Annotated in this window: 47 protein-coding genes and 1 pseudogene (2 of these 48 running past the window's edge); 19 read left to right on the top strand and 29 right to left on the bottom strand. The window is 35.5% G+C overall.

The window, feature by feature from the left end:
• From BST93_RS11515 to BST93_RS11455, 13 genes and pseudogenes are all read left to right on the top strand, one after another.
• Positions 1 to 98: the 3' portion of an outer membrane protein assembly factor BamD gene (locus tag BST93_RS11515; protein ID WP_105017673.1), read on the top strand. The gene continues 706 nt to the left of window position 1, outside the view; 98 of the gene's 804 nt are visible here — the last part of the coding sequence; its start codon lies beyond the left edge, outside the window; its stop codon occupies positions 96 to 98.
• A 1-nt stretch (position 99) separates the two neighbouring features.
• Positions 100 to 420 carry a DNA-directed RNA polymerase subunit omega gene (locus tag BST93_RS11510; protein ID WP_042280383.1) on the top strand — a complete coding sequence of 107 codons (321 nt, stop codon included), beginning with the start codon at positions 100 to 102 and terminating at the stop codon, positions 418 to 420.
• A gap of 7 nt (positions 421 to 427) precedes the next feature.
• Complete coding sequence (gene coaBC, locus BST93_RS11505; RefSeq protein WP_105017674.1) at positions 428 to 1,636, top strand: bifunctional phosphopantothenoylcysteine decarboxylase/phosphopantothenate--cysteine ligase CoaBC; 1,209 nt, start codon at positions 428 to 430, stop codon at positions 1,634 to 1,636.
• The gene (gene porD / locus BST93_RS11500; protein WP_105017675.1) at positions 1,611 to 2,510 is read left to right on the top strand and encodes a type IX secretion system protein PorD; all 900 of its coding nucleotides are present in this window, start codon (positions 1,611 to 1,613) and stop codon (positions 2,508 to 2,510) included. Before coaBC ends, porD begins: the two co-directional genes overlap by 26 nt.
• An 84-nt stretch (positions 2,511 to 2,594) precedes the next feature.
• Positions 2,595 to 4,274, top strand: coding sequence for a DNA repair protein RecN (gene recN / locus BST93_RS11495; protein WP_105017676.1), 1,680 nt, complete (start codon positions 2,595 to 2,597; stop codon positions 4,272 to 4,274).
• Between the two features lie 28 nt (positions 4,275 to 4,302).
• On the top strand, positions 4,303 to 5,109 hold the full coding sequence (locus BST93_RS11490) for an enoyl-ACP reductase FabI (protein WP_042280378.1): 807 nt from the start codon (positions 4,303 to 4,305) through the stop codon (positions 5,107 to 5,109).
• Positions 5,110 to 5,267: 158 nt separating this feature from the next.
• Positions 5,268 to 11,111 (top strand): T9SS-dependent choice-of-anchor J family protein, encoded by a 5,844-nt coding sequence (locus tag BST93_RS11485; RefSeq protein WP_105019264.1) that lies wholly within the window; start codon positions 5,268 to 5,270, stop codon positions 11,109 to 11,111.
• Positions 11,112 to 11,327: 216 nt separating this feature from the next.
• Complete coding sequence (locus BST93_RS11480; protein ID WP_105019263.1) at positions 11,328 to 18,308, top strand: fibronectin type III domain-containing protein; 6,981 nt, start codon at positions 11,328 to 11,330, stop codon at positions 18,306 to 18,308.
• Positions 18,309 to 18,380: 72 nt separating this feature from the next.
• Complete coding sequence (locus BST93_RS11475; RefSeq protein ID WP_105019295.1) at positions 18,381 to 19,373, top strand: glycosyltransferase family 2 protein; 993 nt, start codon at positions 18,381 to 18,383, stop codon at positions 19,371 to 19,373.
• The gene (locus BST93_RS11470) at positions 19,370 to 20,287 is read left to right on the top strand and encodes a YbbR-like domain-containing protein (protein ID WP_105019262.1); all 918 of its coding nucleotides are present in this window, start codon (positions 19,370 to 19,372) and stop codon (positions 20,285 to 20,287) included. Before BST93_RS11475 ends, BST93_RS11470 begins: the two co-directional genes overlap by 4 nt.
• Positions 20,284 to 20,877 (top strand): dephospho-CoA kinase, encoded by a 594-nt coding sequence (gene coaE, locus BST93_RS11465; RefSeq protein WP_105019261.1) that lies wholly within the window; start codon positions 20,284 to 20,286, stop codon positions 20,875 to 20,877. The genes BST93_RS11470 and coaE overlap by 4 nt, the downstream gene beginning before the upstream one ends.
• 77 nt (positions 20,878 to 20,954) lie before the next feature.
• Positions 20,955 to 22,532 (top strand): sensor histidine kinase, encoded by a 1,578-nt coding sequence (locus BST93_RS11460; protein ID WP_258150531.1) that lies wholly within the window; start codon positions 20,955 to 20,957, stop codon positions 22,530 to 22,532.
• Positions 22,533 to 22,556: 24 nt separating this feature from the next.
• Positions 22,557 to 23,272 (top strand): annotated as a pseudogene (locus tag BST93_RS11455) (response regulator transcription factor).
• On the opposite strand, the gene miaA reads toward BST93_RS11455, so the two are convergent.
• The 5 genes from miaA to BST93_RS11430 all read right to left on the bottom strand — a co-directional run bounded on the left by miaA (position 23,269) and on the right by BST93_RS11430 (position 31,150).
• Entirely contained in the window at positions 23,269 to 24,228 is a 960-nt protein-coding gene (gene miaA, locus BST93_RS11450) for a tRNA (adenosine(37)-N6)-dimethylallyltransferase MiaA (RefSeq protein WP_258150530.1), read from the bottom strand. The pseudogene BST93_RS11455 and the gene miaA overlap by 4 nt on opposite strands.
• Positions 24,182 to 25,024: an ion transporter gene (locus tag BST93_RS11445; RefSeq protein WP_105019257.1), complete on the bottom strand. Its 843-nt coding sequence runs from the start codon at positions 25,022 to 25,024 to the stop codon at positions 24,182 to 24,184. The genes miaA and BST93_RS11445 overlap by 47 nt, the downstream gene beginning before the upstream one ends.
• A gap of 3 nt (positions 25,025 to 25,027) precedes the next feature.
• Complete coding sequence (locus tag BST93_RS11440; protein WP_060524605.1) at positions 25,028 to 27,436, bottom strand: alpha-ketoacid dehydrogenase subunit alpha/beta; 2,409 nt, start codon at positions 27,434 to 27,436, stop codon at positions 25,028 to 25,030.
• 58 nt (positions 27,437 to 27,494) lie between these two features.
• Entirely contained in the window at positions 27,495 to 30,341 is a 2,847-nt protein-coding gene (locus BST93_RS11435; protein WP_105019294.1) for a gluzincin family metallopeptidase, read from the bottom strand.
• A gap of 119 nt (positions 30,342 to 30,460) precedes the next feature.
• Positions 30,461 to 31,150: an LOG family protein gene (locus BST93_RS11430; protein ID WP_042280361.1), complete on the bottom strand. Its 690-nt coding sequence runs from the start codon at positions 31,148 to 31,150 to the stop codon at positions 30,461 to 30,463.
• A gap of 123 nt (positions 31,151 to 31,273) precedes the next feature.
• On the opposite strand from BST93_RS11430, the gene BST93_RS11425 reads away from it, so the two are divergent.
• Genes BST93_RS11425 through BST93_RS11415 form a run of 3 tightly spaced genes read left to right on the top strand, consistent with a single transcriptional unit; the run spans position 31,274 to position 34,390 of the window.
• On the top strand, positions 31,274 to 31,876 hold the full coding sequence (locus tag BST93_RS11425) for a SprT-like domain-containing protein (protein ID WP_042280358.1): 603 nt from the start codon (positions 31,274 to 31,276) through the stop codon (positions 31,874 to 31,876).
• Positions 31,869 to 32,948, top strand: a complete 1,080-nt coding sequence (locus tag BST93_RS11420; RefSeq protein ID WP_105019256.1) for a mannose-1-phosphate guanylyltransferase — start codon at positions 31,869 to 31,871, stop codon at positions 32,946 to 32,948. The genes BST93_RS11425 and BST93_RS11420 overlap by 8 nt, the downstream gene beginning before the upstream one ends.
• The gene (locus BST93_RS11415; RefSeq protein WP_105019255.1) at positions 32,948 to 34,390 is read left to right on the top strand and encodes a DUF389 domain-containing protein; all 1,443 of its coding nucleotides are present in this window, start codon (positions 32,948 to 32,950) and stop codon (positions 34,388 to 34,390) included. Before BST93_RS11420 ends, BST93_RS11415 begins: the two co-directional genes overlap by 1 nt.
• A gap of 91 nt (positions 34,391 to 34,481) precedes the next feature.
• Here BST93_RS11415 and ettA read toward each other — a convergent pair whose 3' ends face one another.
• The 10 genes from ettA to BST93_RS11365 all read right to left on the bottom strand — a co-directional run bounded on the left by ettA (position 34,482) and on the right by BST93_RS11365 (position 44,511).
• Positions 34,482 to 36,173: an energy-dependent translational throttle protein EttA gene (ettA, locus tag BST93_RS11410; RefSeq protein WP_105019254.1), complete on the bottom strand. Its 1,692-nt coding sequence runs from the start codon at positions 36,171 to 36,173 to the stop codon at positions 34,482 to 34,484.
• Positions 36,166 to 36,582, bottom strand: a complete 417-nt coding sequence (locus tag BST93_RS11405) for a hypothetical protein (protein ID WP_105019253.1) — start codon at positions 36,580 to 36,582, stop codon at positions 36,166 to 36,168. The genes ettA and BST93_RS11405 overlap by 8 nt, the downstream gene beginning before the upstream one ends.
• A 1-nt stretch (position 36,583) precedes the next feature.
• Positions 36,584 to 36,766: a CAL67264 family membrane protein gene (locus BST93_RS11400; protein WP_042280350.1), complete on the bottom strand. Its 183-nt coding sequence runs from the start codon at positions 36,764 to 36,766 to the stop codon at positions 36,584 to 36,586.
• Positions 36,767 to 36,913: 147 nt separating this feature from the next.
• Positions 36,914 to 37,240, bottom strand: a complete 327-nt coding sequence (locus BST93_RS14835; RefSeq protein WP_373420741.1) for a ribosomal maturation YjgA family protein — start codon at positions 37,238 to 37,240, stop codon at positions 36,914 to 36,916.
• Positions 37,241 to 37,277: 37 nt separating this feature from the next.
• A complete protein-coding gene (locus tag BST93_RS11390; RefSeq protein ID WP_181072619.1) occupies positions 37,278 to 38,042 on the bottom strand; it encodes a DUF1361 domain-containing protein in 765 nt (254 codons plus the stop codon).
• Between the two features lie 287 nt (positions 38,043 to 38,329).
• Positions 38,330 to 39,703 (bottom strand): DUF4153 domain-containing protein, encoded by a 1,374-nt coding sequence (locus BST93_RS11385; RefSeq protein WP_105019250.1) that lies wholly within the window; start codon positions 39,701 to 39,703, stop codon positions 38,330 to 38,332.
• Between the two features lie 4 nt (positions 39,704 to 39,707).
• A complete protein-coding gene (locus tag BST93_RS11380; RefSeq protein ID WP_105019249.1) occupies positions 39,708 to 40,223 on the bottom strand; it encodes a hypothetical protein in 516 nt (171 codons plus the stop codon).
• A gap of 2 nt (positions 40,224 to 40,225) precedes the next feature.
• Positions 40,226 to 40,519 (bottom strand): winged helix-turn-helix domain-containing protein, encoded by a 294-nt coding sequence (locus BST93_RS11375; protein WP_082586966.1) that lies wholly within the window; start codon positions 40,517 to 40,519, stop codon positions 40,226 to 40,228.
• Between the two features lie 3 nt (positions 40,520 to 40,522).
• Positions 40,523 to 41,161: a hypothetical protein gene (locus BST93_RS11370; RefSeq protein WP_105019248.1), complete on the bottom strand. Its 639-nt coding sequence runs from the start codon at positions 41,159 to 41,161 to the stop codon at positions 40,523 to 40,525.
• 104 nt (positions 41,162 to 41,265) lie between these two features.
• Positions 41,266 to 44,511, bottom strand: a complete 3,246-nt coding sequence (locus BST93_RS11365) for a S41 family peptidase (protein WP_105019247.1) — start codon at positions 44,509 to 44,511, stop codon at positions 41,266 to 41,268.
• A 75-nt stretch (positions 44,512 to 44,586) separates the two neighbouring features.
• Here BST93_RS11365 and BST93_RS11360 point away from each other — a divergent pair, with 75 nt between their 5' ends.
• Both BST93_RS11360 and BST93_RS11355 read left to right on the top strand, forming a co-directional pair.
• Positions 44,587 to 44,943: a DUF1801 domain-containing protein gene (locus BST93_RS11360; RefSeq protein ID WP_105019246.1), complete on the top strand. Its 357-nt coding sequence runs from the start codon at positions 44,587 to 44,589 to the stop codon at positions 44,941 to 44,943.
• A gap of 22 nt (positions 44,944 to 44,965) precedes the next feature.
• A complete protein-coding gene (locus BST93_RS11355) occupies positions 44,966 to 45,709 on the top strand; it encodes a glycoside hydrolase family 25 protein (protein WP_105019245.1) in 744 nt (247 codons plus the stop codon).
• Here the strand turns inward: BST93_RS11355 and BST93_RS11350 are convergent.
• The 14 genes from BST93_RS11350 to BST93_RS11285 form a co-directional block, all read right to left on the bottom strand.
• Positions 45,702 to 46,886 (bottom strand): cytochrome-c peroxidase, encoded by a 1,185-nt coding sequence (locus BST93_RS11350; RefSeq protein WP_105019293.1) that lies wholly within the window; start codon positions 46,884 to 46,886, stop codon positions 45,702 to 45,704. The two genes, BST93_RS11355 and BST93_RS11350, sit on opposite strands and share 8 nt — an antisense overlap.
• Positions 46,887 to 47,004: 118 nt before the next feature.
• On the bottom strand, positions 47,005 to 47,496 hold the full coding sequence (locus tag BST93_RS11345) for a GIN domain-containing protein (protein ID WP_105019244.1): 492 nt from the start codon (positions 47,494 to 47,496) through the stop codon (positions 47,005 to 47,007).
• Between the two features lie 163 nt (positions 47,497 to 47,659).
• Positions 47,660 to 48,478 carry a 3-deoxy-8-phosphooctulonate synthase gene (gene kdsA, locus BST93_RS11340; RefSeq protein ID WP_042280334.1) on the bottom strand — a complete coding sequence of 273 codons (819 nt, stop codon included), beginning with the start codon at positions 48,476 to 48,478 and terminating at the stop codon, positions 47,660 to 47,662.
• A gap of 4 nt (positions 48,479 to 48,482) precedes the next feature.
• Positions 48,483 to 48,884, bottom strand: coding sequence for a rhodanese-like domain-containing protein (locus BST93_RS11335; protein ID WP_060524629.1), 402 nt, complete (start codon positions 48,882 to 48,884; stop codon positions 48,483 to 48,485).
• Positions 48,884 to 49,201 carry a rhodanese-like domain-containing protein gene (locus BST93_RS11330; protein ID WP_105019243.1) on the bottom strand — a complete coding sequence of 106 codons (318 nt, stop codon included), beginning with the start codon at positions 49,199 to 49,201 and terminating at the stop codon, positions 48,884 to 48,886. Before BST93_RS11330 ends, BST93_RS11335 begins: the two co-directional genes overlap by 1 nt.
• 3 nt (positions 49,202 to 49,204) lie before the next feature.
• Positions 49,205 to 50,617 (bottom strand): MBL fold metallo-hydrolase, encoded by a 1,413-nt coding sequence (locus BST93_RS11325; protein WP_105019242.1) that lies wholly within the window; start codon positions 50,615 to 50,617, stop codon positions 49,205 to 49,207.
• An 86-nt stretch (positions 50,618 to 50,703) separates the two neighbouring features.
• A complete protein-coding gene (locus tag BST93_RS11320) occupies positions 50,704 to 51,354 on the bottom strand; it encodes a redoxin domain-containing protein (RefSeq protein WP_105019241.1) in 651 nt (216 codons plus the stop codon).
• Positions 51,355 to 51,357: 3 nt separating this feature from the next.
• Positions 51,358 to 51,834, bottom strand: coding sequence for a redoxin family protein (locus BST93_RS11315; RefSeq protein WP_105019240.1), 477 nt, complete (start codon positions 51,832 to 51,834; stop codon positions 51,358 to 51,360).
• A 79-nt stretch (positions 51,835 to 51,913) separates the two neighbouring features.
• Positions 51,914 to 52,408: a YkgJ family cysteine cluster protein gene (locus BST93_RS11310; RefSeq protein WP_105019239.1), complete on the bottom strand. Its 495-nt coding sequence runs from the start codon at positions 52,406 to 52,408 to the stop codon at positions 51,914 to 51,916.
• Positions 52,408 to 52,965 carry a DUF2059 domain-containing protein gene (locus tag BST93_RS11305; RefSeq protein ID WP_105019238.1) on the bottom strand — a complete coding sequence of 186 codons (558 nt, stop codon included), beginning with the start codon at positions 52,963 to 52,965 and terminating at the stop codon, positions 52,408 to 52,410. Before BST93_RS11305 ends, BST93_RS11310 begins: the two co-directional genes overlap by 1 nt.
• A gap of 103 nt (positions 52,966 to 53,068) precedes the next feature.
• Complete coding sequence (locus tag BST93_RS11300; RefSeq protein ID WP_042280318.1) at positions 53,069 to 53,956, bottom strand: bifunctional 5,10-methylenetetrahydrofolate dehydrogenase/5,10-methenyltetrahydrofolate cyclohydrolase; 888 nt, start codon at positions 53,954 to 53,956, stop codon at positions 53,069 to 53,071.
• A 353-nt stretch (positions 53,957 to 54,309) separates the two neighbouring features.
• Entirely contained in the window at positions 54,310 to 55,638 is a 1,329-nt protein-coding gene (gene ffh, locus BST93_RS11295; RefSeq protein ID WP_042280317.1) for a signal recognition particle protein, read from the bottom strand.
• A 162-nt stretch (positions 55,639 to 55,800) separates the two neighbouring features.
• The gene (locus BST93_RS11290; protein ID WP_105019237.1) at positions 55,801 to 56,229 is read right to left on the bottom strand and encodes an FKBP-type peptidyl-prolyl cis-trans isomerase; all 429 of its coding nucleotides are present in this window, start codon (positions 56,227 to 56,229) and stop codon (positions 55,801 to 55,803) included.
• A 132-nt stretch (positions 56,230 to 56,361) separates the two neighbouring features.
• The gene (locus BST93_RS11285) at positions 56,362 to 57,243 is read right to left on the bottom strand and encodes a Brp/Blh family beta-carotene 15,15'-dioxygenase (protein ID WP_181072617.1); all 882 of its coding nucleotides are present in this window, start codon (positions 57,241 to 57,243) and stop codon (positions 56,362 to 56,364) included.
• 82 nt (positions 57,244 to 57,325) lie between these two features.
• Here BST93_RS11285 and BST93_RS11280 point away from each other — a divergent pair, with 82 nt between their 5' ends.
• On the top strand, positions 57,326 to 57,671 hold the 5' end (the start) of the coding sequence (locus BST93_RS11280) for a bacteriorhodopsin-like (protein WP_042280311.1). 383 nt of this gene lie beyond the right edge of the window; only the first 346 of its 729 coding nucleotides appear in the window; it begins with the start codon at positions 57,326 to 57,328; its stop codon lies off the right edge, out of view.

Genomic DNA, 57,671 nt, shown 5'->3' with positions numbered 1-57,671 from the left:
ACTTTGCACGCAGATTTCCTAATAGTGAATATAAAGAAGATGCACAGGAGATCATGGCCGAAATAGAAAAATTTGAATCAGAGAATTTGAGTAATTAATATGGATACTAAAAATTTAGACGCAGCAACTACAACTATTACCTACAATCGTGATGCCCTTACTTCACCTACTGGTAATATGTATGAAGCGATTTCAATTATCGCTAAAAGAGCTGAGCAGATTAAAGGAGATATCAAGGAAGAGCTTATTGAAAAGCTAGAAGAATTTGCTACCTACAATGACTCACTAGAAGAAGTTTTTGAAAATAAGGAGCAAATTGAAGTATCTAAATTTTATGAGCGTTTGCCAAAGCCTACAGCTATTGCTGTAAAAGAATGGTTAGATGGTAAAATCTATCATAGAGATACTAGCAAATCTTAATTAAGATATGTCTATACTAAGTGGTAAAAAAGTATTACTGGGTGTAACTGGTGGTATTGCTGCTTATAAAACAACATTTTTGACGCGCCTGCTTATTAAAGCAGGCGCTGTCGTTAAAGTGGTGATGACTCCTGCTGCGCGAGATTTTGTTACACCGCTTACTTTATCTACACTTTCAAAGAACCCAGTTCATTCTCACTTTACCAATGAAGATGATGAAAATGATACATGGAATAATCATGTGGAATTAGGTCTTTGGGCCGATTTAATCATTATTGCACCAGCTACAGCCAATACCTTGAGTAAAATGGTGAGCGGTACAATTGATAATTTATTGCTTGCGGTATATTGTAGCGCAAAATGCCCTGTTTACTTTGCTCCAGCCATGGACCTTGATATGTATAAGCACCCATCAACGCTCCATAATTTTGAAAAGTTGGAATCTTATGGTAACCTTATGATTCCAGCAGGTGAAGGAGAACTAGCAAGTGGTTTGTCAGGAAAAGGACGTATGGCCGAACCTGAAGAAATTATCACTTTCGTTGAAAACGATATCTTGTCAAAATTACCTCTGCACGATAAAAAAGTTCTAATAACGGCTGGCCCTACTCACGAGGCTATCGATCCAGTGCGCTTTATTGGAAATCACAGTTCAGGAAAAATGGGTGCGGCCCTTGCTGTACAGGTTGCAGAAATGGGTGCACAGGTACATTTGATCATGGGGCCAAGTTCGGTCATCGTAGAGCATTCCTTAATTCAGCGAATTGATGTGACTAGTGCTAGAGATATGTACGATGCAGTGCACAAGATAGTATCAAAAATGGATATTGCTATCTTTAGTGCTGCTGTTGCAGATTACAGGCCTAAAGATGTCGCTTCAAACAAAATAAAAAAGAAGGAAGACACGTTACATATAGAATTGATCAAAAATCCCGATATTTTAGCAAGTGTAGGAGCGTTAAAAAACAAACCGTTTCTTGTGGGGTTTGCTCTAGAGACTAATGATGAGTTGAATCACGCTTTCGCGAAAGCGGAAAAAAAGAATACTGATTTATTGGTTTTAAACTCTATGAGAGATAAAGGTGCAGGTTTTAAAAAAGACACCAATAAAATTACCTTGATTGCTAAGGAAAAGGAAGTCATTCCATTCGAACTAAAAAGTAAAGTTGAGGTTGCAAAAGATATAGTTAATGAGATTGTTAAAAGGATTAAGTAGTCTGTTTTTGTTATTAAGCTTTTTATATGGCCACGCCCAAGAGCTTAATGCTACTGTACAAGTTAATGCTCAAGGAGTAGCTCAACCAGATTTATCCATATTTAAAACATTAGAAACTTCTATGCAGGAGTTTTTAAATAATACTAAATGGACGGATAACGAATATGAGGATGAAGAAAAAATCACTATGTCTCTTGTATTTGTTGTCAACGTATATGACAATGATAGGTTTGAGGGTAATTTTCAAGTGTCGGCATCTCGTCCAGTTTTTAATAGTACCTATAGCACACCTATTTTTAATTATAAAGACAATGATGTGAGGTTTGAATATGTAGAATATGCTCCTTTCTTTTACAACAAAAACCAATATGAAAATAACCTATTGTCATTAGTCTCTTTTTATGCTCTTACTGTAATAGGAATAGATGCAGATACATTTGAATTTAAAGGTGGGGAATCTTATCACAGAGAAGCACAACAAATTGTGAATCTTTCTCAGTCAGATACTTCGGTTCGTGGTTGGAGACCAAATGATGGACTTATTTCAAGGTACCGTCTCAATGATGATTTATTATCTGATACTTATGTAGAATATCGTAAAGTGATGTATGAATATCATTTATTAGGTATGGATAAGTTTGCAGAAGACCCTAAAAAGACAAAGGAGAAACTAAAAACAATTTTAGTGCAATTTGAGGAGTTGAATAAGCGCAGACCTAATAGTTTATTACAACGTACTTTCTTTGATGCAAAAGCCGATGAGATATCTAGAATCTATTCTGACGGTCCTGCGGTAAACATTAGAGATTTAAAAACGTTGCTACAGAAACTAGCGCCCAACCAATCGTCTAAATGGCGTACAATTCGTGTGTAAACATTTTTCTATGCCATTACTTTAGATTAATTTAGTTCTTTATGTTATTTGTCTAACTGGAATTATTAAATCGTTTAAAGTAAGTTGCTTACCTCTATACATATACAGAATTTTGCCTTGATTGAACATCTAGATTTGGATGTGTCAACTGGCCTTACAACTATTACTGGAGAGACGGGTGCGGGAAAATCAATAGTTCTAGGTGCACTTGGTCTTATACTAGGTCAACGCGCTGACTTAAGTGTGGTGCGTGATTCTGATTCAAAATGTGTCGTTGAAGCTCATTTTAATTTATCATCATTAGATTTAAAAAAAGTTTTTGAGGATCTTGATCTCGATCATGAAAATCATACTATTTTAAGAAGAATAATACTGCCGTCAGGCAAGAGTCGTGCTTTTGTTAACGATTTGCCTGTTACCTTATCTGTACTACAGCAACTAGGTGGATACTTGATTGATATACACTCTCAACATGATACTCGTGATTTAATTAGAGATTCCTTTCAAAGAGAGGTGTTAGATGCTCATGTTGCATTTGAAACTAAAAATAAAAAGCGATCATTTTTAAAGGTGTTGAGTGATTATCAAAGGTCATTTACAGAATTTAAATCTTTGAAACGGGAATTAAAAACTCTCGAAGAAAAGGAGCACAACTTGATCAAAGAAAATGATTATAATATCTTTTTACTTGGTGAGTTAGAAGACTTTAATTTAGAAAGTATTGACCTAGAGTTACTTGAAGAAGAGCAAGAGCAACTGGGTAATGTTGAGTCAATAAAAGAAGGGTTGGGAATGGCGTTTAAGATCGTTAATGAAGATGATCATGGTGTCGTGGAACAATTACGATCTTCTATTGCAGCCATTTCTGGGATCAAAAGATTCTCGTCTTTATATAGTGAAATTGATCAAAGACTTAGTTCAACGTTAGTGGAGCTTGAGGATATTGTTGAAACTTTAGAAAGAGAATTTGATAATATAGAGGCAGACCCTTCAAGGCTTGCCGAGATTGATGAAACTCTCAACACTATTCAAAATCTATTTAAAAAACACCAAACTGATTCAATTTCTGAGCTTATAGTGATTAGAGATGAGCTCGCCGCTAAAGTGTTAGAAACATCGAGTTTAGATAAGAGAAAAACAGAACTCAATAAACTATTAAGCGAAAAGCACGATCAATGCACGGAGCTATCTAGCGAATTAATGGGAATGAGAATCATGTATAAAGATTCTTTGGAGAAGAAGTTGGATAGTCAAATACAATCTTTAGGGATGCCACATGCGCAATTAAACTGTAAAGTTGAATCATCTGATAGCTTCCACAACTTAGGTAAAGATGTAGTAGGCTTATTATTTACTGCAAATATGGGATCAACCTTGAAGCCTATTGAAAAAGCAGCTAGCGGTGGAGAGTTATCTAGAGTAATGCTTGCTATTAAATCACAACTGGCAGTGAATAAAAAATTACCAACTATAATATTTGATGAGATTGATACTGGGGTGAGTGGTGCAATTGCCGAAAAAATGGCATCTATTATGCAGGTGATGAGCAAGTCTATGCAGGTTATAGCTATAACTCATTTACCACAAATTGCAGCAAGAGGTCACGAACACTTATTGGTTGAGAAAAAAATTGATAACGAAAAAACTATTAGTAATATAAGCAAATTAGATGCTTCTGCTAGAATTGAAGAAATTGCACAAATGTTAAGCGGTGGAAAAATTTCTGATGCAGCACGAGAAAATGCAAGAGTACTTTTGCAATAATCTTATATTTGCCACCTAATCAAAAATTATGTCTTACAACTTACTTAAAGGAAAGCGCGGAATAATCTTCGGTGCGTTAGATGAAAATTCGATAGCTTGGAAAACAGCTCAATTAGCTCATGAAGAAGGAGCGACTTTTGTTTTGACTAATGCTCCTGTCGCGATGCGTATGGGGCAAATAAATAAATTGGCAGAACAAACAGGAAGTCAGATTATCCCAGCTGATGCAACAAATTTAGAAGATTTAGAGAAATTGATAACTGAGTCGGTTGAGATTTTAGGAGGTAAATTAGATTTTGTTCTTCACTCTATAGGTATGAGTGTAAATGTAAGAAAAGGAAATCATTATACAGATCAGAACTACAATTACACGGAAAAGGGATGGGATGTAAGTGCCTTATCATTTCATAAAGTATTACAAACATTGCATAAAAATGATGCAATGAATGAATGGGGTAGTATTGTTGCACTTACCTATATGGCTGCTCAACGTACATTCCCAGATTATAACGATATGGCAGATAATAAAGCATATTTAGAGTCAATTGCTAGAAGTTTTGGATATTTCTTTGGTAAAGAAAAGAAGGTTAGAGTAAACACGATTTCACAATCACCTACACCAACTACAGCTGGTAGTGGAGTTAAAGGTTTTGAAGGATTCTTGAGCTATGCTGAAAAAATGAGCCCTTTGGGTAACGCTACTGCTCAAGATTGTGCCGAATATACAGTGACTTTATTTTCTGATTATACTAAAAAAGTAACCATGCAAAATTTATTTCACGATGGTGGCTTCTCAAATACTGGTGTAAGCCAAGAAGTGATTGAGAAATTTTAACAAAACAATACCTAATTATAGGAGCCTCGCAGTAGCGAGGCTTTTTTTTTGAATATTGAGGAGGTTTTTAATAAAAAGTTAAAAAGATAACATGTTAGATAATTGTTAAGTGAAAGTTAAATAGTATCTTGTGCAGACAAATTAAAATCAAACTTAACATGAAAACAAAATTACTTGTTCTAGTAGCTTTTCTATTTAGTATAGTCGGCTACAGCCAGTGTGATTATGTTCTAGAACTTACCGATAATCTAGGTAATGATTGGGTTTCTGGGGCGAATCTTACGGCTAACACGGGTGTGGATGTCACCGTTGCAGGTGTAACAACCACATTCCAAATCCAAACCGGTAATGCTGGGACTCCAGTAACCGAAACGTATAACATTACTGTAAATACAGGAGACGCGGTAAACGTGGACTATCGTCCTACAAGTTTTCCAGGAGACGGTACGTTTAGATTATTAGATTCTGAAGGTATTGTTCTTTATGATGCTGGATTTAACAATCCTGGAGGAACGGCGTTATATGCGGCTCCTGCGAGTTGTCCAACTTGTCCCGTAGTAACTGCACTTGTGGTTAACAATGCAGCTGCCGATTCGATAGAATTAGGCTGGACAAATGGAGGTTCAGAGTCAGAATGGGAAATAGAATTCGGAGTGAGTCCATATACTGTAGGATCTGGAGGTACTGTAGTTTCTGCAACTTCAAATCCTTTCACGGTTCCTGGATTAACTTCAGAAACAACTTACGATTTTTATGTAAGAGCAGTTTGTACACCTGGAACTGATATAAGTAACAGTCAAGGACCTATACAAGGTACTACGACGGAATCTTGTCCTGCTCCTGGAGCTTTTGCACCTATTACTGAAAGTGCGTTTGAAATACAATTTACTTGGGACGCAAGGGGTAATAGTAATCCTACATTTAATGTTAATTATGCTCCAACAGGAACTATTACAACTCCTGGTACCGGTCAAGGTCAACAAGAACAGCAATTTACTGCACCACTTGCGATTGTTAGTGGATTAATGTCAGATACAGAATATGAATTTTGGGTTCAAATTGATTGTGGAAATGGAGATTTAAGTAGTTGGTCTGGACCTTATGTGGCTACAACAGCGATATCTTGTCCTGTAGTAACAGGCCTTACAACTAGTAATATACAAACTACAAGTGCTGATATTTCATGGACTGCCGGTGGAGTAGAGACGGAATGGGAAGTTGAATGGGCTGTGGCCGGAGTTATAACTAATCCAGGTACAGGGCAAGGAACAACCGTTTCTCCTAATCCTGCCACACCGTCAACCTCACTGTCAGGATTGACTGATGCAACTGTGTATGAAGTTTATGTACGTGGTATTTGTGATCCTAATTTACCTGATTTCAGTAGTTGGGAATTAGTGTCTTTTACTACATTATGTTTGCCGTTTTCTTCTCCTTTAACTGTTGATTTCGAAACAGGTTTTACGCCTACAACAAATACATTTCCATCAGCTGGAGATGCATTTACCAATGAAAATTGTTGGGAAGCTAGTTCTTCGGCGAATTTTGTTTGGGTTTTGGCTCCAGGTACTTTAACAGCATCAGGAGGAACAGGTCCAGCTCCATCAGTTACTACAGGTAATTATTTTTATACAGAAGCTTCGAGTGGAACAGCAGGTGATACTACTACATTAGTTTCACCTCAGGTTGATCTTTCTGGACTTACTGCCCCAGCGGTTTCTTTTGACTATCACATGTTCGGTGGTGATATAGGTACACTTGACGTAATCGTAAGAACAGGAGGAACAGATACTAATATTTTCTCAATATCAGGTGAACAACAAACTTCAGATACTGATCCATTTGAATCATTAATATTACCATTAGCGGCTTATGCAGGTCAAACTGTTCAAGTAGTGTTTGAAGCAACATCAGCTGGAACATTTGAAGGTGATATTGCAATTGACAACGTAGGTTTCGTTGAAGCACCTTCTTGTCCGAGACCACTTAGTTTAGTTGTAAATAGCGCAACTTCTGACTCTGTTGAATTAGCATGGACAAATGGTGGAACAGAAACTGAATGGGAAATAGAATATACTGCACCAGGCGCAGGTCAAGGGTCAGGTACTGTAGTAACAGCTACCACAAACCCATTTACTGTATCTGGATTAACAGATAATACAGGTTACGAATTTTATATAAGAGCAGCTTGTTCAACTACTGACTTCAGTACATGGACAGGACCTATAGGTGTGCAAACATTATGTTTGCCATTTACAGCCCCAGCTGTTATTGATTTTGAGACAGGTTTTACGCCTACAACAAATACATTCCCTGGCACAGCTGATGCTTTTACCTCTGAAAACTGTTGGGAGGCAAGCTCATCGGGATCATTTGTTTGGGTTTTAGCACCTGGAACATTAACAGCTTCGGGTGGAACTGGACCAGCTCCTTCAATTACTACTGGTAATTATTTTTATACAGAAGGTTCTAACGGTTCAGCTGGAGATACTACAGAATTAGTTTCTCCTATTTATGATCTATCTGCATTAACAGTTCCTGCTGTATCATTTGATTACCATATGTTTGGAGGTGATATAGGAACGCTTGAATTATTTATTAGAGCGGGTGGAACAGATACAAGTGTGTTCTCAATTTCTGGAGAACAACAACAAGCTGATACGGATCCTTTCCAAAACTTCCTTGTTTCATTAAACGCGTTTGCTGGTCAAAGTGTTCAACTGGTTTTCGTTGGAACTTCTGCTGGTACGTTTGAAGGAGACATTGCTATAGATAATATAGAGCTATTAGAAGCTCCGGCTTGTCCAACTCCTTTTAATTTTGCAACAGTAACTAATTCATCAGATTCGATTGAATTCTCATGGACAGCTGGTGGTTCTGAAACAGAATGGGAAATTGAATACACTGCACCTGGAGCTGGGCAAGGATCTGGAACAGTTGTTACGGCTACTACAAATCCATTTACAGTTACTGGTCTTACTGACAATACGGAGTATGATTTTTACTTAAGAGCTATTTGTTCAACAACAGATCAAAGTAGTTGGACTGCTAATGCAGTATTAGCAAGAACAGCTTGTAATGCTTTTAGTATTCCATTTACTGAATCATTTAATTCTACAAGCAGTACTCAAGATTGTTGGACTGTATTAGACATAAATGGTGATGGTGATCAATGGCAGTTTGATGATACATTTGCACCTAGTGAAGGAGATGAATCTGCTTCCATGAACACTGATTTTAACGGAGGTGTTGATGATGATTATCTAATTTCTCCAGCAATTACATTGACTGGAAATGAGAGAGTGAGATATGATTATAGAGTTCGTAGTGCCAATGAACCTAATGATATGGAGGTTCTTATCTCTACAACTGGTACAAATGCTGCAGATTTTACAACGCAACTTCTTCCAGTAACTCAATATAGCAACACAACGTACATGACAGAAACTATTGATTTGTCTGCTTATTCAGGTGATGTATATGTTGCTTTCAGAATACCACCAAATGGTACTGATGGTTGGGTTATGTACATAGATAACGTAAGATTTGAAACGATACCTAGTTGTAACGAGCCTATAGCAATTAATACATCAAACATTACAACTGATGCTGTTGATATAGATTTTACAGAACAAGGCACTGCTACTTCTTGGGAAGTTGAATATGGACCAGCAGGATTTGTATTAGGGACAGGAACATTAATAACGGTTACTACGAATCCTTTTACATTAACTGGATTAATTGATAATACAGAATACGATGTATATATCAGATCAGCTTGTCCATCTGGTGGATTTAGCCCTTGGTCGGTATCAACATCATTTAGAACTTCGTGTAATGCATTTAGTGTGCCATTTAACGAAACCTTTGATAGCACTAGTGCTACTCAAGGATGTTGGACCGTTCTAGATGAAAATGGAGATGGAGATCAATGGGATCTAGATTACTCTTTCAACACCTTCCAAGGTGATGAGGTGGCTGCAATGAATACAGACTTTAATGGTGGTGTAGATGATGATTACTTGATATCACCTGCAATTACACTTACTGGTGGCCAGCGTTTGATTTATCAGTATAGAGTGCAAAGTGCTAACGAACCTAATGATATGGAAGTACTTTTATCTACAACTGGTAATGCAGCAGCAGATTTTACTAACACTATTGTGCCTGTGAATTTGTATTCTAATACAACTTACCAAGAACAGGTAGTCGATTTATCATCTTTTACTGGTGATGTTTACATAGCATGGAGAGTACCACCTAATGGAACTGATGGTTGGAGAATGTATATCGACGATGTCGTAATCGAAGACATTCCTTCGTGTCCAGAAGTATCTGCAATTACCATTGGAAATATTACAGCTACTGGAGCAGAGGTTAGTTGGACAAATGGTGGTTCTGAAACTGAATGGGATATTGAGGTAGTACCAGCTGGTACAACTCCTACAGGAACACCAACTGATGCTGGTGTTACAACTAATCCTTACACATTATCTACATTAACTTCAGGTACAGATTATGATGTCTATGTACGTGCTGTATGTTCAGTTGGAAACACAAGTCCTTATGAAGGTCCAGTTACCTTTACTACAAGTGCTGTTTGTGGTGACACGGTTTACGATACGGGTGGAGCTACTGGAGATTACTCAAATGGAGAAAACTATACAATTACTTACGTACCAGATGTTGCCACTAACATTGTTGAGTTAGACTTTACATTAGTAGATCTAGAGAATTGTTGTGATACTCTTACTATTTATGACGGATTAGACACAAGTGCTCCTGTGCTAGAAGCTGATTTAGAGAACCCAGCAGTTTTCCAAGGACTTAATACGGATGGTGCGATTACAATAGAGTTCACATCAGACGGTAGTGTAACTGCTGCTGGTTGGGAAGCAAGTTATAACTGTATACCTAGACCATCTTGTGTGAACGTATCTAACATCGTATTAGACAGTTCTACAGCCTCAAGTCTTACAGTAAGCTGGACTGATAATAATATACCAGTTTCTACGGCATGGGAAGTAGTTGTGTTACCTCAAGGTAGCGCTGCACCGGTTGCTGGTACAAGTAATGCGACTTCAATACCTTATACAGAATCAGGATTAAGCGCTGATACAGAATACGATGTTTATGTAAGAGCAGACTGTGATACAAACTTTATTGGCCCTGTAACCTTTAGAACAGACTGTTCTCCGGTAACAAGTTATCCTTATGCAGCAGATATGTCTCAAAATGCTCCTAATAATTGTTGGGATGAAGCAGGTTCAGGTGATATAACTAGTGGTCCATCTAATTTTGGTGCTTCTGATTGGAGAGATGGTAGAGCGTATACCGACATCAATGGAAACGTGATCAACTCTAATGCGATGAATTTATATCAATCTGTGGATCAAGAATGGTTAATTTCTGAAGATTTTGACTTATCCGGTACTTCCAATGATGAATTAGTGATAGAAGTGGCTGTTACTAATTGGACTTCTTCTGGAACTTCTACAGCTTCTGATACAGATACAATGGGATCTGACGATCAAGTAGATCTTATGGTATCGACAGATAATGGTGCGACATGGAGTTCAATCTTTACTTGGACATTGGCTAATCAGCCAGCTGTTACAGGTACTAGAGAAACGATAGACATAAGTGCCTACACAGGTATTACAAGGTTTGCAATATATGCAACCGACGGTGCTGTGGATGATACTGAAGATTATGACTTCCATGTAGGTGTTTTTGAAATAGATGCATCTGCAAGTGTTGACAACACTCAGGAATTAGGATTTACTTATTATCCTAACCCAACGGTGGACATAGTTAACATATCAGCAGTAAATACTATTGATAGCATAGTAGTAACAAATCTAAGTGGTCAGCAAGTAGTAAGTTATAAACCAGCATCTCAAAACGCTGTGGTTGATCTTTCTACTTACTCAACAGGAATGTACTTGCTTCAAGTTACAAGCAATGGAGCTACAAAAACTGTACGTGTGATTAAAGATTAGATTTAATTTAATTCAATTAGAAGGCCGCCTTGTGCGGCCTTTTTTTTATGCTTTCGCGAAAGCGAAATTATCAGTAGAAATTAAAAATCGATTAGCTTACTAGATAAATAACATTTTGTCGGTTGAATATTGATTACATCGAATATGTTAAGATACTGTTATCATGTGTTTGGAGAATTCACTATTTTGAACAGATAATTTAACAAAATTTAACCCATGAGAAAAATTTACTTATTACTAAGTGCTCTCTTGATTACATTCGCCGTCTCGGCTCAATGTAATTATACCTTAGAACTTACCGACAACCTCGGTAACGACTGGGTTTCAGGAGGTAACCTTACGGCAAATACTGGTGTTGATGTCACCGTGGCCGGAACAACCACCACTTATGCTATTCAAACTGGTAGTGCAAATCCACCAGCTGTTGAGACTTACAGCATAACAGTTAATGACGGAGATGCGTTGGTTATTGATTATCGACCAACACAATTTCCTGGAGATGGAACATTTAGATTATTGGATTCTGAAGGAATATTAGTCTATGATGCAGGATTTAACAATTCTGGAGGTATGGCTATTTTTAGTGGTAATGCCACTTGTCCAACTTGTCCAGCTGTAAGTAACATAACGGCAGGAAATGTTGTCGCTGATTCGGCAGAGATAGCTTGGACTGCTGGAGGAAGCGAAACGTCTTGGATAATAGAATATGGTATTAGTCCCTATACTTGTGGTTCTGGTGGAACTCAAGTTACTGTAAATTCTAATCCAGCAACGCTTTCAGGTTTAAGTTCTGTTACATCATATGATGTTTATGTAATTGCTGATTGTGGTAGTGGAGATTTCAGTGCTTGTCAAGGTCCTGTAACGTTTACAACAACAGAATCTTGTCCATCTGCTTCAAACTTTGCTCCTGTAACAAATACTTCTAATAGTATCTCATTTGTATGGGATTCAAATGGTAACCCAAATCCAGTAGTTAATATTGAGTACGCTTTACAAGGAGTGATAACTACACCAGGAACTGGTCAAGGAACTGTTGTTCAGCAATTTACTGCTCCTTTTGCAGATGTTACTGGATTAGCTTCTGACACGTGCTATGACTTCTTTGTGCAAATTGACTGTGGAGCTGGTGATTTAAGTTTATGGTCTGGACCGTATCAAGCTTGTACTTTAATAAGTTGTTTTCCGGTTTCTAGTTTAGAATCCGTTTTTGTAGGTCCAGATTCTGCTGATATTTCATGGTCTGCAGGACAAACTGGGTCAACAGAATGGGAAATTAATTATGCTCCTGTAGGAACGATTACCACTCCATTTGATTCACCTGCTCAAGGTACAGTGGTAACATCAAATAGTGCAAACTACTCAATTACTTCTTTAACTCCGGATACTGAGTATGATGTTTATGTAAGAGAGGTTTGTGATCCTAATTTGCCAGATTACAGTACAGCAGAACAAATAACAGTTTTTACTCAATGTCTTCCTTTGACTGCTACAACTGCCATGCCTTATGTGGAAGATTTTGAATCTTTTACTGGTACAACAAATTTTTCAAGAGAAAACTGCTGGTCAGCAGAATTTGTTTCAACCAATACATTCAGTCAATATGAATGGGCTGTTACCACTTCAGGTACAACACCTTCAGCGGGAACTGGACCTGATGCTGCTAACAGTGGTACTAATTATATGTTTACTGAAACTTTAGGTTCAGATGGAGATACTGCAACATTATTTTCTCCAATTATTAATGTAGATGGTTTAACTGAACCATCTGTTCAATTTGCTTATTTCTTATATGGAGCAAATATGGGAAGCTTAAGTGTTGATGTTTGGGATGGAAGTGCTTGGCAAACAGGATTATTTGCGACTTCTGGACAAATTCAAACTTCAGGATCTGATCCATGGGAAAATGCGATCATTAACTTAGCTGGTTATACTGGAGATATTCAAGTAAGATTTGTATCTACCAGAGTAGGATTTACAACTGGAGATATGGCAATTGATGACTTCAGTATAGAGGAAGCTCCTGCTTGTGCACCAGTTGCTTTATTAGGTACAGGTGTATTAAATGCAAATGATGCTGAAATTCTTTGGACTAGTCAAGGATCAGAAACATCATGGATAATTGAATATGGTCCAACTGGTTTTACACCAGGTACAGCTTCAACAGATCCTAATGTATTTGAAGTTACTGCAGGTACAAATCCATTCACTTTAACAGGTCTAATGCCTAACACAGCTTATGATTTCTACGTAGCTGCAGACTGTGGTTCTGGTACATTAAGTACACAAACCGGTCCAGCAACCTTTAGAACGGCGTTTTTACCACCTCAAGGAGTTACGTGTCCTAATGGTGACAATGTATTTGCTTTTCAAGAAGAGTTTGAAAACAATGATAATGGTTGGACGGGTGACATAGGAGTAGGAACCACTACTGCTGGTTTATGGAATTTTAATAGAGCGATTTCACCAACTTCTACAGGCACGGGTCCTGACGCTCCTTTTAGTGGAGGCGGATTCGCGTATTTAGAAACTAGTGGAACATTTACAGTTGCTGAAATAGTTTCACCAGCAATTGATCTAAGTTTTGCAACTGATAGTGCTGAACTATCTTTCTATTATTTTGCTTATGGTGCTGAAGTGGATACGTTTGAAGTAAATGTTTCTAACTCACCTACAGGTCCTTGGACTAATGTATTTACTGCGCAAGGTCAATTACAAACTGCTGGATCTGATCCGTGGGCACCAGTAGGTGTTAATCTTGATGCATACCTAGGACAAACAATTTATTTACAAATTACAGGTCAAGAAGCTCCTGGTAGCACTGGATTTGCAGCTGATATAGCTATAGATTTAATGAGAATAGAAACTTGTGGAGCCTTTTGTTCTCCACCTAATCAAATAGCATTATCCAATATTACCGATACAACTGTAGATATTGACTTTAATGATACCAATGCTACAGCTGCTTCTAATTTTGAATATATTGTAGTACCAGCTGGAAGTACACCACCTGATGCAACTACTAGTGGTACAGCAACTTCAACAACAACAGGAAATACTGCAACAGGTCTTACGGCATTTACCGATTATGACGTTTACGTAAGAACAGATTGTTCTGGGGCTGCTGGATTCTCTTCTTGGTCAGGTCCAGTAAGTTTTCAAACAACTTGTGCAGCGTTTGCAGCTCCTTATTTTGAAGGATTTGAAGCTTTTACAGTATCAACCTCTTTTGTAGAAGAAAACTGTTGGAGTACTCCTCAAACAACTGGATATACTTGGGATGTGAGTACTGGTGGTACAGGTTCTACGAATACTGGTCCATTAGCAGCTTACAATGGAAATAATTATTTCTTTACTGAAGCTTCTTCTGGAACGACTGGAGCAGTTGCAGAGTTAGATTCTCCTTTGATTGACTTATCTGCACTTACTACACCTACCTTGACATTTGCTTACCATATGTGGGGACCGGATTTTGATAATCTTGCAATCGATATTAATGATGGTTCTACTTGGATATTAGATGTGTTCACACTTACTGGACAACAACAGACTAATCAGGCTGATCCATGGCAGATTGCACAAGTAGATTTATCTGCTTACGCGAATATGACTATTCAAATTAGATTTAGAGGAACGAGAGGAACTTCGTTTGGTGGAGATATATCTATCGATGACGTAACTGTTGATGAATTACCTACTTGTCCTAACGTATCTGACTTGAACGCTGACTCAATTACTTCTACTGAAGCTAATTTGTTCTGGAATGAAAATGATACGGCTACTTCATGGGAATATGAATATGATGTAACTGGATTTACTCAAGGATCAAGTGCTACGGGAGTACAAACTACAAGTACTAATACAGGTGAATTAATTAGTGGTCTAACTCCAGATACAACCTATGATTACTATGTTAGATCTGCATGTCCTAATGGTGGATTTAGTAACTGGGTAGGTCCTTTCTCATTTACAACTAGGTGTGCGCCGTTAACAGCTCCATATGCTAACGATTTTGATTCAGACCCAATAGATGGTTTAAATAATTGTGAGTCAAATTTAATTGTAGGTAGTGGAACAACAGCTGCACTAGTAGAAGTTGAGGACTTCATTGCAAATTCTGGTTCGCAACATATTTACATGTATAGCGGTAGTCCAGCAGCTACTGAAATCTTCTGGATTTCTCCAGAATTCTCTGACTTAAGCAATGACAAACGAGTTAAATTCCAAGCTTATGATCGTGATACAGGAGGAATTGAAGTTGGGGTTATGACTGACCCTACTGATTCTTCTACCTTTACAAGTGTTCAAACTTTTGCCAATGCTGATTTACCGGATGATCAATATGAACTGATAACTGTAAACTTTACTAGTATTACAACAACTGGTGGATTTGTAGCTATTAAATTCAATCCGTTTGGAGCATTTGATGCTATGTATATTGACGACTTTGTGTACGAAGTACAGCCTAGTTGTTTAGAACCAGCTAATTTATCAACGGTTGCTGTTGCAGACACTACCGCAGACCTTGATTGGGATGCAGGAGCAACAGAGACAGAGTGGGACGTAGTTGTAGGTCCAGTAGGTTTTGACCCATTAGACCCAGCAACTTATGCAATTCCATTAGTTAACGTACTGACAAATAGCAATGTTCAGGTTACAGGATTAACACCTGAAACCGATTATGAATTCTACGTGCTAGCTAGATGTGGAGCTGGTGATGAAAGTGTTTTCACAGGCCCTGAACCATTTACAACAACTTGTGCAGCTTTTACAGCTCCTTATTTCAACGGATTTGAAAATATGGCAACAAGCACATCTTTTGTAGAAGATGATTGTTGGACAGCTTCATCTGATAGCGCATACGATTGGAATGTTGATGGTAGCGGTTCTACTCCTTCTACAGGAACAGGACCTCTTAATGCAAATACAGGATCAAATTATTTCTATACTGAAGCATCAAGTGGTGCAGTAGGAGATACTGCAACCTTAGTTACTCCGTTGATTGATCTATCAGGATTAACAACGCCATCGGTAGAGTTCTTTTACCACATGTTCGGTGGTGAAATAGGTACACTAGACCTTGAAATTTATGATGGTACTTCTTGGACAAATATCTTTACTGTTGGTCCAGGTCAACAGCAAACAGCTCAGGCTGATCCGTGGTTACCACAATTAGTTGATCTAACTGCTTACGCTGGTCAAACGGTTCAATTTAGATTCATAGCTACTTCAAATGGTACTTTTGAAGGTGATATATCTATTGATGATTTTAAAGTGGATGAATTACCTGCATGTCCTAATCCATCTGTTCTTACTGTAGCAAATGTTACTGACGCAAGTGCGGATTTAAGTTGGACTGAGAACGGCTCATCTACTTCTTGGATTGTTGAGTATGGCCCTTGTGGATTTACACCGGGAACGGCTTCTACCGATCCTAACGTGTTTGAAGTAACAGCTACAACGAATTCTAATTTTGTAATTACAGGTTTAACAAGTGAAACTTGTTATGAATTCTATGTTACTGCAGATTGTGGTGGAGGAACTTTAAGTAGCGCAACTGGTCCTGGAACATTTACCACGGCTTGTTCAGCATTTGTAGCTCCATATTCAGAAGGTTTTGAGTCTTTTACAGTTACCACTTCATTTGTTGAAGAAAATTGTTGGAGTACTCCTCAAACATCAGGATACACTTGGGATGTTAGTACAGGTGGTACTGGATCAACTAATACAGGTCCTACAGCTGCAGCGACAGGATCTAATTATTTCTTTACTGAAGCATCTTCAGGAAGTGCAGGTTCAGAAGCAGAATTAGTGTCCCCTTTAATAGACATGACTGCATTAACTAATCCAGCATTAAGTTTTGCATATCACATGTGGGGTCCAGATTTTGATACCTTACATGTTGATGTGAATGATGGTTCAGGTTGGGATCTAGATGTGTTCACTCTTGTTGGACAACAACAGGTAAATCAAACAGACGCTTGGCAAACTGCTATAGTTCCACTAGGAGCATACAACGGTGCTACAATTTCTGTTAGATTTAGAGGTACACGTGGTGCTTCTTTCGGTGGAGATATAGCTATAGATGATGTAGCTGTAGAGGACTTCAACGGCTGTTTGACTCCGTCTAGCATTACTGTTGCTAATATTACAGCGACAACTGCAGATGTATCTTGGACAGCAGGTGGATCTGAAACTGCATGGGAATATGTTGTAGTTACAGCTGGTTCTGGAGCTCCTACAGGTGCAGGAACATCTACAACAACAACTACCGTGACTGAAAGCGGTCTTACTGCTTCTACAAGTTATGAAGTTTATGTGCGTGCAGATTGTGGAATGGGTAACTTTAGTACGTGGGTAGGCCCAATTACCTTCAGTACTGCATGTTTACCGGTTACATCATATCCTTATGCGGCAGATATGTCTCAAAATGCACCTAATACTTGTTGGGATGAAGCAGGATCTGGTGATATAGCTTCTGGTCCTTCAGGATTAGGAACTTCTGACTGGAGAGATTCTAGAGCCTATACAGATATTAATGGTACAGTGGTTAATTCAAATGCACTTAACTTATTCCAAAATGTAGATCAGGAATGGCTAATCTCAGAGGATTTTGATTTATCAGGAACTTCTAATGATGAACTTACGATTGAAGTAGCCGTAACTGATTGGACCACTTCGGGTATCTCTGATGCTACAGATACTGATACAATGGGGTCTGATGATCAGGTTGATTTATTAGTTTCTACTGATAATGGTGTGACTTGGACTTCTCTATTTACGTGGACAGTGGCAAATCAGCCTGCTGTAACAGGTACTAGAGAGATAATTGATATTAGTGCTTACAGTGGAATTACAAGATTTGCAATTTACGCAACTGATGGTGCAGTTGATGATCTTGAAGATTACGATTTCCATGTAGGAGTATTTGAAATTGACGCAGCAGCTAGCGTTGATAATACTCAGGAATTAGGATTTACTTATTATCCTAACCCAACTGTAGATGTAGTAAATATTAACGCTGTAAATACCATAGATTCTGTTTCAGTAACAAATCTAAGTGGTCAACGTGTTGTTAGTCTTAAACCAGCGTCTCAAAATGCGGTAATTGATCTTTCGACTTATTCTACAGGAATGTATTTAATTCAGGTTACTAGTAACGGTGCAACTAAAACTGTACGAGTAATTAAAGAATAACTTCATTTCTTTATACTTAAAAGGCCGCCTCGTGCGGCCTTTTTTTATTTGTATTTTTGAAATGTGAAAAGCATTGATTATTCATTTATAATTCCCGTTTACAATCGGCCAGACGAGCTTGAAAAATTGTTGAAGAGTCTGGAAAAATTAAATTTTGACAGATCTTTTGAGGTTGTGATTATAGAAGATGGGTCTACTTCAAAGTCTGATATAGTATGTTCTCGCTTTCGCGAAAGCGTAAACATTTCATACTATTTTAAACCGAACTCTGGGCCTGGTGATTCTCGTAATTATGGTATGAGTAGAGCGCAAGGTGATTATTTTATAATTCTGGATAGTGATTGTTTAATACCAGAAAATTACTTGAATGAAGTTGATGAGTTTTTAAAAAACGATTTTGTACATTGTTATGGAGGTCCAGATGCAGCACACGAGAGTTTTACCGATTTACAAAAAGCGATCAATTATTCAATGACATCTTTCCTTACTACAGGAGGAATTAGAGGTGGTGGTGAACAACTAGGTAAATTTCAACCGAGAAGCTTTAATATGGGATTAAGTAAAAAGGCTTTTGAGGATACTGGTGGTTTTGGTACGATTCATCCTGGTGAAGATCCTGATCTAAGTATACGGTTATGGCAATCTGGATATGAAACTAAGCTTATTAAAAAGGCATATGTTTATCATGAAAGAAGAATATCGTGGACTTTATTTAAAAAGCAAGTTGAAAAATTTGGAAAGGTTAGGGTAATTTTAAATAAATGGCATCCACAAACATCAAAACTTACCTTTTGGTTTCCCTCTCTTTTTATATTGGGAGCTATGTTTAGTGTTGCTTTTTCACTGCTAGGTTATGTTGAATTGTTATTAGTCTATACCACTTACTTTTTTCTTATTTTTATTGATGCTACGATTAAGAATAATATAAGTGTAGGATTCAAAGCTGTGTATGCAACAATGGTACAGTTCTATGGATACGGTATCGGTTTCCTTACTTCTTTCATAGCTATTAAAATTCTTAACAAAAATGAGAAAGAGGCTTTTCCAAAACTATTTTTTAAATGATTAAGGCAAGTAAAAATAATTATGGGGTCCTTCTCACATTCATATTAGGAAGTGCGATAGTTTGGTTCATTTTAAAATATGGAAGTACTTATCAAGATACCGTAGATATTGAAATCAATTGGGATAATTTACCTATCGAATACGAATTTGAAAATCAAAATAATACTATTACTGTTCCTGCTGTAGTACGAGGTTCGGGTTATAGTATTATTTATAGGAAGCTGTTTAATTATCAAGTAAATTTAGATTTTAAAGAATGGGTGAGGACTGATTCTAATCCACATTTTATTCCTAATGATGCATTTATTGCAATTAATCAAATGACTGATGGTTTAAGTTTGGTTTCTTTGAGTAACAAACCAGTTACTGTTGATGTTTATAGAAAACTTAGTAAAAAAGTACCTATCGATAAAAACTTAATCATTGATTTTAAAGATGCCTATAGACTAGTTAAAGAGCCTATATTTTCTATTGATAGTGTTCTTATTTCTGGTGCAGAAGGTGAATTAGCAGATTTTAAGAACTTGGTGTTGGATAAAGAATCTATCACGTTAGATCGTGATACAACAACAGTTCAAGTAGATTTAAATAAATATTTCACGACAGCTAAAGTTGCTCCTAATGAATTAACCATTACCTTTATAGCTCAACCCTATACGGAATTTACTACCACCAAAAGCTTAAAGGATATTTCGATTCCAAATACTTATTACCTTACTGTTGATAGTTTACAAGTAAAAGGAAACAAACCATTGAATACTGTGGTTAATCGTAAGGATTTATCAATAACTTTAGAGCTACCAAAAATATTATCAGATTCATTGATGCTAATACCTTCAGTTTCTTCTAACATTAAAGAACTACAAGGGTTAAGAACTATTCCAAACACTGTAATGATAGTATCAAAAAAATGAGAGTAATAGGTATTACAGGAGGAATCGGAAGTGGAAAAACCACAGTGGTTAACATGTTTAAATCATACGGTGTACCATTATTTATCGCAGATGATGAAGCTAAACTAATTTTGGCTAAAGATCATACTGTAATTAATAAAGTAAAATTGTTACTAGGAGATGACGCTTACGTCAAGATTGATGGTGTTGAACAACCTAGTAGAAAGTTTATTGCTTCAAAAGTTTTCAATGATAAAGAGTTATTGAAAGAGCTTAACAAAATTATACATCCTGCAGTTAGATTAAAATTTAATGATTGGGTAGCCGCTCAAGATGCTGTTTATGGAATGTATGAAGCAGCTATTTTATACGAAAGTGGTGGAGATTCCATTTGCGATTCTGTTGTTTTAATTACTGCACCAAGGTCGGTAAGAGTGCAAAGAGTCATGGCGAGAGATAAGGTTACTGAAGAGGAAGTGATCGCTAGAATGGAGAATCAGTGGACTGAATTAAAAAAATTAAATAAAGCAGAATTTGTACTTCCAAATAAAGATATTGAACAAACGAAACGTTTTGTATGTTATTTAAACGATTTTTTGTTAAATAATTGAATTATACTCAATAAAAATTAAAGTTAATACTAGGTTAAAAGCTTTTTAACAGAATTAATACTCATTAATTTTGTTTCGTGAATAATATTAAGGGAGTTTTCTTTAATCTGATAGTAATGGGTATCGCGTTAGGTGGTATCCTAGTTATACAGATATATTGGATTGTGAATGGGCTGTATGAGAAAGAGCAACAGTTTTCATTTGCTATTAAGCAAACATTAGCAGAAGCGGCATCTCAATTAGAAGAAAAGGAGGTTGAACGCTATTACGATTTATTTCAAAGTTTAAAGGATAGTCTAGGTGGTAATCCAGACTCTAGAACAGTGCGTGAATTAATTTTAATTCAACGTAATGAAGAATTAGAGGAAATAACAACCTACTCCAATAGTTTACTCACAGAAAATTACAAACTCAATCCAAAGCTATTAGACATAGATCTAGATAGTGTAACCTTTACTAAATTATTTAATAAACAATCTAAAGTTTCTCAACAAGCTAAAACTATTGATGGTTTAAAAGCTAGCCAGCGCAATTCGTATGAACAGCTTTCAAAAATGGAAGAATATGAAAAGCGTTTAATTGGTAACATGGTGTCTGAGTTTAATAGTTACTTACCACTTACTCAAAGAACTTCTGTTAATGAAGTAAGAGAGTTGTTAAAGAAGGAACTTAAAAAAAGACAGATAGACACCGATTTTGAATTTGCTATATACCAGGATGGTCTAGCGACTCGTATAAGTTCAGAAAATTTTGATTTTCTAACGGATGCAACCTGGAGTTATCCCGTATTTACCACTAATTCAAAGGATGTAGAACCTTATGAGTTATCCATTAATTTGCCAGGTAGACAAAAGTATCTTTTGTCCTCCATTATTTGGATGGCTTTGCTTGTATTTCTTTTTACGTCTATAATAGGTATGGCTTATGCTCATGTTTATACTCAGTCCAAAAAACAAAAAGAAATTTCTCAAATTAAAACCGATTTCATTAATAACATGACACATGAGTTTAAAACTCCCATCGCTACAATAAACCTAGCTCTGGATAGTCTTAAACACCCAAAAATAGCGAGCGATCCAGAAAAAATTAAGAATTACCTGGGTATGATTAGGGAAGAGAATAAACGCATGCACAGTCAGGTTGAGAATGTTCTTCAAATTTCAAAATTGGAGAAAAGTGATCTTAATTTAGAAAAACACAGAGAAGATGTTAATGAACTTGTTGAAGAGGCAATATCTCATATACAATTGATTTTAGAAGAAAAAAATGGAGTTGTAAATACTTATTTTGGAGCCCTAAAGACTGAGGTTTTAGTCAATCAAAGTCATACTCTCAATGTGTTTGTCAACATTTTAGAAAACGCTATAAAATATTCTGAAGAAGCACCAATAATTGATGTGTTTACAGAAAATATTAAAAATAAAGTCGTTATCAAAGTTAGAGATAACGGTATAGGAATGTCCAAGGCTGCTCAAAGAAAAATTTTCCAAAAATTTTACCGAGAACATACCGGAGATATTCATAACGTAAAAGGACATGGTTTAGGTCTGGCCTATGCAAAACGCATACTAGATGATTGTCATGGAGAAATTTACGTAGAAAGCACTAAAGGTGTAGGAAGTACATTTAGTATTCACCTGCCTTTACTAACCTAAATATTAACTAAATAATTACTACTTATGGAAACTGAAAACAAAAAATACTATTAGTTGAGGATGATCCAAATTTTGGAACTGTTCTTAGAGATTATCTTGCTATGAACGACTTTGATGTGGTTCATGCGAAAAACGGAATGGAAGGTTTCGAAAAATTTAAAAAGGATAATTACGATTTATGTATTCTTGACGTGATGATGCCTTATAAAGATGGGTATACTCTAGCTAAAGAAATACGTGAAAAAAATGAAGATGTACCTATCATTTTCTTAACAGCAAAAGCCATGAAGGAAGATGTATTGAGAGGTTATAAAGTAGGTGCTGATGACTACCTGAACAAACCTTTTGATAGTGAAGTCTTACTTATGAAAATTAAAGCTATACTACAGCGTAAAGGACAAGATAGTATTGCTGATAGTAAAGAATTCGAATTTCAAATAGGTAACTTCCATTTAAATTCTAAACTTAGATTCCTTACTTATAATGATGATGAACCTATAAAGTTATCACCAAAAGAAAACGATCTTCTGAGATTACTAGCGCTGCATATCAATGATCTTATGCCTCGTGAATTAGCTCTAACAAAAATCTGGAGAGATGATAATTACTTCACCTCAAGATCTATGGATGTTTATATTGCAAAACTGCGTAAGTATCTTAAGAAGGACGATAATGTTGAGATTGTAAATATACACGGAGAAGGATTCCGTTTACTTATAAAAGATCAAGTAGATTATTAATCAAATCGATCTGTAAGTAGTTTATGTACTCGCTGTACAATTTCAGTATGGCGAGTACTATAATTAAACCAGTGAACTTGGTTATCCTTGCGGTACCATGTCATTTGGCGTTTAGCAAATCTTCTAGAGTTACGTTTAATTAAACGAATAGCCTCGTCAAGATCTATTTTATTTTCAAAATAAGGAAACAGTTCTTGGTATCCTACGGTTTGTAAAGCTGTAAGTTCTTTAAAAGGTAAAAGGCTTTTAGCTTCTTCAATTAATCCATTATCGATCATTAAATCTACTCTTTGATTAATGCGATCATATAACGTTTCTCGAGGAGCTTCTAGTCCGATTTTAATAGTTTGAAAATTGCGTTCTTGTTCATTACCAGATCTCAATTCCTGCATCGTTTTACCACTTGCTCTATACAAAGAAAGAGCTCTAAGTAATCTCCTAGAATTATGCATATCTACTTGATTAGCGTATTCTGGATCGACTTTTATTAACTCTTGTTGTAGACTGGATATACCTTTTTCTTTTAATTGAAGCTCTAGCTCATCAAGTATTGAATCAGGAACATCAGGAAAGTCATCTAGACCATGTGTAACTGCCTTTTCAAATAAAGCGCTTCCACCTACCATTATGACAACATCGTTTTTCTCAAAAAGGTGATTTAAAATTGTTAACGCTTCCTTCTCAAAATCTCCTGCACTCATGGGATTATGAATACTACGGTCTTGAATAAAATAATGAGTCGCAGCTGCTTGTTCTTCTAGGGAAGGAGCAGCGGTCCCTATATTCATTTCCTTGTAACACTGCCTGCTATCGCAGGAAATGATAGCTGTTTGATACGCTTTCGCGAAAGCGATACTTAAATCAGTCTTTCCAATTGCTGTAGGTCCAACTATGGTAAGAAGTGTTTTTTTAGTCATGGAGCTCATAACCGCATTTGTGACAAAATTGAGCACCATCCTGATGTTTTTTTGCTAAACAATTTTGACAGACTTGAGTATTTACATGTCGATAATTAGGATTGTCTTTTTTTACTTCTTTCGAATATTCTGCACTTACGATACCTGTAGGCACAGCAATTATTCCATATCCCATTATCATAATTACTGTAGCGATAAATTGCCCTAACGGTGTTACTGGAGCAATATCTCCAAATCCTACTGTGGTAAGTGTGACAATGCACCAATAGATACTTTTTGGGATGCTATCAAAACCACTGTCTGCACCTTCTACAAGATACATAAGGGTTCCCATTATTATAGAAACAACTAGCACAGCAAATAGAAATACGGCAATTTTTGGTCCGCTTGCGCGTATGGATTTGGATAATTTATCCGCTTCACCAATGTATCTTGTTACTTTTAAAATTCTAAATACGCGTAGTAATCTTAAAGCTCTCACTGCAATAAGAGCATTGAGGCCTGTTATAAATAGGGTAAGATATAAGGGTATTGTAGAGAGTAAATCTATAACTCCATAAAAGCTAAAGATATACTTAGATGGTTTATTGATGGATATGATCCGTAGTATGTATTCAATAGTAAAGAAAATGGTTATAATCCATTCTGCAATAATAAATTGATTAGCGTATTCTTCACCTATTCCAGGAACACTTTCTAGCGCTACCAGAATTACGCTCATTAGGATGAGAATAAGTAATACTACATCAAAAATCTTCCCTGCTGGTGTATCTGCCTCATAAATGATTTCATGGACTTTTTGACGCCACAGGGAAGATGTTGTATTGTTGCTCATATATTATCTAGGATATCGTGCTGGCATAGCCTCGTGCATGATTTCATACACTTTATCAAAGATATCATCTTTACTAGGTTTTGAGAAATAATCACCATCTGTAGAGTAGGCTGGTCTGTGAGCTCTTGCGCTCAAACACTGTGGTTTGCTATCTAGATATCTCCAAGCGTTTTGCTCATCAACAATTTTTTGAAGGATAAAAGCGCTAGCTCCACCAGGTACATCTTCATCAATAACTAATAATCTATTGGTGTTTTGTACACTTTTTACTATATCGTGATTAAGGTCAAAAGGTAACAAGGACTGAATATCTATAATTTCAATATCTATTCCTACTCGTTCAAGTTCCACAGCTGCTTCCTCAATAATACGCAAGGTTGAACCATAAGAAACAACGGTAATATCACTACCTGTTTTTATGGTTTCAACAACTCCTACAGGAGTTCTAAACTCTCCTAAGTTTACAGGTAATTTTTCTTTAAGACGATATCCGTTTAGACATTCAACGATAAGGGCAGGCTCATCGCTTGCCATAAGAGTGTTATAGAAACCAGCTGCCTTGGTCATGTTTCTAGGTACTAGAACATGAATACCTCTTACTAGATTAATGATTCCACCCATTGGTGAACCACTGTGCCAAATTCCTTCTAGGCGATGACCTCTAGTTCTTATAATTACTGGAGCTTTTTGTTTACCGGCAGTTCTATATTGAACAGTAGCTAGATCATCACTCATGATCTGTAAGCAGTAAAGTAAATAATCTAGGTATTGGATTTCGGCAATAGGTCGTAATCCTCGCATTGCTAGACCGATTCCTTGTCCTAAAATAGTAGCTTCTCTAATTCCGGTGTCTGATACTCTTAATTCACCGTATTTTTCTTGCATTCCTTCAAGACCTTGATTAACGTCTCCTATTTCTCCAGCATCTTCACCAAATACCATAACCTCTGGATGGGCAGCAAATAATGCGTCAAAATTATCTCTCATGATAACTCTAGCATCTACCTCATTGCTGTCCTCATTATAGACTGGATCTACAGCTTGTATGTTGACTACAGCCTTATCAGACTTACTAAAAAGATAATCGCTGTATTTAGGTTGAATGGTCGATTCATAATCACTTAAAAATGCTTTAAGTTGATCAATTTCATCATGATTTTCTCCTATTGTATATCGTAAGGTTTGTTTTATAGTTTCAAAAACTTCTTTTCTAATAGGCTCTTTAGTTTCTTTTAATTTAGAAATTAAAGGTTGAATGAAAACTTGATTATCACTTACGTTCGCAACTTTTTCTAGGTGTTGTACCGCTTCATCTCTTTCTTTAAGAATAGGATTGATGAATGCAGTCCACGCTGCTTTTTTACCGTTACGTACTTCTTTTTTAATGTCTTTCTCTAAGGCCGACAGCTCATCATCTGTAGCAAAGTCATTTTCAATCAGCCATTTTCTAAATTGTGCGTTACAATCATATTCTGCTTCCCAAGCTAGTCTTTCTTCATCCTTATAACGCTCATGAGAGCCACTAGTACTGTGACCTTGTGGCTGTGTGAGTTCATCCACATGAATCATTACCGGTACATGCTCTTCTCTAGCAATTTTACTAGCTTTTTCATAAGCCTCAACTAGAGCTACATAATCCCAACCTTTAACTACAATTATTTCATAACCCTTGCCGTCTTCATTTCTTTGAAAACCTGCCTGAATCTTACTTATACTTTCTTTTGTAGTTTGATGACGTGCATGAACCGAGATTCCATAATCGTCATCCCACACGCTGATTACCATAGGTACTTGCAGGACTCCGGCTGCATTAAAGGTTTCCCAAAAATGGCCTTCACTTGTACTTGCATTACCTATCGTTCCCCAGGCAACTTCATTACCTTTATTTGAAAATCCATTATCTGCAGGAATAAGGTCATTGTGACGATATACTTTACTAGCTTGTGCAAGACCTAATAATCTAGGCATTTGTCCAGCAGTAGGAGAAATATCGCTACTACTATTTTTTTGATCGATTAATCTTTTCCAATTTCCTTTCTCATCAAGACTGTGTGTCGCAAAGTGACCACCCATTTGTCTTCCTGCGCTCATTGGTTCCTCTTTGATGTCGGTGTTTGCATACAGTCCAGCAAAAAACTGCTCGATAGTAAGTTCACCTATAGCCATCATGAAGGTTTGATCTCGATAATAACCGCTTCTAAAATCACCATTTTCAAAAGCGCGAGCCCAAGCAAGTTGAGGAAGCTCTTTTCCATCACCGAAGATTCCAAATTTAGCTTTTCCTGTAAGTACTTCGCGGCGACCTAGTAGACTACATTCGCGACTAGTTACCGCAATTTTATAATCTTTAAGGACTTCGTTTTTAAAGTCTTCTTTTTTTAGAGAAACAGTAGGGTTTTCAGTTGCTTGCATAGAATTTTATATTACTGCAAAAATACGGAGATTAAAGCCCGTTTGCAATAGTGTAAAATTAGTACCACCTACGAGTAAATAGCCCTATAAAAGTGTTAACATCTAGCGTTACTATGAACCTTATTTTCTCATCATAATTAGGTTGCGCGATCTCCCATCCATTATTGTTGTACACAGGAAAATACAACTCAAAATAATCTTGCAATAGGTTTAATCTAATCCCAGTGTCATATACAAATCTTGCGCTTGTACCCTTGTTTTTAACAGCTCCTACATCACCATAAACAAATATGTATTTCCATATACTGTACGATGAATTTAGGGTGGTAATCCACTGGTTTGCAAATGCTGGATCCAATTGAGCTTTGAATCCACCTTCGGCAAGAATTAATTGTTGCGAGAATAGACCGTCATCTTCAGATCTACCATAATAGTTATAATCAAAAAGATAATCCGTAGGTCTATCTAGGGCAAAGGAGAAAAAATCATCATTGGATCTTGTATCGTTATATAGAAAAGTTCCCATGAATACTCTAAAATTGAGCTGTCTATTATCCTTATAGAGTCTGCGCCAGTCTAATCTGAAACTTGCTTTTGAAAAACGTTCACTAATCTCGGTGCCAAAACTATAACTAAAAGATCTTCTAAGGTTACGGTCTGATTGATTGAAACTCAATGCAAAAACATTATAATCAGGATCTTCTTCAAGAGATTCATCATTGCGATCTCGTTGAACAAATACGTTTCTAAAATTAAGGCTTTGTCTTTTATTACTACGCAAGTCTTTAGGTCTGTAATTAAAACTTAACCACGCGCTTCCTCGTCTATAAAGTAAATCTGGAGCATAAGAAAATTGATTGGCACTTAGTCCGTATCTCATAGAAAAAAGGCTGTTGTTTCTATCTTGAAATGGATGCTCATAGCTTAATCCTATCGATCCCACTAATTTGCCTGAGTTTGTCCCGTAGGCAGGTTTAATGCTATATCTAAAAGGTTTTGACAGTAAATTACCATTGTAAAATCTAGAACCTATAGCCAATCCATCGTATATATTAAATGTAATATCTGGCATCAAGAAAACTTGAGATTTTTCAGGGTCTTCAATGTCCTTGAATAGCCTAAATTCCAAGGGCCTATTAAATGCAGGAAATGGTTTTAGAGTTTTATAGTTATCTCTTGGGTTAAATTCAGGAATTATTTCCTCATAGTTAAGTACAATTCTATTGGCGGCACCTAATTTCTTGTTTTGTATCGCTTTTCGCGAAAGCGTAATAGAAGTATCACCTATAAATCCATTAATCCATTCTTTATAAACAATACTATCATTTTTGAGTGCGTAGATAGGAATAGGGATAGGATAAACGCTCTTATTCTTAATCGTTACAATTACTGAATCTTTGTATTTCTCTATGTTCCTTATTTTCCAATCTAGCCTTTCGTGACGAGTTATAAAGTAATTAAAAAACCAATCAATTTCTTTATCTGTTTGTTCGTTCAAATATTTTTGAAAATCCCGACTATTTTGTGAATTTGACGGTGATTGACTATAGAGCTTTTTAATCGAATTTTCAACGGCATTATTACCTAGATAGTCGTCAAGATATGCTAGTCCGATTGCAGCTTTAAAAGGAATGGCGAGTTGTTGATTGTATTTCAATAAACTATCAGCAGGAGTATTGGGTGCTTGATCTAGATTAAGTCTTTTTGTATTCAAGTATAAAAAGGCATACCTGTCATTAAACCTTAGTTGTGAAACATTGAATCCTCGTATTCCCCAAAAATCACTTAGTTTACCACCAATTTTTAAATCTGGGTAATATTGTTCCTGGTATTTCATTATGGTATGGATTATTATACCTTGTTTTAACCAGTATTCATCTCTATTGTGAGTACTTATTCCTTGTTCTACCCATTTACGAGTAAGTGCTTTGAGCATTTTTATTTCATAGGTAAAACCTGCTGGAAATGGGTTAATAAAACTAGGTAAAGAGCTTAAGCCATACACAGGATTTTCTTTGTAAAATTTATCTGAGATGAAGAGTTCCCTATTTGGAGATTTACCTACATGATCATTTAAAAAACTAGCTATTCTATCTATAAAAACCACTTTCATTTCAGTGGGAACACTTTCATCATCAATATCAGTGGTTAAATCTACTTGATTAGTGCTATAACGTTTAAAACCGTCGGTTGATTCTAGGAAGTATAACCTAGCACTAGAGCTTGTTAAACCTTCAAATAGATAGCTGTTACGATTTTCCTGCTCAACTTGGGTAATCATTTTTAATGAAGATATAGCCTTGAGACGAGAAGGAACATGAACTGAAATGCTCATCTGGGTAGGTGCGCCATAAAAATCATTTAAATCTTTATGAGAATAAAACTGCCATTCTCCATTTACAAATGGCGCAGGATGCAGGTACCAATATTTGAGTAGATATTCGTTATCGCTACTCTTTCCATAGCCAGTAAAATCATCAAGCGGAATTTTTACCTTGTAAGTTATGTTTACACTGCGTGAAGTTTGTGGTGTGATGGGCTCCAATAATTCTAAAATAACAACGTCTGGATTAGATTTTGGTCTGCTTACAAAATAGTTTTCAGTATTTAGACTAGAAATATCTGAAAAGCCTTTATCCTCATCAGATGAAAATTCAAACCGATTTTTAAAATCCTCAGCTAGTCTTATAGCTAAAGGAGTCTGTAAGTTACTGAAGGCATTAGCCCAATCTAATAAATACACTTTATCCCAAGAGATATCACTTGTATTATCGAAAGTTATTTCTTGTTCAATGGTCAATTCCCTAGCATCATCATCAAGCTTAACCACAAGGTTAGTTTGATGCTGCGACCAGCCATAAATGGACAATAGTAAAGTGAGAAATACAAGAAATCTTGTTTTCAAAGGTGCTTTTTTAGAGTTTACTTTCAAATATGATGTTTAAATATTAAAAAATCATCACAAAAATCACCTATTTCTAAGTTGATTTTTGTGATGATTACAAAAGTGCTTAGTCTAAGATACTAGAAATTAGGACTCAAGCTGTATTTTGCGTAGAAGTCATTGATAATACTCACTGCTTCTTCACTAGTATCGACTAAATGAATCAAATTCAAATCTTCTGGAGAAATCGTATGAAATTTCTTGTCAAGAGTTTCTTTTACCCAATCCAATAATCCACTCCAAAATTCGGTACCAACTAAAATGATTGGGAATTTTGCAATCTTATGAGTTTGAATAAGTGTAATAGCTTCAAATAATTCATCAAGGGTACCAAATCCACCTGGCATAACCACAAAACCTTGTGAATATTTGACAAACATTACCTTACGGGCAAAAAAGTAATCAAAATCAAGGCTTTTATCATGATCGATATAAGGATTGTCATGTTGTTCAAACGGCAAGTCGATATTAAGACCAACAGATGTTCCTCCTGATAAATGAGCGCCTTTATTTCCTGCTTCCATTATTCCAGGACCACCACCGGTAATTACACCATAACCATTTTCAACGATACGTTGTGCAATTTCAGTTGCTAGTTTATAGTACTTATTATCAGGTTTTAATCGAGCACTTCCAAAAATAGAAACACATGGCCCTATACGGCTCATACGCTCATAACCCATTACAAATTCAGATAAGATTTTAAAGGTTGCCCAACTATCATTTGTTTTTAAATCATTCCAACCTTTTTCATTTATTTCTCTGCGCATGTTCTATTATTTATTACAAAACAAACATAATCACAACTATTCACATAATTGTTAATACATGTTTATATAATAGGTTATTTAAAAAAATAAGTCTTTTTATCTTCACGTTTCAAAGTAAATGAAGTGGATCTTTTAGAAAAGTACTTACCTAAATTAACCGTAGCACCTATACATGCCTTATTAAAGGAATTTAAGGTTCAATTAAAAATTGTTCATGAAAGAAAAACTAGGCATGGAGATTATCGTCGTGATGCGAGTGGATTGCATCATATCACTATAAATAGTAATTTAAATAAGTATCGATTTTTAATAACACTTGTACACGAGCTAGCCCATCTAGTTGCTTTTCAAAAATATGGACGAAATATCCAACCACATGGAGTAGAGTGGAAGCACACATTTCAAAAAATGATGATACCTTTTTTAAGGCCCGATATTTATCCAAGTGATCTTTTACCAGTGGTAGTCAAGCATTTTAAAAACCCCAGAGCTAGCAGTGATACAGATGCATTGATGAGTATTGCGTTGCGTCGTTATGATCCCGAGACCGATAAAAATTATATATTTGAATTACCGTATGGCAGTAGGTTTGTTGCAAGTAATGGCAAATTATACCAGCTAGGTAAAAGACTGCGCAAAAGATATGAATGTCTTGAGCTCGATTCAGGTAAAATGTATGTTTTTCAACCCAATGCTCAAGTAACCTTAATGAAGACAAATGAGTAAGAACAGGTACGCCGTTATTATGGCCGGTGGAGTAGGATCCCGATTTTGGCCAGTAAGCAAACAAAAATTTCCTAAACAATTCCACGACATGCTGGGAATTGGTAAGTCTTTGTTACAAATGACTTATGATAGATTATGCACTACTATTCCTGTAGACAATATTTTAGTTTTAACCAATGCAGACTATGTAGAATTGGTTAAAAAACAGTTACCGCTCATGCAGGATACACATATCGTGGCAGAGCCTGCTATGCGTAATACTGCACCATGTATTTTACTAGCAGCTCTCAAAATTCAAAAAATGAATCCCGATGCTACAATGATCGTGGCTCCTAGTGATCATTATATTGAAGAAGAACATTTATTTAATGAGAATTTAGAAACGGCTTTTGATCACTGCTCACAAAATCATCATGACCTAATGACATTGGGAATCACTCCTACATCGCCTAATACAGGTTATGGTTATATTGAATTTGAACCTTCATCTAATCAAGTAAAAAAGGTAAAGCAGTTTAGAGAAAAGCCTAATCTTGAAACAGCTAAAGAATTTTTGGCAAAAGGTACTTTTTTATGGAATGCCGGTATTTTTATCTGGCACGTTGATGGTGTCGTTTCCGCTTTCGCGAAAGCGCAACCTGCATTAACCACATTATTTAAAAACGGTTATGAGGTTTACAACACAACCCATGAAAACGAATGGTTAGAAGAAAACTATCAAAAAGCTGAAAATATATCAGTTGATTATGCGATACTAGAGAAAAGTAATCACGTAAACGTGATTCCTGCACATTTCAGTTGGAATGATTTAGGGACATGGGGTTCGTTATATGACAAACTCGAGAAAAACAGCGACAATAATGCTATAGTTAATTCTAGTGTAACCGCTATAAATTCAAGTAACAACATCATAAAAACTGATACTAATAAAAAGGTAATCATTCAAGGACTGGAAAACTATATAGTTGTTGACGAGGATGATGTACTCATGATAATACCAAAAACAGCTGAGCAGGAGATTAAACAAATCCGCCAAAGTGCAATTAATAAATACGGAGACGAAATAGGATAATGGAGCAAAATAATCCAACACAACCTAGTGACAAACTCGAGGAAAATCAACAAAAGATTTCTGGGATTTGGGATAATGTAAAGGCTTTTTTAAATGAATTGCTAGACATACGAGAAGATAGTGATCGTAGTGAGACAGTTGAATCTGTGCGCAAGGATATTTCCTTTCAAGGACACAACGCATGGATTTTGATTTTCTCTATCATGGTAGCTTCTATCGGATTAAATGTAGGGTCTACCGCAGTTGTTATTGGAGCCATGTTAATCTCACCACTTATGGGACCTATTGTAGGAATGGGATTGGGTACAGCGATTAATGATGAAAAAATGTTACGTCGTTCCTTAATCAATCTCATGGTAATGATGGGATTGTCTCTTATTACGGCAACCATCTATTTTAAAATTTCGCCTTTTGTTGAGTTTAATGATGAACTTAAGAATAGGACATTCCCTACTTTTCTAGATGTGCTTATAGCCATATTTGGTGGACTGGCGTTAATTGTTGCAAAATCTAAAAAAGGTACTATGTCAAATGCTATCGCAGGTGTTGCAATTGCCACAGCCTTAATGCCACCATTGTGTACGGCAGGATACGGAATTGCGATGTGGGATATAAGTATTTTTGGAGGCGCCATATATTTATTCTCTATCAATGCGGTTTTTATAGCATTATCGACATTTGTAGTCTGTAAGTTGCTTAATTTTCCAATGGTTAAATATGCTAATCAAGCAAAAAGAAAGCGTATTTCACGTATTGCTACTGCAGTTGGGATCATAGTTCTGTTACCATCGGTTTTCTTTTTTTATCAATTGTATCAAGACCAGCTTAACAAACAAGCCAGATTAGAATTTGTAGAATCCCTAAACTACAAGGGATCTATTTTTACACCTATTTGGAACGAGGAAAAGAAGGAGCTCATAATGAGCGTAGTTGGTAAAGAAGTTCCAGAAGAGAAAATTAAAGAATGGGAAGATCAATTCTACCAAATGGAGGATCTTGAAGAATGTACCGTGACCTTTGTTCAAGGTAGCCGTACAATCATAGATTCACAGAATGAAGATCTTGCCAAAATTCAAGAGGAACGTATTGAAGATTTTAAACTTATACGAGATAAAGATTCTCGCATTGAGGCGCTTGAAAATCAATTGAGATTAGTTAGTAATAAATTTAAGGATAAAGATATCTTACTAGATGAATTGGGGTATTTATATCCTCAAATAGGTAGCATGGGACTAGCTATGAATCATACTAGAGATTACGCAACAAAAAAAATGGACAGTACCGAGGTGATTACGATTTCTTTCAAAGATTCACTGCTAGATGAGGAGAATAAAAAAGTAATCAAAGAGAACATCTATAATTGGTTAAAATATCGATTGAAGAGTGAGCGTGTTCAGGTAAATGAAGTGAAATATCAAGCTATGGATTCATTAAGTCAGTAATATGACTTAAGAAGATTAGTATATTAATAAAATAAAAAATCCGTTTTGCGACTGTGCAAAACGGATTTTTTTTATGGAACTCAGTTACTAATTAATCTCTAGTTAACTTCTTATACTTTATACGTTTAGGAGTTACATCACCTAGACGCTTTTTCTTGTTTTCTTCATATTCGGTAAAACTACCTTCAAAACTGTAAACTTGTGAGTCTCCTTCAAATGCGATTATGTGTGTACACACACGATCAAGGAACCATCTATCGTGAGAAATAATTACGGCACAACCAGCAAAGTTTTCAAGACCTTCTTCAAGCGCTCTTAATGTATTTACATCTAGATCATTGGTAGGCTCATCCAGTAAAAGGACGTTACCTTCTTCTTTTAGGGTCATAGCTAGGTGTAAACGGTTGCGCTCACCACCAGACAGCGTTGAAACTTTTTTATTCTGCTCTGATCCAGAGAAATTAAATCTACTTAAATAAGCTCTAGAATTTACCATACGACCACCCATCATTATCTGGTCTTGACCATCGGCAAAGTTTTCCCAAATACTTTTTTCAGGGTCTATATCGCTATGACTTTGATCTACGTAGGCAAGTTTTACCGTATCTCCTACATTAAATGTACCGCTATCAGGTTGTTCTTGTCCCATTATCATTTTGAAAATGGTGGTTTTTCCAGCACCATTTGGTCCTATAATTCCCACAATTCCGTTTTGCGGTAAAGTAAAATTAAGGTCTTCATATAATAACTTATCTCCAAAGGCCTTGCTCACGTGTGATGCTTCAATCACATTAGTTCCTAGACGTGGTCCATTTGGTATATAAATTTCAAGACGTTCTTCCTTTTGTTTTACATCTTCATTCAACAATTTGTCATAGTTATTTAAACGCGCTTTTTGTTTCGCTTGTCTACCTTTTGCACCTTGACGAACCCAGTCTAGTTCTCGCTGTAGTGTTTTACGACGCTTAGACTCTTGCTTTTCTTCTTTGGCAAGTCGTTCACTTTTTTGATCTAACCAGCTAGAATAGTTTCCTTTCCAAGGAATACCTTCACCACGATCCAATTCAAGAATCCATCCAGCCACGTTATCAAGGAAATATCTATCGTGAGTTACCGCTATAACGGTACCTTTATACTGTGCTAGGTGTTGTTCTAGCCACAAAACAGATTCTGCATCGAGGTGGTTGGTAGGCTCATCCAGTAATAAAATTTCTGGCTCTTGTAATAGCAACCTACATAATGCAACACGACGACGTTCACCACCAGACAGGTTTTTAATTTGAGCGTCACCAGGTGGCGTGCGCAGTGCATCCATTGCGATTTCTAGTTTGGTATCCAGATCCCATGCATTGAGTGCATCTATTTTATCTTGAAGCACAGCCTGTCGATCCATTAATTTTTGCATTTTATCGGCGTCTTCATAGACTTCTGGTAGTCCAAATTGATCGTTAATGGAATTGTATTCCTCAAGAACAGCAACAGTTTCTGCAGCTCCTTCTCTTACAATGTCCATAACTGTTTTATCATCGTCTAGTTGAGGTTCTTGTTCTAGATACCCTACGTTGTAACCGTCTAGAAAATGAATATTACCTTGGTAATCTTGCTCAACTCCTGCAATAATTTTAAGTAAGGTAGATTTACCAGAACCATTAAGACCTAGGATACCAATTTTGGCACCGTAGAAAAAACTTAAATGAATATTCTTTAGTACTTGTTTACCAGTACTTCTGTAGGTCTTAGAAAGACCTTGCATGGAAAAAATTACTTGTTTATCGTCACTCATGGGATGATGTTTTTGTCTTTAAAATTGTAAATAATTGTTGTAGAGATTGTTCTAGGTATCGCTTTCGCGAAAGCGTAATAACCTCACCACCTTTTAATTTTATAAGCAGCCCTTTTTCTTCAAGAGATACTTTTTGTAACTGGTTAAAGCTAAAACCGTTTGTTTTTCTACCTAGTAACTGTAAAGTTATTCCTTTTCGGTTGTATGAAATGAAATGTGTACTGCGAAAAGAGTTCATGTTTATATAAAAAAACAGGGCTATCCCTATTCCTATACCCAAGTACGCTACGTATTCTTCTAAACTTGTGAACAGTAAAAGCACACCAGCAACTATAAGAATTATTCCTATAGAGGTGAAAGCGACATACTTTCTAGCAGTTTGATCTTGAAATACGATACGATGCTTCAATTTAAACGCGACCTTTTAAAGCATTGAAAACCCATGCAATAGCAAAAAATCCCACTCCTACTGCTGCAAATCCATAACCAGCTACCTCACTGTACTTAAATGCTCCTAGTGCGATGAGCCCTAATCCAATAATGATCATGATTAAAGTAGCCCATCCTAATACTCCGTTTTTGTTTAATGCCATAATCAAATTTAAAGTACAAAGATAAGTTTCATCTAGCGATAATAATAAAGTAAGACGTCTGTAGTAAAATAAAATAATACGTAAAACCACCATTTGCTGTTTGAATTTAGTGGTTGTTTTAAAAAATAGTCATAATACATGGAGTTTTTAGGGCTGCTTACTATCACTATATCTTAAATCAATACTTACAATGATCAATACTCCTGTCGTATAACATAAAATATCATACCAGGAAAAGCTAGTGCCTATTATGATTCTAGCTAGGTGATACTTCTCTAAATTTAAAATAGAAATAATGTTTATGTATTGTAGTATTTCTACCAGGTAACAAAATGTCAAACTAATTATAGCTGTCGATCTTGCAGACCATGAAAAGAAAATTTTGAACAAACAATAAATAAAAATAGCCACAATAACATCGCCCATATACGGCCGAATAAAAGAATCATTTATAAAGCGTTCAATGATTACCATTATAGCAAATGAACAAATAGCAAGAATAATGTGAATTTTATTTTGCATAGTTACTGTACATGATAAGACTTATACTAAGAAGTACCATATAGGCGACCAATTGGGATAGCAACGCTATGTTATGTGTAAGCGAACTTATAGTATCGATAATGTCGATGAATAATTCATAAGGTGAAGTAAGTAAATCCCAACTATTAAATCTTAATTCTCTACCTAAATAAATACCCAGCGAGCAAAGTACGATTAAAGTGATAGTGATTACAGGAAATAGTAAAGGATGGCAATCCCATTCTCTTTTAATCAATGCATTAACCTCAAACAATCCATTACAAAATATGACAAGACCACACCATCCAAACAAACCATAATTCACAATATCATAATGTAACCACATATCCTGCGAGTTAGAAATATGAATCATATCTGTAACCATATAAGGCGCATTGGGTAGAAATAATAACCATACCATTAAAAACCCTACAACAATAGCTCGTTTAGTATATGTAGAAGTCGTTGAGGATTTTGGAGTAGGAAAGTAGAGTTCGCTTTCGCGAAAGCGTGATTTATCATCATTAATCCTATAAAAAATAGAATTGGTCTGTAACCAAAAAACCATTTGGATAAATGTGCTTTTTTGAAAGGTTGTGGTGATCCTTATGATAAGTAAAGGAATAATGGCTAGAAATAAATTCCATACCATAAACAAACCATAGAAACTCGTGGTTACCTTAATACGAACCATGAGCATAAACAAACTTAAAATACTAAGAACTAGAATTAATTTACTAGAATATTTATGCATAGCTGATGATAATTTGGGCATACCAGTAGGCGATAGGTATGTTAATTAATAGGCTATAGATAGCAATTATTCCTAACTGACAATTTCTTTTATTAATCATAATTGTAATGACAGTAATGAGTAATGCTATCAAAGAAATAATTACGCTAAAAATGACGTACAAGTATCCCAAAATATAGATGTAATAATGCGGAAACATCAATCCACAAAGAAATATTATGGTACCCAAGACAAGACAAGACCATCCTACCCGAATCACCAACCATAATTTGGGAACAGTTTTTAGTTTAGTAAGTGTCATGATTTTCTAATTGAAGGTCCAGATAGGTTTTACTTTGCCAGTCTTTTTTAGTTGATTTTTCACTTATTTTAGGCGAATACACTTCCTTTATTATTTGTTTTTTGATAGATGGATTTTCCTCAAGAATAAGCGCGTTTCCAGGATATAGTTCATAGAACAATTCAGTATCAATATGATTGTTTTTTATATTGTAAGAAGTCATTATTGCGTCCCAATTTACCCAACTATACATTACTAAGAGTAGAGTAGCGATATAGGAATTGCGTCGCAGTAAATAGGTAAAGGTAAGTTTGTGCTTGATTTTAAGGTATACTGTAATTATCCCAATAACACATAAGAATAAGTAGATCATCACTCCTAATCTTTTAGGAGTGAGTCCAAAATTAATTATGTAGGTATAATTTTTAATACATACGCTACCGATTAGGATAAGATTTAAAACTAACCATGAATAAGCTATTTTGCGCAGTGATTGATTTTTCTTGAAAAAATTAAGCTGTCCCCTGAAAAAATAAACGATGATTATTAGGGCCAAAATAATACTAGCTATACTGGTATAGACTCCTTGATGAACAGCATTAGATAGGGATGTAGCAGGTTGATAAGTTATTTGAGTAATAAATACAAATTCTGTAATTAAGAAGAAAATCAATAGAACGTTAAGCGCTATTAAGGAATAAGTTCCTATTTTATTTTGCTCTTTGCATAATGAAAGGTCTAAATGCGAAGGAAATAGCAGCTCATTTTTAGAATTCTCATCAAATTTGACTAACTCCTCAACAGGTTGACCCATAGAAATGTTCGCTGTGAGTAAAGAGCCTAAAAATGCTGTAAAAATCCATAAACCATTGAGAAATGAAAAATCGATATTATCCAATATATTTTGCATGACAGGATTTGAGTTGGCATACAGCAAGAGAAATACTATTAGGAGAAAAGTTGGGATGCCAAAGTACTTTAAGTATTGTAGGAAGCTAGTACTAGATTTCTCCTTAATTTGAGTTGTTTGTGGCTTTTCAAAAAAGCGATGTAATGAACCGAATAGTATATTGAAAATTCCATTTATCCACTTGATGTAAATACTCGATTGGTAATAAACAACAGCTCCTATGGTTTGTATACCCATTAGGCAGTACATAAAATTATTAAGTTTATTACTGTGCCAACTAACTGCTATGGCAGTTCCTAGCCACAAGCAAGCACTAACTAGTACAGGTTTTTTAAGGAGAACAAATTTTTGTTGAAGTACCAGAATAATTAATATAAATACGGTGTAAAAAACAGTATTTAATCCCATTCCTTGCGAATAAAATAGGTAAGCGAAGACGATACCACCTAATATTGATAAAATTGATTTCATGATGCTATAATTTATAAGTTGTTTTAACTGGTTTTAATTGTGAAATCGGAATGTGTAATAGATCCCGATAATTTTTGTGATAAACCGGCAATGATTCCCGACCATTTTTCAAAGCAGTCTTAAATAAGGAGTAGGAGTCTGGATAAAATAGAATACCAGCTAATAAAGCAATAGGTATGTAGTAACTGCGCTTGCCGTTACCGAATAACCAAAATTGCATCGCAATTTCATTAGAAGTGTCTATATCATATCCTGTGATTAGATGGAAGATGTCATGATCTTCACATTTAGGCTGTGGTGTAAAATCATGTTTGAGTAAAAAGCATCCCAAATGAAATCCCAGTGTGGTATAATGATATTGCAGCAGTTCTTTTACAGATATATCCCACGGTGATGCAGGTTTAATCGCGATATAAATCTGACTAGATATTCTAAATAGAGACGAAATTAAGACTTCTCTAATGGTTTTTAAAGTACTTTGAATTTCAAAGTAAATAGGTAAAAAAAATAGTTTATTCATAATTAGCCATTTTTAATTAATTTTTCTAACGCATTAATATGAGAGGTAAAGGCTTCTTTACCGTGCTGAGTTATAATGTATTTGGTATTTGGTTTTCTACCTATAAAAGATTTCTCAACTCTTATATATTTTTCTTTTTCTAAAGCTTTGGTATGACTAGCTAGATTACCATCGGTAACTCCTAACTCTTCTTTAAGTTGTTTAAAATCTGCAGCATCGTTAACTATTAGAATAGACATGATTCCTAATCTTATTCTATGATCAAATGCTTTATTTAACTTGTCAATGATACTCACTGGTTATTGCTTGTCGTATTTAATATACATAATACTTCCATATAAGATATGGCAAATTCCAAAACCAGCCACCCAAAAATAGAGGCCATATCCAATGAACACTAAGTTCAATAAACCCAAAATAGCGCAAGTAAGACCTAAATACTTAACTGTCCCTAGTGTGAAATGAGATGCATTCATGCAGGCTAGTCCATAAAAGATAAGCATGCACGGTGCAACTAATCCTATAAATCCATAGTACAGCATGATTAATGTAAACAAACCACCTATACTTAATGGAGCTAAAAAATTAAGAACCAATCTTATAGATTGTTTCGTCCATATTTTTTGGTTATACTTTTTAGCTTTTGCTTTAGTTAGGAAAAAAGCAGTTATTACAGCAAGAACAAGTACTACGATTGCTACAAGAATGATTTGAACACTCGTATTTTGATTAAAAGGTGTGGATATCATTCTGTCGAATGAATCGGTGTAGCCATTGATTTGAGCTCTTTGTAAAATAAAAAAACCGATTATTCCACCGATAATGGCATAAAAGCCTGCTAGTATGCCGCTCAATCCTGAAAGCGATATGAATCGTGTGGACCGATTCATGATGTTTTTAATTTCGGCGATGTCTTGTAGATACTTTTCTTTTGTCATTTTAAAAGAACTTTGAAATACAAAGTAAAACTAATTATTTAATTCTACAAAGTTTTAGAATCAAAAAGCCTGAATTATTTCAGGACTTTTTTACATTATTTAATTTAATCTTGATCATTTTGATAACCATCAGGCCTCTTCCACCTCACAGGATCGGCAGGATCTTTTTTGAATATAAATTCTTCTTTAGGTAATAATTTTAAAGCTTCCTTTACTGCCTTTTCCAACTGTGGATCTTTGCCTTTTACAGTTTCTTTAGGTTCTTGTATCACTTCTATATCCGGCGATACACCTACTCCTTCAACAGCCCAATTCCCTTGCAAATCGTAAAATCCACCTCTTGGAGCAACCATTCTTCCTCCATCTATAAAGTTAGGAGTGTCCCATGTACCTACTAGTCCACCCCAAGTCCTTGTACCTACCAATGGACCTAACTGAGCTTTCTTAAACATATATGGTAGTAAATCTCCTCCAGATCCAGCTCTTTCATTTATGATCATCACTTTAGGTCCAAAAATTCCTGCCATAGGCGTGGTCCAAGGTTTTCTATCTCCTGCTTTACTATTAAAAAAACCGAATGGTTTTCTTTTCAAAATATCGATTATATAATCTGCAGCGCTACCACCACCATTATTTCTTTCATCAATAATGACCCCTTTTTTATCTTGTTGACTGAAGTAATATCTGTTGAAGGATACAAATCCAGCTTGTGAGGTATTAGGCACGTAAACGTAAGCTAATTGACCATTGGACATTTCATCGACTTTGCGTCTATTGTTTTCAATCCAATTTTCTGAACGTAATCCTCTTTCTGATTGAATAGGTTTAATCATTAGTTTTCTTGATGTCTTACCACTTGCTTCCTTTGATACTGTAATTTGTATTTCACGGTTAGCTGTTTGTTCAAATAATTTATAAATGTTAGAATCTGGTGATACTTTAACACCATTTACCTCAATGATGTAATCTCCTTCTTGAATATTTAAACCTGGGATTGATAAAGGGGCAACAAGATTTGGGTTGTAAGCTCCAGTTGAATAAATTTTGGAAATTTGATAACCATTTTTTTTCAACGTAATATCCGCACCTAAAAGGCCTGTAGGAACTCGATTAACATCAGGCAGGTCACCGCCTGAAACATAGCTGTGACCTATTGCTACTTCACCGCTTATTATATCAATGATATAGTTCAAGTCTGTTCTATGTTGGGCATGTTTTACCCATGGTGAGTACCACTCATAAATTTCATCCCATGGAGCTCCATGAATATTGTCGACATAAAGAAAATCCCTCATATATCTCCATCCTTCTTTAAATATTTGTTGAAACTCTTTTTGAGGTTCTACAAGCATTTTAAGATTCGTTTTTATTTTATCATCATTCTTTACAGTCTTTGAATTTGTTGAAGTGCTTTTCCAGGTATTCTGTGAATAGAGTAAGATTTGATTACCATGGATTGATGTTTTAATTTTTGAAACATCATCAATAAACAGATCAAATTTCTCTTTAGGAATATTATATTTTATTAATTCACCTTTATTTTTCCCTACTTTACGATCACTTTTTCGTAAAATAAAAAGCTCATTTTCAGGTCCGGCAAACATCTCAACATACTGTTCTGTTGGTAATTTTAAACTCACCATTCTTTCAAATATTCCATTTTGATTTATGACTACATTCTTTGCTTCATTTGCATTATTGGAATCATTATCTTTTTCTTGAGAAGCAGATTTCTCTATACTTTCATCACTACTTATAGTCACAGGAGCTTTATCTGTTTTATTTAAAACAACAGCATAAAGATTGCGTGAAGTTTTTGGGTCATAATTACTCATGTCTAACCAACCTGATTCAAGTCCATAATCTGTACTTGCAAGTGTATAGACGTATTTACCGTTTTTATCCCATACAGGACTTATACAATCAGCCAATGGATGGGTTATTTGAAATGTATTTTTATTTTCTATGTTGTGTACTTGAATAGATTTAAAATGACTTTCCTGTTGTTTTGAGTAAGCCACCCATTTACTATCGGGTGACCAGGTAGGATTCATCGTTCGGTTGGGGTGAGCATAGGTATCAGTATCTGCAATATAGCTTTTAGAGGTTTCTAAATTAGTTATCCAGAGATTGTAGTGAGTATCTGTAAAAGCGATGTATTTACCATCAGGAGACCAAGCAGGCTTAAAAAAGAAAGTGCTTTGTGGGATTGAAATCTCTTGTTCTACTTCTCCAAAAATATCAGTAATGTACAGCTTGTATTCACCTGTGCGATCGCTAAAATATGCTATTTTATCTCCTATTGGAGACCAAATTGGATTCCTATCTGCAGAAGATGAATTTTTTGAAATATTTCTCCATGAGCCATTTTCTTTAGGGACAGTAAAAATCTCACCTCTATGTTCAAACAACACCCGTTTACCATTAGAGGAAATATCAGCATTTTGTAAATCTTTGTCCTTTATCTCACTCCAGTGCGGTCGGTAATCATTGATATCGGCCTGTACGTTAATAACAATTTGTTTTGTATCACCATTTATAGGATTGAGAAGTTTCAAAAAGCCAGCGTGTTCATAAATAATTTGATTCTTATCTGCATCAAGACTTTTTACATCAAATTTTTTATGAAAGGTAATTTGTTTTTCTTCTTTTGTATGAATATTGAATGACCAAATATTGGAAGTGTAATCCCGTTCCGAAAGATAGTAAACGGTATCATCTATCCATACTGGATCCAAATGCCTTTCTTGATCTTTTTGTGGCGTTGTTTGTAATTCAAAATTTGAGAGGTTAACAATCCATAAGGGCATGGCTTGTCCACCGCGATAGTTGCGCCATTCTGGATCCCAGCTAGTAATTGGAGTATAAGCAACATACTTTCCATTAGGCGAGATTTCTCCGTAACTAGCTCGTGTTAAGGGCATTTCTTTTGGAAATGCATCATTGATTCCTATGGTGTAAAACTTATTAAGTCTAGTAGGAGTTCCTGATCTACCACTTCTAAAAATAATCTCTCCATCAGGAGTCCAGCCTTGTACAAAATCTCCTTCAGGATGGTAGGTTAAACGTTTAGGTGAACCTCCATTCGTGGGAATCACATACACATCTATATTTCCGTCATATTGTCCCGTGAATGCTATATGTTTACCATCTGGAGAAAAATGCGGAGCACTTTCATAGCCTTCATGTGAAGTTAATCTAATAGCTTGACTACCATCGGTACTTGATAACCACAAGTCGTTAGCATAAACAAAAGCAACTTTATTTTCATGAATAGTTGGCTGTCTAAGCAACCTACTACCTTGAGCAAAAATTAAAATAGGGAAGAAAAGGAAGAAAATAGTTTTCATAATTTTATTTTAGTCAGAGCTTAAATTTACGAAATTACGCTTTCGCGAAAGCGTAATAACCACTAAATTAACCACATGAATCCGGCAGAAGATTATATCTACAAAGCTCCAGAACCTTTCAATCATATTATGATGGACTTACACGTATTGATAAGTTCAAATTTCCCAGATGCCGTTCTAAAATATAAATGGAGTTTACCTTTTTATTACCTAAAGGGAAATATCATGTTTTGTTATATAAATTTTAGAAGGAAATATGTGGACCTAGGACTCGCATATGGAAGTGAATTATCCAATAAACACAATAAATTGGTTGCTGGTGAAGGGCGTAAGCGTATGAGGTCGTTGAGGTATTTTTCTATAGACGATATGGACAATAAAGTGTTGTTAGAAACCTTGATAGAATTACAAAATCTTAGACTGAATAGATAACTTATTAAATAGACAGTTATACATGAAGAGGTCTAAAATTTTATTGATCACCGCCGTTATTTCTCTAGTCGTAGCATTTTATTTTTATCGGGATTACAGCAATTTTTCATCAATTAAACCAACTAACGTTCATTTTGAAAATCGTATTGAAAAATATAGTATTCAAGGAATCGATGTATCACATCATCAAGGAGTAATTGAATGGGATAAGGTGACCTATCCTAATCCAGAAAGAAGCTTACAATTTGTTTTTATAAGGGCAACTGTAGGAGTGGAAAAAGATAAAAGGTTCAAAAGAAATTGGGAAGAATCACAAGTCTTAGACATAAATCGTGGTGCCTATCATTATTATTGGGCCAATGTTAACAGCACTCAACAAGCAAAAAATTTTATTAAAACGGTAGATTTAAAGAAAGGTGATTTACCACCTGTTCTTGATATTGAAGATGTCTCTAGCATACAATCAATAGAAAACCTGAGAAAAGGACTTAAAAATTGGATTTCTATTATTAAAAAACATTATGGAGTAGCTCCTATTCTTTATACAGGAGCTAGTTATTACAAGGATTATTTATCTAGCGATGATTATTTTAAAAATTATCCTAGGCTGTGGATTGCCAATTATAGCTATAGTGGTCAACCAGAAGGTGATTGGGATTTTTGGCAGTTTACTGATAAGCTTGCTGTTCCCGGTATAAAGCCTCTTGTTGATGGCAATGTTTATCGCCACGATGAGAACACATATAATAAACTATTAATTAATTAGGTTGGATAAATGGATTACTCCATTTTTCATCAGTATAGACTGAGTTGCCTGAAAGGGTTCTTAAAAAGTTGATGAGATCTTCCTTTTGTGTTTCAGTAAGTTGTAAATCTTGACCAACTGGTCCAGTTGGCCCTACAGAAGAGAACAATAAAGGGTCTAATAATTGTTGGTTTGCTATATCAATTTGATTGTAATGGTTGACGATCTCTAACAGCGTTGACAAAGAGGCGTCGTGCATTAAAGGACCATTTAAATTTCCCATAGGATCGGTGAGATCACGTAGGCTAGGAGATCTAGTATTATCATGATCATTTAAATTCGGATTGTTAAGCACTCCTATTACACCATTATTATGGATGTCATCTCTTATGGCAAACTCAGGACCTGCATGGCAACTCACACAACCTGCACCACCATTGACAGCTGGCGTATTAAACAGTCTTTTACCACGATTTTCAGATGGGGTAAAATTTGGAAATGGAGTATTGATATTTCCAGTTTGAACAAGACCTTCATCAAATTTTGAATCAAAAGACTGAATGCTTAAAACAAAATTAGCCAAAGACTCTTGAATGCCTTCTGTTGTTACTTGTTCATTGCCGTATACTTGTTTAAAGAGTACTGGATAATACTCTAAGGATTGTAGTTTTTGAACCAAAGACTCCAAAGTATTTGAGTCATTGGAACCGCTAAAACCCATCTCTATATGATCTTGAATAGGTTGTAATACTTGATCTTCTAGAGAACTAGCTCTTTCATCCCAAAAATAAGAAGTTCCTGGTCTATAACCGGCATTTACTAGCCGCATACTGTGCCTTGTAGTAATTCCATTAACACCTATACTTGCCATGTTAAGATCGCCAAAAGCATGAGACTGAATATGGCAACTTGCACAAGAAATAGAATTATCAATAGATAAGTTTTTATCGTAAAATAAAACTCTACCTAATTGCGCTTTTTCATTTTCAACATCATTTCCTGTATTTACGAATCTTATATAGTTAGGTACTTGCGTGTTTTGATAGGGTAGTGTTGTAGATAAACTGATGTTTGTAAAATGATTATTAAGGATCTCTTGCTCAGTTAAAATTACTTCATCATTGGATTCTTGACAACCTATAAAGATGGTACTCAAGACTAATAAACAAATCGAAACTATAAAATGACTTTTTCCCATTTTCAACTAACTTTTAAGTTTAGACTTAGATATCTAACAAAAGTTTAACAATTTAAAAGAGAAATAAAAAAAGCGCCTCAAAAAATGAGACGCTTTACTATTTTTTTGTGATAAATTATTAGTCAATAGCAGCAATTAAAACTCCATCTACAGTTTCCTTAGTTGTTTTTGCTTGTTCAGCGGCAACAGAACTATCTCCTGATCTTATGATGTTTAAAGTACCAATCTTAAAATTGTTAAGATCTACTTGAGCTCCGTTTAAGGCCTCTACCATTAAAGACTTTTCGTAATTAAATTTTGAGAAAGAAACTTGTGTATTTCCTTTAACAGAAAGTGCTTTTAAAGAGTTAGTGTAGATTCTAATTTTAAGAGGTTTGGCGCTTGTGCCATTTTGTCTAACGATCAGACTGTTGTTTTCACTTGATATCGTAAAGTTTTTAAGATCTTCTTCATTGAGATTAAACATAACCTTATCCGATGTAGAGTTTACGAATTCTACTTCAGCATCAGCGTGAATTTTTACACGTTTAAGATCATCTGTGTTTTTTACGGTTTGAGCGTTTGCAATTCCGGCTACCAGAATAACAAACAAAAAAAGTAACTTTTTCATAGCATTTTATTTTGTTGTTCTTATTAAAAGACATGCAAAGTTCCTTTTTGTTACAGTTATAAAAAACTGTTTTACAATTTCTTAAACATAACTTGAATATATCGAAATAAAAAAGTCAGGCGATCCAATGATAGCCTGACTTTGAACGTTGTGTTAACGATAGTTAAAACGAACTAATTGTTTTCCTGATAGTTACGAGTCTTGTCAGTAAACCTTCTAAATGTTGTAGGTCGAGCATGTTTGCGCCGTCACTTTTTGCGTTTGCTGGGTCAAAATGTGTCTCTATAAACAATCCATCTACATGGTTTACGACACCTGCTCTAGCGATTGTTTCAATCATATCTGGTCTTCCACCAGTTACTCCACTAGATTGGTTAGGTTGTTGTAAACTATGCGTCACATCTAGTACTGTAGGAGCAAATTGTCTCATGGTAGGAATTCCTCTAAAATCAACGATCATATCCTGATAACCAAACATGGTACCGCGATCAGTAATCCAAGCCTTATCGCTACCAGAGTCCTTTACTTTTTGAACTGCATGTTGCATAGCTTCGGGTGACATGAATTGCCCCTTTTTAAGGTTAACTACCTTACCTGTTTGTGCAGCTGCAACTACTAGATCGGTTTGTCTAACTAAAAAAGCAGGTATTTGCAGAACATCCACATATTGAGCCGCTTTTTGTGCATCACTTACTTCATGAATATCGGTAACCGTAGGAACATCAAATGTTTTTGAGACTTTTTCAAGAATTTTTAAAGCTTTTTCATCACCTATTCCAGTGAAGCTGTCAATTCTGCTGCGGTTTGCTTTTTTAAAGCTTCCTTTGAATATGTAAGGGATTTTTAAATCATCTGTTATACGCACAACTTTCTCAGCTATTCGTAAAGCCATTTCTTCACCTTCGATAGCACAAGGGCCAGCAAGTAAAAAGAAATTATTACTATCGGTATGCTTAAGTTTTGGAACTTGTTTTAAATCCATAATTTTAATTCTGTACAATTACTTTACGACCACTTTTTTCCCATTGTTGAATTCCTCCTGTTAGGTCGTAAATTTTTAGAAATCCATTTTCCTCGAGAATTTTGGCGCAACGAGCACTTTGACCACCTTTATTACAATAGAGTAATAATGGTTCCTCTTTATCTAGTGAAGATAAAATCTTTTCGAGATCTGTATTTTCTATCTCCATATTAACTGCGCCTTTAAGATGCTTTTTATTAAAATCAAGATCTTTACGCACGTCAATAAGCTTTACCTTGTTAGTTTCAATTAAGGATTCAGCCTCTTCGGGTGAAACTTTTATAATTGTACCTGGTTTATCTTGAAAACAAGAACTTATGGAAATAGAAAATAGAATTACAAAAAATAATCGATATATAGTTTTCATTAAATGTGCGTTGTTTCTCCTTCCCACTCCATAAATCCACCTAATAGATTATAGGTGTTTGGTAGTCCCAATTGATTCATAATTTGACAAGCTTGAGCGCTACGACTACCAGCACGACAATATACATAGTAGTTTTTAGAAGCGTCCATGCAGTTTACAGCATTCATGAAAGTTTCTGGTTCATAAATGTTATAGTGCAGGGCACCAGGAATAATTCCTTCTTCAGTTACTTCTTCTTTTGTTCTAACATCTAGAATGATAGCGTTTTCATCGTTAGCGATGAGTTTTCTCCATTCCTCTTGATTAATATCTTTCATAATTTATATATTACAAGAACTAGTAGTGACCAATTCTTGATTTTTTAATTCAGTTTTTTTGATGGCTCCATAACCACCTAATACATTTTTAAACTTAAAGCCTTGTGATTGAGCAATACTGGCAAAAATCACTGACCTATATCCACCAGCGCAATGAACTGTATACACTTTAGTATTATCCAAATGTTTCAATTCGGAATGAACGTTATCCAGAGCATGTAAAGGTACTCCATTGACATGACTGCTTTCATATTCACCAGGTTTACGACAATCTAGTGGTTGTTCAATCATTCCAGACTCTAGCCCATCGATAAATTCTTGAGCTGTAATATCTTCAATGCTTGAAATAGAATATCCGGCAGTTTTCCAACTACTAATTCCTCCTTTAAGATAGCCCTGAGAGTTGTCGTAACCTACTCGCGCTAGTCTAGTCACTGCTTCTTCTTCTCGACCTTCAGGTGCGACTAGAATAATTTTTTGATCAATATCTTCTATTAAAGCTCCTACCCATGGGGCAAATTGTCCATCTAGACCTATGAACCAACTTCCAGGTATGTGTTCTTTGGTAAATTCTTGTGGACTGCGTACATCAAGTACTAGATATTCTACATCGTCTGCGAGCGCTTTAAAAGATTTTGCATTAATAGGTGTAATTCCTCTTTTTAATATCTCGTCAATACTGCTGTTCACACCCTTGTTCATCCACACGTTTTTAGGGAAATAAGAAGGCGGTGCAGCAATTCCTGTAGTTACTTCTTTGATAAAATCCTCTTTAGTTAAATCAGGATTAAGAGCATAATTAGTTTTCTTTTGATTCCCTAAAGTATCGCTAGTTTCTTTACTCATATTCTTACCACAAGCACTACCAGCACCATGAGCAGGATAAATGATGATATCATCTGGTAAGGGCATGATGTGATTGCGTAGACTATCATATAAATGACCAGCAAGATCTTCTGTGCTTAGATCTGATTTCACTGCAAGATCAGGACGACCTACATCGCCTATAAAAAGTGTGTCTCCTGTAAATATTGCCTCTGCTTTACCTGTTTCATCTTTTAATAAATAACAAGAGGACTCCATGGTGTGTCCAGGAGTGTGTAACAAGGTAAGTGTAATGTCACCGATAGAAAAACTTTGTTGGTGTTCCGCTTTCGCGAAAGCGTAACTAGTACTGGCATTAGGACCGATAACAATCGTGGCACCAGTTTTATCTGCTAGATCTACATGACCAGATACAAAGTCTGCATGAAAATGAGTAAGAAATATATATTTAATGGTAGCTCCTTCTTGAGCAGCTCTATCAATGTAAGGTTGTACCTCACGTAGTGGATCTATTACCGCAGCCTCGCCATTACTGGAAATGTAATAAGTTCCTTGAGCTAGGCATTTTGTATAATATTGTTCCAATATCATAATTCTAATTTTAAGACAAAAATAAGAAATTATGATAGGGATATGTACCTTGAATTAGGTCAAGTCAATAGATTATAACAATATACCTATTTAATACTGCAACCTATGGCTCTCGTATAGGTATTTTCTATTTTTTTGTTGTTTAAAAGCGCTTGCAAAGCATCTTCTAAAAAATGATTTTTAACTTTACTCGCATCCTTATGATTATCGTCTATTGCTCCTATGTAACGAACTACATTTCTAGGTCCTTCCTTTTTTAGCAAATAAACATGCGGAGTTTTTGTGGCACCATATTGTGGATATATTTTTTGGCCTTCATCAAATAGATAAGGAAATGTAAAACCTTTTTCTCGAGCTCTTACAATCATGTTCTCATAACTGTCTGCAGGATAAGTTTCGGTATCGTTAGGATTAATTGCAATTACAGGATATCCTAATTCTTTATACTTTTTATCAATTGCGATAATTCTATCTTCATAAGCCACACTATAAGGACAATGATTACATGTAAAAATTACAATAAATCCTTTGGCCTGTTTGTAATCTGATAAGGACACCATTTTACCATCGATATTTTTAAGAGAAAAATCTGTAGCAACATCACCTACTTTATAACCAGACTCTTGTATAGTGGCAGCAACATCATATCCCATTACTTTGGTGTCTATTACACCACTGGTAATGACAACAGCCACAAGTATTACTGCACTTAAACTTAAAAATTTCACGATTTTCATAACCTATCTAAATTGTGCAATGGCTTCTTCCAACTGGTCGTAGGTCACTGCTTTGTTTATAAAATATTTTTCTTTTCCTTTTTTTATAAGGGTTACTGGTATGGCACCATCCCAATGATCGTCTACCGTGGGTATCCACTCTGCGGCATAGGGATCATCTAGTAGGTAAACGGCACTTTTAATTTCTTCTTCTTTAAGAAATGGATTTACCGTTGAAGTTACCTTTTCTACATCGTCTAAGGATATAAGAACTACATCTACATCATCATATTTAGTGTTTACTTTCTCAAAATAGGGTAGCTCCTCTACACAAGGCGCGCACCAGGTTGCCCAAAAATTTATAACCTGAATCTTTTCACTAGGCTCATTGATGATATTAATAAAGCCTTCTCTTTGAATGACTTGGGTTGTGCTTATGGGTTTATCCTCTTTGCAGGAGAGTAATCCTAATAAAATGAATAAGTAAAGTGTCCACTTCATAATGCAATATTAGACAGGTAGTTTCACATGTGATGTGTGATTAACGATTGTTTGATATGGAATTAAGGAAACTTTAAAATTATAAGGGCAGTTTACTCTTCATTTTCTCTACCACCTTAAACGCTGCAGGACAAATGGCTGTGTTTTTTACCGTCAAAGTTCCTATTTGATAAATTTTGCGCCTATCGGTGTGCGGATATTCTCTACAAGCTTTGGGCCTTACCTCATAAATAGAACAATAATTATCTGCCCCTAGAAAATGGCAAGGCACCTGTTTAAGCACATAGTCTTTATCCTCGTCTATACGCAAGTAATCATCAATAAAATCGGATGGCTTCATCCTAAAGTGCTTAGCGATGCGCGCTATGTCGTTGTCGGTAAATAGAGGACCAGTTGTTTTACAACAATTTGCACAAGTTAGGCAGTCCACTTCCTCAAAAACCTCATCGTGAGTTTCTTGAACTATATAATCTAGGTTTTTGGGCTTTTTTTTGCGTAATTTTTTAAAATACTGAGTGTTTTCAGTCTTTTTTTGAGAGGCAAGTTGGGGTAATTTTTTTAAATAATCGTCCATTAATTGCAATTCCCGGTAGGCATTCCAGAGTTATATCCCAGTTCCTTTAACTCACTTATGATACTGCAAAACAAATTTCTAGACCAGTACATGCTTGTCCTTTGTTTTGCAGCCGATAGATCACCTTGTATCTCGTTAATTTTTTGCGCAGTACTGCTTTCTAGATATTTGGCATAGGCTGCCTTTTGTTCCTCAGTCATGGCAGCTGGATTTTCACGCAATTGAATTCCCGCTTCGGATTTATAAAATTTAATCAGTTGCTCTAGGTCATATTTTTCTGTGATAATACTACGATACTCTGCCGCTAGTATTCCCTTAAATTGGGCTACACTTTCCTTCTTGTTGTTTTGATGTTTTTTCCAGAAACTTTCAGGAACCGATTGTGATTGAAAAGCATCCTTAATTTGATTGAGCATCATATCATAAGCTTGATTATATTCTTCATCAATTCCACCTACTTCAAAATATTCCATTACGAGAGCTTGGTAGGATGGTGATTGCGCTTTCGCGAAAGCGGAACCAAAGACTACTAGAGCGATTACAAAAGCTTTTTTCATGATATCAAAATTATTTATGGTACAAGTTTACTAAAATATTTACCGATCAATCCAAATGTAAGTTACAAAAAAAACTGCCCGATAAACGGACAGTTTTTAAGGATTAATTGCTCATTACACGATGACGTTCACGAGCTAATAACGTATTTTTAAGTAGCATTGCTATGGTCATAGGACCTACACCACCTGGAACAGGTGTTATTGCACTTACCTTTTTGGATACATTCTCAAAATCAACATCACCAGTGATGTAATAACCTTTTGCAGCACTTTCATCAGGAACACGAGTAATTCCCACATCGATAATTACTGCATCATCTTTAACCATTTCGGCTTTGAGAAAACCGGGAACTCCAAGCGCTGAAATGATAATATCAGCTTGTGAAGTAATTTGAGTAATATTCTTAGTTTGACTGTGAGTAAGTGTTACGGTTGAGTTTCCTGGGAAACCTTTTCTTCCCATAAGAATGCTCATAGGTCTACCTACAATATGCGATCGACCTATTACTACAGTATGTTTACCTTTAGTTTCAATGTTGTATCGTTCTAATAATTCGAGAATACCAAAAGGAGTAGCAGGGATAAATGTACTCATATCTAGTGCCATTCTTCCAAAATTGGTTGGATGAAATCCATCGACATCTTTGTCTGGATCTACAGCCATTAGAACTTTTTGGGTGTCAATTTGTTTAGGTAAAGGAAGCTGAACAATGAACCCATCAATTTCAGGATTTTGATTTAATTTTTTAATCTCTTTAAGCAATTCGGTTTCACTGGTAGTATTAGGCATTTTAATCAACGTGCTCTCGAAACCTACACGCTCACACGCTCTTACTTTACTGCCTACGTAGGTAAGACTTGCGCCATCATTACCTACAATTATTGCTGCAAGATGAGGTACTTTTTCACCTTTATCTTTCATTTCTTGTACTGCAGCTGTGATTTCATTCTTGATATCATTACTGGTCTTTTTACCGTCTAGTAGGATCATGATGCTTTTTAATTAATCGACTGTAAAATTGAAGAATTTGATTGATTTTTAAAAGTTTTGAAGTAATAGGTTTTCACTAGTTGTTAACGAAAACGTTTTATTAAAGACGGAGTGATAAATCATTTGTTTTAATACGTATGATAAAATCAATTACCAATCAAACCGCAGGTAAGAATAACTTAATGCTCATGATTTTATGTTATTCACGGGTAAAACTGGAGTCCAAACCAATTATTGTATTACAATAACTTTAAAAGCTGTAGCAATAGCGAAGTTCACTCGATATGAGAGAATTCAATTTATGTAGATCAATAAAGACGAAAAGCTCTTTTAAAATAGGGTAGGAGATATTTTTATCTCATTTTACCCAATGCATTCATCATTGCTTTTCCTTTACCGCCTTGCATCATTTTCATCATCTTGCTCATTTGGTCAAATTGTTTGAGCAGTTGATTTACATCTTTAACCGTACTACCACTACCTTTTGCAATACGTTTTTTACGGCTACCATTGATAATTTGTGGTTTAGTACGTTCTTCAGGTGTCATAGAATGTATGATAGCTTCAATACCTTTAAAAGCATCGTCGTCGATATCTACATTTTTAAGCATTTTTCCAGCACCAGGTATCATTCCCATAAGATCTTTAATGTTACCCATTTTTTTGATCTGCTGGATCTGACTTAGGAAGTCATCAAAACCGAACTGATTTTTAGCAATCTTTTTATTCAGTTTACGAGCTTGTTCCTCGTCAAATTGTTCTTGAGCTCTTTCTACAAGTGAAACAACGTCTCCCATTCCTAGGATACGATCTGCCATACGTGATGGATAGAAAACATCAATGGCTTCCATTTTTTCACCTGTACCTATGAATTTAATAGGTTTGTCAACAACTGATTTAATAGACAAAGCAGCACCACCACGAGTATCACCATCTAGTTTAGTAAGAACAACTCCATCAAAATTTAAACGATCATTAAATGCTTTAGCTGTATTCACAGCATCCTGACCTGTCATCGAGTCTACTACAAAAAGAGTCTCTTGTGGTTGAACAGCAGCGTGTACTTGAGCAATTTCATTCATCATTTGCTCATCTACTGCTAGACGACCAGCGGTATCTATAATAACAACGTTAAAGCCGTTTTGTTTTGCATGAGCTATTGCAGCTTGAGAAATCTTAACTGGATCTTTTTCGTCACGATTAGAATAAACCTCAACACCTATTGATTCACCTACTACATGTAACTGGTCAATAGCTGCAGGTCTATAAATATCACAGGCAACTAATAAAGGTTTTTTGCTTTTTTTTGTTTTTAAGAAGTTAGCCAGTTTACCAGAGAATGTAGTTTTACCACTACCTTGTAGACCAGACATTAAAATAACAGATGGATTACCCGACAGATTAACACCGGTTACTTCACCACCCATTAATTCTGCTAGCTCATCTCGTACAATTTTTGTAAGTAATTGACCAGGCTTTAATGAGGTAAGAACTCCTTGTCCAATCGCTTTATCTTTAGCCTTTTTAGTAAACTCCTTGGCAATTTTAAAGTTTACATCGGCATCTACTAGGGCACGTCTTATTTCTTTAAGCGTGTCAGCTACGTTAACTTCAGTAATACTACCATGCCCTTTAAGGACGTGCATGGCTTTATCTAACTTATCGGATAAATTATCAAACATAGGTATACCTCATTTTTAAGGAATGCAAAGGTAACATTTCTAGTAACGTGTTTCAAGTGAATTAGCTAGGTTCAACATAAGAAAATGTTTCTTGCCTGCGTAAAAAGCAAACAGCCTTGTACCAATAGGTTACAAGGCTGTTTTTATAGGATTGTAAAAAATTTACTTAATTGCCACTAGTTCAAGGTCAAAAACCAAATCCTTACCAGCTAGTGGATGATTGGCATCTACCACAATGTGATCATCATGCACTTCACTCACACGTAGTTGACGTTCAGTACCATCAGGATTTTGAGATACTAATCCCATACCTACTTGTGGTTCAATTTCTTGAGGTAAGTTTGCTCTATCCACTTTTTGGAAAAGTTGATCGTGTATTTCACCATAAGCATCTTCCTTGTTTATCGTAATAGTTTTTTTCTCGTTCACCTTCATATCGATAAGACCATGCTCAAAACCAGGAATTAATTGACCTTGTCCTAAAGTTACCTCTAAAGGATCACGCTCTAGGCTACTATCAAATATTTGTCCGTCGGTTAATTTTCCTGTGTAATGTACTTGTACAGTATCGTTTTCTTTTACTTGACTCATTGTAATTGTCTTGTTATTAGGCTTCAAAAGTATCAATCTAAATACCGCTAGACGAATTATATTTAGATTTCTCTTTGCTTTAAGAAAGACTTAACGTTCTTAATGTGTTAAACGTTAAATCGTGAATCGGTTTTATGCTTTTTTGATCATTTTATCCATAACGAATACGTGAGGAAATGTTATTCCTCCTAAGAATGCAACTATAATAGACAGCAAGAATTGAGTTCTTTCTTGAAGAAAAAAATACAAAACACCTAAAAATATTAATGAAGCGATCCAATACAGTGAACTGTATTTAATATAACTCCAAACATGTGACCGATTTGAGTCGCCATATAAAAAAGTGATTTGAGTGTACATAGAAGGTATACTGTGCCATAAAACAAAATAGATGGCAAATCCCCATAATAGACTACTTGTATTAAAAATAATAAAGATGACAGCGAGATATAATAATTCCTTAGCAATTGTCTTTAAAGGAAGACCTCGTAGTTGATAGGCTCCAGTAGCAACGAGGATAACGCATGTAGCAAGAAGGGCATAGTACAGTTGCTGTTCAGTTATATTCATGGAAACTATTTCATTGATAACATTTAGACTTTGACTGGAATTAATTTTGAATAGCATCAATAGGATTAATAATCCATAAGCCGCTACAAATAGATTGTTTTTCCAGGAAGCAGGTAATTGGTATTTTTCAAAATGTTCTTGTCCAAAATGATATCCACTTACCAGTATAAAAAGTCCAAGGGTAATTTGTGGTAAAAGAAAAAATCCTACAGTTCCTAGAAACACCACAACTAAATATTTCAATATGAATGAAAGTATCCTTTTAGTAGAACGTTCACTTTTGTTAAGGTGAATTCGCACATCATTAGCGCCATGTATGACTCCAATTGATAAAATTAATACCAATCCTAATCCATTTTCCCAATCTTCCGAAATACGCGTTGACACCCATAAACAAAGGAAACTTAGTATTAAAATGATACGGTATAAACCTAGGTAAGACATTTTTTTGTTTAAAATTAACATTATAAAGTTAAACAAATATGTTTAAAGTTTTGTAATTTTAGTTCAACAAAAACATTTTATTATGAATACTTTATTATTACTTACCGAAGTTTCAAAAATCGCTCCCAATGATTATGTAGGGTTTTCGTTTTTTGTAGGCTGTATGGCTATGATGGCTGCCAGCGCCTTCTTTTTTCTTTCCATGAATTCTTTTGATAGAAAATGGCGTGTCTCTATTTTAGTTTCAGGATTGATCACTTTCATTGCTGCGGTTCACTATTGGTATATGAGAGATTATTGGTCTTCTTTTGCAGAGTCACCAGTATTTTTTAGATATGTGGATTGGGTACTTACGGTACCTTTAATGTGTGTTGAATTTTATTTAATTCTTAAGGTCGCTGGTGCAAAGAAATCTTTAATGTGGAAAC

The organism is Nonlabens tegetincola (assembly GCF_002954355.1).
In the GTDB taxonomy this organism is placed as follows: domain Bacteria; phylum Bacteroidota; class Bacteroidia; order Flavobacteriales; family Flavobacteriaceae; genus Nonlabens; species Nonlabens tegetincola.
The sequence above is the reverse complement of the archived record's forward strand: the minus strand, read 5'-3'. Positions and strand labels throughout refer to the sequence as shown.

Excerpts from the sequence above, each read along its gene's own strand:
- BST93_RS11420 (WP_105019256.1), top strand. The coding sequence starts at position 31,869 with ATGAGTAAGAACAGGTACGCCGTTATTATGGCCGGTGGAGTAGGATCC.
- coaBC (WP_105017674.1), top strand. The coding sequence starts at position 428 with ATGTCTATACTAAGTGGTAAAAAAGTATTACTGGGTGTAACTGGTGGT.
- porD (WP_105017675.1), top strand. The coding sequence starts at position 1,611 with ATGAGATTGTTAAAAGGATTAAGTAGTCTGTTTTTGTTATTAAGCTTT.
- BST93_RS11440 (WP_060524605.1), bottom strand. The coding sequence starts at position 27,436 with ATGCAAGCAACTGAAAACCCTACTGTTTCTCTAAAAAAAGAAGACTTT.
- BST93_RS11355 (WP_105019245.1), top strand. The coding sequence starts at position 44,966 with ATGAAGAGGTCTAAAATTTTATTGATCACCGCCGTTATTTCTCTAGTC.
- BST93_RS11385 (WP_105019250.1), bottom strand. The coding sequence starts at position 39,703 with ATGAAATCAATTTTATCAATATTAGGTGGTATCGTCTTCGCTTACCTA.
- BST93_RS11350 (WP_105019293.1), bottom strand. The coding sequence starts at position 46,886 with ATGGGAAAAAGTCATTTTATAGTTTCGATTTGTTTATTAGTCTTGAGT.
- kdsA (WP_042280334.1), bottom strand. The coding sequence starts at position 48,478 with ATGGATTTAAAACAAGTTCCAAAACTTAAGCATACCGATAGTAATAAT.
- BST93_RS11360 (WP_105019246.1), top strand. The coding sequence starts at position 44,587 with ATGAATCCGGCAGAAGATTATATCTACAAAGCTCCAGAACCTTTCAAT.
- BST93_RS11290 (WP_105019237.1), bottom strand. The coding sequence starts at position 56,229 with ATGAGTCAAGTAAAAGAAAACGATACTGTACAAGTACATTACACAGGA.
- BST93_RS11310 (WP_105019239.1), bottom strand. The coding sequence starts at position 52,408 with ATGGACGATTATTTAAAAAAATTACCCCAACTTGCCTCTCAAAAAAAG.
- BST93_RS11305 (WP_105019238.1), bottom strand. The coding sequence starts at position 52,965 with ATGAAAAAAGCTTTTGTAATCGCTCTAGTAGTCTTTGGTTCCGCTTTC.
- BST93_RS11415 (WP_105019255.1), top strand. The coding sequence starts at position 32,948 with ATGGAGCAAAATAATCCAACACAACCTAGTGACAAACTCGAGGAAAAT.
- BST93_RS11315 (WP_105019240.1), bottom strand. The coding sequence starts at position 51,834 with ATGAAGTGGACACTTTACTTATTCATTTTATTAGGATTACTCTCCTGC.
- BST93_RS11345 (WP_105019244.1), bottom strand. The coding sequence starts at position 47,496 with ATGAAAAAGTTACTTTTTTTGTTTGTTATTCTGGTAGCCGGAATTGCA.
- BST93_RS11445 (WP_105019257.1), bottom strand. The coding sequence starts at position 25,024 with ATGAGCAACAATACAACATCTTCCCTGTGGCGTCAAAAAGTCCATGAA.
- BST93_RS11335 (WP_060524629.1), bottom strand. The coding sequence starts at position 48,884 with ATGAAAACTATATATCGATTATTTTTTGTAATTCTATTTTCTATTTCC.
- BST93_RS11490 (WP_042280378.1), top strand. The coding sequence starts at position 4,303 with ATGTCTTACAACTTACTTAAAGGAAAGCGCGGAATAATCTTCGGTGCG.
- BST93_RS11320 (WP_105019241.1), bottom strand. The coding sequence starts at position 51,354 with ATGAAAATCGTGAAATTTTTAAGTTTAAGTGCAGTAATACTTGTGGCT.
- BST93_RS11325 (WP_105019242.1), bottom strand. The coding sequence starts at position 50,617 with ATGATATTGGAACAATATTATACAAAATGCCTAGCTCAAGGAACTTAT.
- ettA (WP_105019254.1), bottom strand. The coding sequence starts at position 36,173 with ATGAGTGACGATAAACAAGTAATTTTTTCCATGCAAGGTCTTTCTAAG.
- BST93_RS11300 (WP_042280318.1), bottom strand. The coding sequence starts at position 53,956 with ATGATCCTACTAGACGGTAAAAAGACCAGTAATGATATCAAGAATGAA.
- BST93_RS11380 (WP_105019249.1), bottom strand. The coding sequence starts at position 40,223 with ATGAATAAACTATTTTTTTTACCTATTTACTTTGAAATTCAAAGTACT.
- BST93_RS11400 (WP_042280350.1), bottom strand. The coding sequence starts at position 36,766 with ATGGCATTAAACAAAAACGGAGTATTAGGATGGGCTACTTTAATCATG.
- BST93_RS11330 (WP_105019243.1), bottom strand. The coding sequence starts at position 49,201 with ATGAAAGATATTAATCAAGAGGAATGGAGAAAACTCATCGCTAACGAT.
- miaA (WP_258150530.1), bottom strand. The coding sequence starts at position 24,228 with ATGGTGCTCAATTTTGTCACAAATGCGGTTATGAGCTCCATGACTAAA.
- BST93_RS11430 (WP_042280361.1), bottom strand. The coding sequence starts at position 31,150 with ATGCGCAGAGAAATAAATGAAAAAGGTTGGAATGATTTAAAAACAAAT.
- BST93_RS11285 (WP_181072617.1), bottom strand. The coding sequence starts at position 57,243 with ATGTCTTACCTAGGTTTATACCGTATCATTTTAATACTAAGTTTCCTT.
- BST93_RS11365 (WP_105019247.1), bottom strand. The coding sequence starts at position 44,511 with ATGAAAACTATTTTCTTCCTTTTCTTCCCTATTTTAATTTTTGCTCAA.
- BST93_RS14835 (WP_373420741.1), bottom strand. The coding sequence starts at position 37,240 with ATGGTAATCATTGAACGCTTTATAAATGATTCTTTTATTCGGCCGTAT.
- BST93_RS11480 (WP_105019263.1), top strand. The coding sequence starts at position 11,328 with ATGAGAAAAATTTACTTATTACTAAGTGCTCTCTTGATTACATTCGCC.
- BST93_RS11510 (WP_042280383.1), top strand. The coding sequence starts at position 100 with ATGGATACTAAAAATTTAGACGCAGCAACTACAACTATTACCTACAAT.
- BST93_RS11370 (WP_105019248.1), bottom strand. The coding sequence starts at position 41,161 with ATGACAAAAGAAAAGTATCTACAAGACATCGCCGAAATTAAAAACATC.
- BST93_RS11485 (WP_105019264.1), top strand. The coding sequence starts at position 5,268 with ATGAAAACAAAATTACTTGTTCTAGTAGCTTTTCTATTTAGTATAGTC.
- ffh (WP_042280317.1), bottom strand. The coding sequence starts at position 55,638 with ATGTTTGATAATTTATCCGATAAGTTAGATAAAGCCATGCACGTCCTT.
- BST93_RS11470 (WP_105019262.1), top strand. The coding sequence starts at position 19,370 with ATGATTAAGGCAAGTAAAAATAATTATGGGGTCCTTCTCACATTCATA.
- coaE (WP_105019261.1), top strand. The coding sequence starts at position 20,284 with ATGAGAGTAATAGGTATTACAGGAGGAATCGGAAGTGGAAAAACCACA.
- BST93_RS11390 (WP_181072619.1), bottom strand. The coding sequence starts at position 38,042 with ATGCATAAATATTCTAGTAAATTAATTCTAGTTCTTAGTATTTTAAGT.